Annotated in this window: 42 protein-coding genes and 1 CRISPR repeat array; of the genes, 21 read left to right on the top strand and 21 right to left on the bottom strand. The window is 42.8% G+C overall.

Annotated elements, in window-relative coordinates:
* Together V7K41_RS31565 and V7K41_RS31560 are read right to left on the bottom strand one after the other, a co-directional pair.
* The coding region (locus V7K41_RS31565) for a tetratricopeptide repeat protein (protein ID WP_334854443.1) at positions 1-705 on the bottom strand (705 nt) is incomplete at its 3' end.
* On the bottom strand, positions 696-1,007 hold the full coding sequence (locus tag V7K41_RS31560) for a hypothetical protein (RefSeq protein WP_334854442.1): 312 nt from the start codon (positions 1,005-1,007) through the stop codon (positions 696-698). The genes V7K41_RS31565 and V7K41_RS31560, both read right to left, overlap by 10 nt.
* A 162-nt stretch (positions 1,008-1,169) precedes the next feature.
* Between V7K41_RS31560 and V7K41_RS31555 the strand changes: the two genes are divergently transcribed.
* Positions 1,170-1,754 carry an Npun_F5749 family FMN-dependent PPOX-type flavoprotein gene (locus V7K41_RS31555; protein WP_334854441.1) on the top strand — a complete coding sequence of 195 codons (585 nt, stop codon included), beginning with the start codon at positions 1,170-1,172 and terminating at the stop codon, positions 1,752-1,754.
* 45 nt (positions 1,755-1,799) lie between these two features.
* On the opposite strand, the gene cysE is transcribed toward V7K41_RS31555, so the two are convergent.
* The 3 genes from cysE to V7K41_RS31540 all read right to left on the bottom strand — a co-directional run bounded on the left by cysE (position 1,800) and on the right by V7K41_RS31540 (position 5,204).
* Positions 1,800-2,564: a serine O-acetyltransferase gene (gene cysE, locus V7K41_RS31550; RefSeq protein ID WP_334854440.1), complete on the bottom strand. Its 765-nt coding sequence runs from the start codon at positions 2,562-2,564 to the stop codon at positions 1,800-1,802.
* A 143-nt stretch (positions 2,565-2,707) separates the two neighbouring features.
* A complete protein-coding gene (locus tag V7K41_RS31545; RefSeq protein WP_334854439.1) occupies positions 2,708-3,199 on the bottom strand; it encodes a hypothetical protein in 492 nt (163 codons plus the stop codon).
* A 343-nt stretch (positions 3,200-3,542) separates the two neighbouring features.
* Positions 3,543-5,204, bottom strand: a complete 1,662-nt coding sequence (locus tag V7K41_RS31540; protein ID WP_334854438.1) for a DUF3352 domain-containing protein — start codon at positions 5,202-5,204, stop codon at positions 3,543-3,545.
* A 159-nt stretch (positions 5,205-5,363) separates the two neighbouring features.
* Between V7K41_RS31540 and V7K41_RS31535 the strand changes: the two genes are divergently transcribed.
* From V7K41_RS31535 to V7K41_RS31510, 6 genes are all read left to right on the top strand, one after another.
* Positions 5,364-5,696, top strand: coding sequence for a rhodanese-like domain-containing protein (locus V7K41_RS31535; RefSeq protein WP_334854437.1), 333 nt, complete (start codon positions 5,364-5,366; stop codon positions 5,694-5,696).
* A 473-nt stretch (positions 5,697-6,169) separates the two neighbouring features.
* Positions 6,170-7,342 (top strand): HrcA family transcriptional regulator, encoded by a 1,173-nt coding sequence (locus V7K41_RS31530; RefSeq protein WP_334854436.1) that lies wholly within the window; start codon positions 6,170-6,172, stop codon positions 7,340-7,342.
* A 131-nt stretch (positions 7,343-7,473) separates the two neighbouring features.
* Positions 7,474-8,145 (top strand): DUF2834 domain-containing protein, encoded by a 672-nt coding sequence (locus tag V7K41_RS31525; RefSeq protein WP_334854435.1) that lies wholly within the window; start codon positions 7,474-7,476, stop codon positions 8,143-8,145.
* Positions 8,146-8,412: 267 nt separating this feature from the next.
* Complete coding sequence (psbA, locus tag V7K41_RS31520) at positions 8,413-9,495, top strand: photosystem II q(b) protein (RefSeq protein ID WP_334854434.1); 1,083 nt, start codon at positions 8,413-8,415, stop codon at positions 9,493-9,495.
* Positions 9,496-9,718: 223 nt separating this feature from the next.
* Complete coding sequence (locus V7K41_RS31515) at positions 9,719-10,228, top strand: hypothetical protein (protein ID WP_334854433.1); 510 nt, start codon at positions 9,719-9,721, stop codon at positions 10,226-10,228.
* 48 nt (positions 10,229-10,276) lie between these two features.
* Complete coding sequence (locus V7K41_RS31510; RefSeq protein WP_334854432.1) at positions 10,277-11,164, top strand: hypothetical protein; 888 nt, start codon at positions 10,277-10,279, stop codon at positions 11,162-11,164.
* Between the two features lie 45 nt (positions 11,165-11,209).
* On the opposite strand, the gene V7K41_RS31505 is transcribed toward V7K41_RS31510, so the two are convergent.
* The 6 genes from V7K41_RS31505 to V7K41_RS31480 form a co-directional block, all read right to left on the bottom strand.
* Positions 11,210-11,932 carry a hypothetical protein gene (locus tag V7K41_RS31505; RefSeq protein WP_334854431.1) on the bottom strand — a complete coding sequence of 241 codons (723 nt, stop codon included), beginning with the start codon at positions 11,930-11,932 and terminating at the stop codon, positions 11,210-11,212.
* A gap of 512 nt (positions 11,933-12,444) precedes the next feature.
* Positions 12,445-12,639 carry a 30S ribosomal protein S21 gene (rpsU, locus tag V7K41_RS31500; protein WP_069073011.1) on the bottom strand — a complete coding sequence of 65 codons (195 nt, stop codon included), beginning with the start codon at positions 12,637-12,639 and terminating at the stop codon, positions 12,445-12,447.
* Positions 12,640-12,762: 123 nt separating this feature from the next.
* A complete protein-coding gene (locus V7K41_RS31495) occupies positions 12,763-13,077 on the bottom strand; it encodes an RNA recognition motif domain-containing protein (RefSeq protein WP_292779617.1) in 315 nt (104 codons plus the stop codon).
* 411 nt (positions 13,078-13,488) lie between these two features.
* The gene (locus tag V7K41_RS31490) at positions 13,489-14,349 is read right to left on the bottom strand and encodes a 3'(2'),5'-bisphosphate nucleotidase CysQ family protein (protein WP_334854430.1); all 861 of its coding nucleotides are present in this window, start codon (positions 14,347-14,349) and stop codon (positions 13,489-13,491) included.
* A gap of 89 nt (positions 14,350-14,438) precedes the next feature.
* Positions 14,439-15,296, bottom strand: coding sequence for a sugar kinase (locus V7K41_RS31485; RefSeq protein WP_334854429.1), 858 nt, complete (start codon positions 15,294-15,296; stop codon positions 14,439-14,441).
* A gap of 12 nt (positions 15,297-15,308) precedes the next feature.
* Positions 15,309-15,908, bottom strand: coding sequence for a PadR family transcriptional regulator (locus tag V7K41_RS31480; protein ID WP_334854428.1), 600 nt, complete (start codon positions 15,906-15,908; stop codon positions 15,309-15,311).
* Between the two features lie 392 nt (positions 15,909-16,300).
* On the opposite strand from V7K41_RS31480, the gene V7K41_RS31475 reads away from it, so the two are divergent.
* The 3 genes from V7K41_RS31475 to V7K41_RS31465 all read left to right on the top strand — a co-directional run bounded on the left by V7K41_RS31475 (position 16,301) and on the right by V7K41_RS31465 (position 19,711).
* Positions 16,301-16,714, top strand: coding sequence for a hypothetical protein (locus V7K41_RS31475; protein ID WP_334854427.1), 414 nt, complete (start codon positions 16,301-16,303; stop codon positions 16,712-16,714).
* A 463-nt stretch (positions 16,715-17,177) separates the two neighbouring features.
* On the top strand, positions 17,178-18,152 hold the full coding sequence (locus tag V7K41_RS31470; protein WP_334854426.1) for a DNA polymerase III subunit delta': 975 nt from the start codon (positions 17,178-17,180) through the stop codon (positions 18,150-18,152).
* Positions 18,153-18,511: 359 nt separating this feature from the next.
* On the top strand, positions 18,512-19,711 hold the full coding sequence (locus tag V7K41_RS31465) for a Coenzyme F420 hydrogenase/dehydrogenase, beta subunit C-terminal domain (RefSeq protein ID WP_334854425.1): 1,200 nt from the start codon (positions 18,512-18,514) through the stop codon (positions 19,709-19,711).
* A gap of 130 nt (positions 19,712-19,841) precedes the next feature.
* On the opposite strand, the gene V7K41_RS31460 is transcribed toward V7K41_RS31465, so the two are convergent.
* The 3 genes from V7K41_RS31460 to V7K41_RS31450 form a co-directional block, all read right to left on the bottom strand.
* Complete coding sequence (locus V7K41_RS31460) at positions 19,842-20,201, bottom strand: VOC family protein (RefSeq protein ID WP_334854445.1); 360 nt, start codon at positions 20,199-20,201, stop codon at positions 19,842-19,844.
* Between the two features lie 125 nt (positions 20,202-20,326).
* Positions 20,327-21,952 (bottom strand): hybrid sensor histidine kinase/response regulator, encoded by a 1,626-nt coding sequence (locus tag V7K41_RS31455; RefSeq protein WP_334854424.1) that lies wholly within the window; start codon positions 21,950-21,952, stop codon positions 20,327-20,329.
* Positions 21,949-26,013 (bottom strand): PAS domain-containing protein, encoded by a 4,065-nt coding sequence (locus V7K41_RS31450; protein ID WP_334854423.1) that lies wholly within the window; start codon positions 26,011-26,013, stop codon positions 21,949-21,951. Before V7K41_RS31450 ends, V7K41_RS31455 begins: the two co-directional genes overlap by 4 nt.
* A gap of 220 nt (positions 26,014-26,233) precedes the next feature.
* Between V7K41_RS31450 and ldpA the strand changes: the two genes are divergently transcribed.
* The 4 genes from ldpA to V7K41_RS31430 all read left to right on the top strand — a co-directional run bounded on the left by ldpA (position 26,234) and on the right by V7K41_RS31430 (position 30,393).
* Positions 26,234-27,391, top strand: coding sequence for a circadian clock protein LdpA (gene ldpA / locus V7K41_RS31445; RefSeq protein ID WP_334854422.1), 1,158 nt, complete (start codon positions 26,234-26,236; stop codon positions 27,389-27,391).
* A gap of 74 nt (positions 27,392-27,465) precedes the next feature.
* On the top strand, positions 27,466-29,199 hold the full coding sequence (locus V7K41_RS31440; RefSeq protein ID WP_334854421.1) for a R3H domain-containing nucleic acid-binding protein: 1,734 nt from the start codon (positions 27,466-27,468) through the stop codon (positions 29,197-29,199).
* Between the two features lie 511 nt (positions 29,200-29,710).
* Positions 29,711-29,890, top strand: coding sequence for a high light inducible protein (locus V7K41_RS31435; protein WP_334854420.1), 180 nt, complete (start codon positions 29,711-29,713; stop codon positions 29,888-29,890).
* 179 nt (positions 29,891-30,069) lie between these two features.
* Positions 30,070-30,393, top strand: coding sequence for a hypothetical protein (locus V7K41_RS31430; protein WP_322729404.1), 324 nt, complete (start codon positions 30,070-30,072; stop codon positions 30,391-30,393).
* Positions 30,394-30,740: 347 nt separating this feature from the next.
* Positions 30,741-33,073: a CRISPR direct-repeat array (repeat unit 37 nt; unit sequence ATCGCAATCAACTAAAATCCCTATTAGGGATTGAAAC).
* A gap of 329 nt (positions 33,074-33,402) precedes the next feature.
* Here the strand turns inward: V7K41_RS31430 and V7K41_RS31425 are convergent.
* Positions 33,403-34,062: a hypothetical protein gene (locus V7K41_RS31425; RefSeq protein ID WP_334854419.1), complete on the bottom strand. Its 660-nt coding sequence runs from the start codon at positions 34,060-34,062 to the stop codon at positions 33,403-33,405.
* A 6-nt stretch (positions 34,063-34,068) separates the two neighbouring features.
* Here V7K41_RS31425 and V7K41_RS31420 point away from each other — a divergent pair, with 6 nt between their 5' ends.
* The 4 genes from V7K41_RS31420 to aroF all read left to right on the top strand — a co-directional run bounded on the left by V7K41_RS31420 (position 34,069) and on the right by aroF (position 36,659).
* On the top strand, positions 34,069-34,362 hold the full coding sequence (locus V7K41_RS31420) for a hypothetical protein (RefSeq protein WP_334854418.1): 294 nt from the start codon (positions 34,069-34,071) through the stop codon (positions 34,360-34,362).
* A gap of 149 nt (positions 34,363-34,511) precedes the next feature.
* Positions 34,512-34,781, top strand: coding sequence for a 30S ribosomal protein S15 (rpsO, locus tag V7K41_RS31415; protein ID WP_041565894.1), 270 nt, complete (start codon positions 34,512-34,514; stop codon positions 34,779-34,781).
* Positions 34,782-34,792: 11 nt separating this feature from the next.
* Positions 34,793-35,263, top strand: a complete 471-nt coding sequence (locus V7K41_RS31410) for a PAM68 family protein (protein ID WP_334854417.1) — start codon at positions 34,793-34,795, stop codon at positions 35,261-35,263.
* A gap of 337 nt (positions 35,264-35,600) precedes the next feature.
* The gene (gene aroF, locus V7K41_RS31405) at positions 35,601-36,659 is read left to right on the top strand and encodes a 3-deoxy-7-phosphoheptulonate synthase (RefSeq protein WP_104905993.1); all 1,059 of its coding nucleotides are present in this window, start codon (positions 35,601-35,603) and stop codon (positions 36,657-36,659) included.
* 215 nt (positions 36,660-36,874) lie between these two features.
* On the opposite strand, the gene V7K41_RS31400 is transcribed toward aroF, so the two are convergent.
* Both V7K41_RS31400 and V7K41_RS31395 read right to left on the bottom strand, forming a co-directional pair.
* Positions 36,875-37,522 carry a hypothetical protein gene (locus V7K41_RS31400; RefSeq protein ID WP_334854416.1) on the bottom strand — a complete coding sequence of 216 codons (648 nt, stop codon included), beginning with the start codon at positions 37,520-37,522 and terminating at the stop codon, positions 36,875-36,877.
* 384 nt (positions 37,523-37,906) lie between these two features.
* Positions 37,907-39,163, bottom strand: a complete 1,257-nt coding sequence (locus V7K41_RS31395; RefSeq protein WP_334854415.1) for an HhoA/HhoB/HtrA family serine endopeptidase — start codon at positions 39,161-39,163, stop codon at positions 37,907-37,909.
* A 178-nt stretch (positions 39,164-39,341) separates the two neighbouring features.
* On the opposite strand from V7K41_RS31395, the gene V7K41_RS31390 reads away from it, so the two are divergent.
* Positions 39,342-40,238, top strand: a complete 897-nt coding sequence (locus tag V7K41_RS31390; RefSeq protein WP_334854444.1) for an ATP adenylyltransferase family protein — start codon at positions 39,342-39,344, stop codon at positions 40,236-40,238.
* A gap of 216 nt (positions 40,239-40,454) precedes the next feature.
* Here V7K41_RS31390 and bioD read toward each other — a convergent pair whose 3' ends face one another.
* The 3 genes from bioD to V7K41_RS31375 form a co-directional block, all read right to left on the bottom strand.
* The gene (bioD, locus tag V7K41_RS31385) at positions 40,455-41,150 is read right to left on the bottom strand and encodes a dethiobiotin synthase (RefSeq protein WP_334854414.1); all 696 of its coding nucleotides are present in this window, start codon (positions 41,148-41,150) and stop codon (positions 40,455-40,457) included.
* Positions 41,150-42,898, bottom strand: coding sequence for a protein kinase domain-containing protein (locus V7K41_RS31380; protein WP_334854413.1), 1,749 nt, complete (start codon positions 42,896-42,898; stop codon positions 41,150-41,152). The genes bioD and V7K41_RS31380 overlap by 1 nt, the downstream gene beginning before the upstream one ends.
* 518 nt (positions 42,899-43,416) lie before the next feature.
* Positions 43,417-43,560, bottom strand: coding sequence for a hypothetical protein (locus V7K41_RS31375; protein WP_334854412.1), 144 nt, complete (start codon positions 43,558-43,560; stop codon positions 43,417-43,419).
* A gap of 883 nt (positions 43,561-44,443) precedes the next feature.
* On the opposite strand from V7K41_RS31375, the gene V7K41_RS31370 reads away from it, so the two are divergent.
* Positions 44,444-45,460, top strand: coding sequence for a ribose-phosphate pyrophosphokinase (locus tag V7K41_RS31370; RefSeq protein ID WP_334854411.1), 1,017 nt, complete (start codon positions 44,444-44,446; stop codon positions 45,458-45,460).
* 309 nt (positions 45,461-45,769) lie between these two features.
* On the top strand, positions 45,770-46,465 hold the full coding sequence (locus V7K41_RS31365) for a Uma2 family endonuclease (protein ID WP_334854410.1): 696 nt from the start codon (positions 45,770-45,772) through the stop codon (positions 46,463-46,465).
* Between the two features lie 600 nt (positions 46,466-47,065).
* Here the strand turns inward: V7K41_RS31365 and V7K41_RS31360 are convergent.
* Positions 47,066-50,689 (bottom strand): response regulator, encoded by a 3,624-nt coding sequence (locus V7K41_RS31360; RefSeq protein WP_334854409.1) that lies wholly within the window; start codon positions 50,687-50,689, stop codon positions 47,066-47,068.
* Positions 50,690-50,916 lie beyond the last annotated feature (227 nt).

The raw sequence follows: 50,916 nt of genomic DNA, 5'->3' as shown, positions 1-50,916 counted from the left end.
TGCGATCGCTTCATCCACATCCCCTTTGTCGGCGTAGATACCTGCCAATTGGTGCAACGTCGCCGCTTTCCCTTGGACATTACCAATGCGTTCTTCTATTTCCAAAGACTGATTGTAGAGTGCGATCGCTTCATCCACATCCCCTTTGTCGGCGTAGATACCTGCCAATTGGTGCAACGTCGCCGCTTTCCCTTGGACATTACCAATGCGTTCTTTTATTTCCAAAGACTGATTGTAGAGTGCGATCGCTTCATCTACATCCCCTTTGTCGGCGTAGATACCTGCCAGTTGATGCAACGTCGCCGCTTTGTCTTGGACATTACCAATGCGTTCATTTATTTCCAAAGACTGATTGTAGAGTGCGATCGCTTCATCTACATCCCCTTTGTCGGCGTAGATACCTGCCAGTTGATGCAACGTCGCCGCTTTGTCTTGGACATTACCAATGCGTTCATTTATTTCCAAAGACTGATTGTAGAGTGCGATCGCTTCATCCACTTCCCCTTTGTCGCCGTAGAGAATTCCCAGACAGTGCAACGTCGCCGCTTTGCCTTGGACATTACCAATGCGTTCTTTTATTTCCAAAGACTGATTGTAGAGTGCGATCGCTTCATCCACTTCCCCTTTGTCGGCGTAGAGAATTCCTAGACAGTGCAACGTCGCCGCTTTGCCTTGGACATTACCAATGCGTTCTTTTATTTCCAAAGACTGATTGTAGAGTGCGATCGCTTTGTCCCATTATATTGAGATTCCCATTCTTGCTGAATCTTCCTTAATTCTGTACTTTTACCGCATCCCCGATGTCCAGTAAATAAAAGGCTACAAAATTCGGCAGGTTCCAGAAAATCTAAGCGTTTTTTAATAGTATTAATTGCCTCTGTCTTGCGAACTTTTGATAAATTAACATAATAACGTTCAATATCTCTATTAGTCACTAAAGGAGCTACATCACAAACACGAAAAGCAGCTTTAAGAGTATTAGCACGATTAGCGGGTAAGGAACTCATTAGGTATTATTTATATTAATAATTTATATATATTACAGCAGCAAAATTTTAAAGCTTCTTGGCGTTAGAGAACTTTTAGGAATCACTGGCGCTCAACCAGGAGTGTTGAAGTGGTAGTATGTTCAGGAATACCTGGCGCTAGATTACCAACAGAATTGTATAATGTCTCTTGCTCCTTGGCGAAGTGCGATCGCTCATGCACTCCATCGCAACCGCAGCCTTGTTTATGCCCGTTACCTGCAACTAGCAACGCTACAGGCGAATGGTCGCCCCGCTAATCGTACCCTAGTCTTTCGCGGCTTTCTAGAAGATACAAACCAGCTAAAATTTATCACCGATAACCGTAGCGCCAAAGCCGACCAGATACAGCAACAACCTTGGGCAGAAATTTGCTGGTACTTCCCCAATACACGAGAACAATTCCGCGTCACTGGCTATTTAAGCCTAGTAAGCGGTGATGATTTTCACCAGAATTTACAGCCAGCCCGGATCGCAATGTGGCAAGAATTGAGTGATGCGGCGCGCTTACAGTTTGCTTGGCCGCATCCTGGTAAACCCAGAATCCAAGAAGCAGGAGCCTTTGAGCCACCAGCACCCGATCCTGTTGAGCCAGTGGCTAATTTTTGTCTACTGCTACTCGATCCAGTGCAAGTAGACCATTTAGAATTACGCGGCGAACCACAAAATCGATGGCTTTACTGCCGTAATGACCAGCAAGAATGGTCTAGCGAAGCGATTAATCCGTGATTTAGTCAAGAGTTAAAAGATTGACCCTTAACCCTTAAAGTGAAACTAAATGCCAGCACCATCTAGAAATTCCTGGATAGTCTTATCCTTGAGGTTGCACCAGCGAGTATCACGGGTTAGCTCATCCTCTTTCGCTGCTAAACAACCCACTAAAACAGGAGTTTTTTCTGAAGAATTGGTGCGCTGAAGAGTTTGTATTTGTTCTTCCAACGCCTCAATCCGGTCTACTAAAGCACGAATTACTTGAGCTTCTGAATCTGGTAAGTTATTGTGTTCAAGAGGTGAAACCCGAACTCCAGAACGATACATAATGCGCCCAGGCACACCTACCACAGTACAGTCTGAAGGCACATCTCTTAAAACAACAGAACCTGCACCAATGCGGACATTATTGCCAATTTGGATATTGCCCAGTACCTTCGCTCCAGCCCCAACTACGACATTTTCCCCCACAGTAGGATGGCGCTTGCCACATTCTTTACCAGTACCCCCAAGGGTGACACCTTGATAAATTAGGGTATAGTCTCCCACGATCGCAGTTTCACCAATTACTACACCCATCCCGTGGTCAATAAACACACTTTGCCCAATTGTTGCACCAGGGTGGATTTCAATTCCAGTCAAAAACCGAGCCAAGTGAGAAACCAGGCGGGGAATAAAGGGAAGACCAACACTATACAACCAGTGAGCCAGCCTATGGAATAACAGGGCTTGCAAACCAGGGTAACAAAATAAAACTTCCAACCAATTACGGGCAGCTGGGTCACGTTCAAATATGATACGAAAGTCAGCACGTAGTATAGATAGCACGAGATAGCACCCTCGGAAAGCACAACAAGCTACTCTCCCATATTATCCTTTTAGGTGTTACACGTAAAAATTGGGAATGGGGCATTGGGCATTGGGTATTGGTTAGTTCTTTTCCCCCTGCTCTCTACTCCCCACTCTCGACTTCACGGCTTCTCCACTGTCAAAGTATAATCACGCTTGACCCCAGGATTAAATGTACCCACCCAAATCCGATAAGTGCCACTTTTCCAGTTGCGATCGCTAACGCTAGCATCTTTACTTTTGCCAGTATCATCGCCGCAACGAATTGTTGTTTGATCTGGGCCTTGGATAAGTAAAGTAGTGTCGTTGTTGTTGCTATCGACTTGTATTGTTAGCTGGGAAAAGTCCTTTTCCAAAACCATAATGTGATCTGGAGTGGGATCGGCAAAGCCAATACAGGCTTTTTGCTCGCGATCGCGGTTACTTATGGCAGACAATGAGTAAGAACCACCTGTAAACCCCTGCACTGTTCCTTGTGCTGGATTAAAGTTTGTTGATAAATTGAAAGTGCCAAAATTGGCTGTCTGTGCTATTGCAGGGGTAGCTGTGATGGCGGTAAGTATAGCCAACAGCCAACCGCCACGAAACTGAAGTCGGGGGCGACAGTATTTCATAGTAGCCCTCCAACAGGCTTTTAAATTAGTAATGATATATACATATTTTAGTGAAAAAATTCCAGTGAAATTTCAGTTGGGTGTGCCACATTCAAATGTGCCACAGTTAATGTTTTGGAAAGTGGAAAGCTAATTGCTAGGGTATTGTGTAAATTCTTTTTGATGTATTTGATACTCACTGCCACATCGAACCTAAATTTCTAAACCAGCAGCCAGTACCTATCCAAAGATTACAAATACAAATAGCAAATGCTATAGAAAGTGTACGTAAATATCATGGGGCAAAAAAAGGCAGAAGGTTAAAAATTATTTTACCTTCTGCACTTGAGCTTTTGTGAAAATCTCAGGAATTATTGAGTTGGAAAAAAACACCACCTTTGAGCGATCGCGTGTCAGTTCCATAACTACTAACTGTGAGCGATCGCAAATTATCAAAAAACGGTTTCCCTAAGACTTCCACTAGTTTGAGAATCGGTACTTGACGCTCTAACAAATTCTGGCTCTTTGTCCAGTCAAGATATATATAGCCTTGGTTTGGTAGGGGAATTGCAGCGATACTATCTTTGAAATTGGGATTGTCAATTATGGAATTATCCTTAGTTGTGAGAATTTCATCCATCGTCTCCAAGTCAGAGGTGAAAATTTCGTAATTTCCTAAAGTTGTATGCAATCCCTGCACTTTTGTTTCAATGCTGAAGGATGCTCCTTCTTTAGCATCACTTTTTTTAGTAGCCGTGGTTAACTCTGTCCAAGCGGAGATTTTTTGCTTGTCTATAGTTAAGGGATTAATACTGAGTCCATTGGATGAGGCGATCGCATCTAAACGAGCTACACCTTGTTCTACATCCTCAGATTTTTCCACCACAAAAATCCAATGTGGGGTTGTTTCCTCTTTCTCTGGTAACAACGCTATGGCATATTCTCCTTGTACCCAGCTAAAAATATCCTTTGGTAAATTTATACCCCAGCGTTTTTGAACATCCACCAAAGGTTTTGCTAACCGAGAAACCACATCTTCTCCAGAACCATATATAGTTGCTGTTGCTTGTCTCCAGAGTTTGGCTAAATCGCTGTCACCCAAATTACTCAAATTCGAGCCGGAAATTGCTAAACCTGCGGATGCTGGAACATACTGTAATGCTCCCACAGGTTTAGATAGTGGTGTAGATGGAGGGACAATTTCCGATGAAGTCAAAAAGGTAGTTTCTGCCAGCAATCCTTTGGGATTCAACACTAAGGATATGATTTGACTGTTATAAAGTTGTTCTGGTAACTCTAACCCTTGCCATTTTGCCACGATGGGAAGATTCAAGAAAGCTACAGCTAAACCGCCTTTTAGCCGTTCTTTGGTAGCTTTTTGGTATTCGGGTGAGCTAACCAAATTCAGATCGGGCGCTTGGACATTATTGATCGCATCTCGTAGTACTTTCGGATCGTTGGCAAATAACACAAAGTCTTTACCGACAACAGCACCAGCAAGCAAGTCTTGTTCTGGTTGAGAATTGTCAGAAATCAGTTTTATACCTTTGTATTGTTCAACAGCTAAGTTTGCTCCGGCTAACGCTCTTTTAGAAAACAACAATTCGACAAACTCGCGGCTTTTCTGTGGTTGCTTGGTTGCTAATGCCAACAAATACCCTGGCTGTTGTCCATTTTCTGGATCGCGATCGATATCTAAGGTGGTGATAGCTAATGTAATTTCATTCCCTAACCAGGGTTGAATGTCTTGTTTGTAATCTATGCCACTCTTGGCAAATAAACTGGTTTTGAGTTTAGATAGTTCCTCTTCGCGCTCCAACGCCTGCAAACGGTCAGGATTGGTCAATAATGAAACCATTGCAGGGGAAAGTTTCGACACGAATATGGCTGCACCAGGCCCAGAGCTAGAAGCAATCAGGTTAGCCGGACTTTTAGCGAAAAACCAGTAAAAGCCTGCGATCGCAATTACTAGCAGGGCGATCGCCCCAGCGACGAAAAAACCGATAAATGAACGTTGCCTATTCACATTAAACCTATTAAAAAAGACGGTTTACAGCCATTTAAGCAGAAAGCCTAGCAGAATTAATCAACCCTCTTGAGAATGGATGCTGATGTCAAGGCAGAAATTTTCTGTCACCATAAATAGTATTAGGACTATTTACGAAAACCTCATGACAGGGAACTCATGAATCAAATTAGTGTAGAAGAACTGGCGCAACGTCTTTCTTCTAGTGATACAAGTATTCAGCTAGTAGATGTGCGTGAACCACAAGAATTGGCGATCGCTAGCATTGAGGGCTTTGTCAACCTACCTTTAAGTCAATTTGCCCAATGGGGAGATCGAGTACCTACCCTCTTCAATCCCGAAGCCGAAACCTTGGTGTTATGCCATCACGGCATCCGCTCCGCCCAAATGTGCCAGTGGTTAATTGCTCAAGGTTTTACAAATGTGCAAAATATTTCGGGTGGTATTGATGCCTATTCCCAACTAGTAGACCCTTCAATTCCTCAGTATTAGCTTTTGCTCGAATACATCATTCAGATGGAACTTACTCTTCCATCTGACTTTTGCTATGCTAAAGATAGAACTACATCAATGTTAGAGGCTTGCCAGAAAGTTTGGAATTTGGGCATCAAGTACATCTGCACAAAAATGTTGGATTGCTCTAAATTACAGTTTGGCAGTAGCCCCTGGAAACAAATACGTATCTAATAATACTGTTGTGGGCACAAATTTGTGCAAAAGTACGGTTAGAAAGAAGCATCGTAAGGGTACATTATAATCAGCAGCTTTTGCAAAAAAAAGTTGAACTATTATGCCAACCCTACTCTTAAAAATGCTGTATTATATATAAACTTTAAAAATATTTATCATAATAGAGTTATATAATTTGTTACCTTAATAAATTATTAATATTCTCTGTTTTCGATTAAATCCACAAATTTTTTTCAGAGTTTGATTAAAATTTGCCTTCAGCAAAACATACCATAATGGAAGTTCAGTTAACAAATCGACAACAGCATATACTTTGGGCAACGGTACGTCACTACATTGCTACGGCAGAGCCTGTTGGTTCAAAGGCTTTAGTCGAGGAGTACGACCTGGGTGTAAGCTCGGCGACAATTCGCAATGTTATGGGCGTTTTAGAAAAGTCTGGATTGCTCTATCAACCACACGCTTCTGCTGGACGTGTACCTTCAGATTCAGGCTATCGCATTTATGTTGACCAGCTAATTACACCTTCTCTGCGTTCGCGCAGCGTATCGCAGACAGACGCTACGCGGAGCTTGCTTCCACGTTCGCGTAGCGTCCCGCAGGGAAGTGGTACGGAAACTCTAGGTCGAGAAGTAGAGGTGGCACTGCAAAAGCAGCTACAGTGGCAAGATCGGAGTTTAGAAACCCTACTGCAAGGAGCCGCACAAATTTTAGCAACCTTGAGTGGTTGCATTAGCTTGATCACTATGCCGCAAACGACCACAGCGCTATTGCGACATCTGCAATTAGTGCAAATTGAAGCCGGACGAATCATGTTAATTGTCGTAACTGATGGTTACGAGACACATTCTAAATTGATGGATTTGTCACCAACACCAGAAGAAACACAACGAGATTCAGAGGTAATCGATCGCGAGTTGCAGATTGTTTCTAACTTTTTGAATAGTCACCTGCGGGGGCGAAGTCTGTTGGAATTAGCCTACCTCAACTGGAACGAACTAGATCAGGAGTTCCAACGCTACGGGGAATTTTTGAAAAACTCAGTTGCTGAATTGACTCGTCGCACTCTTGCACCAACTGCAACCCAAATTATGGTTCGGGGTGTGTCAGAAGTTTTGCGCCAGCCAGAATTTTCCCAGTTACAGCAAGTACAAACGATTATCCATCTGTTGGAAGAAGAACAAGACCAACTGTGGCGATTAATATTTGAGGAACCAGAACCAGAAGATGGTGGTAAACCAAAAGTAACGGTTCGCATTGGTGCAGAAAATCCATTAGAACCGATACGTACCTGCACCTTGATTTCTTCTAACTATCGCCGAGGTTCGGTACCCGTAGGAAGTGTGGGAGTTTTGGGACCAACGCGTCTAGATTATGAAAGTGCGATCGCAGTAGTAGCATCTGCTGCTGATTACCTCTCAGAAGCTTTCAATTATTTCAATCCTTAATAGGGATTAATCGTATCAGGTTATATTTAGAAACAAGCCACTACGCCTCTAGGTGAGTGAACAATACCATAGCAAGCAGATAGCCGGATTTGTAACGGCAAAATCAATAATTAATACTACTTAAATCTTTTATGCTTAGAAAAATTGCCTTTGGTTTACTGTGGCTGGGATTTGTTGTCTATGCTTTTTTCTTCGCGCCTCCCGATCAACCCGGTACATTCGAGTTAATTAAAAACCTTTCTATCGGCCAGTGGCAAGGTGTTAACCCGTTAGTCATAGCACTATTCAACCTTATGGGCATCTGGCCTCTTATTTACAGCGCAATAGTTTTTATTGATGGTAGAAGACAAAAAATACCTGCTTGGCTGTTTTCTACTGCTTCTTTCGCAGTTGGTGCTTTTGCCTTGTTGCCGTATTTAGCCCTCCGAGAACCAAATAATCAGTTTCTCGGTCAAAAGAATACCTTGCTCAAGCTACTAGATTCTCGTGTAACTGGTTTTGTGTTAACGGTAGCCACGGTTATTCTAGTTGCCTACGGTTTAAGAGCAGGAGATTGGGGCAGTTTTGTGCAAGAGTGGCAAACTAACCGTTTCATCAATGTGATGAGTTTAGATTTTTGTTTACTCTGCCTATTATTTCCCACATTGTTGGGGGATGATATGGCGCGTCGCGGTTGGAAAAATCCGCAGTTTTTCTGGTTAATAACCTTGATACCGCTATTTGGCCCATTGGTTTATTTATCTGTGCGTCCACCTTTGCCGGAAGTGGGTACATCCATATCCAAGCAGCCAGCAACGAATTGAAGAATAAAGTACATTTTTCACAATCCACAATCGTTCGACTGAGCGTAGCCGTTCGCGCAGCGTTCCGCAGGAAAGTCTAAAATCCCAAGTGGTATCACCTAAAGTCCCCCCTTTTTCAAAGGTTTGGGGATTTTCTGTGGGTACGTAAATCCCAAGAGAAAGTTTTTTTATGAAAGTACTTTACAAAACGCAATAAATTCTTTAAGATGTGTAACAGGTAGTCAAACCTACCTAAATTCATCTGAAAATAATCGCATTCATAAAACAATGACAACAGCCTTACAACGTCGCGAAAGCGCCAACGTATGGGATCGATTCTGCGAATGGATCACCAGCACCAATAACCGGATCTACATCGGTTGGTTCGGTGTAGTAATGATCCCCACCCTGCTAGCAGCTACCGCTTGCTTCGTAATCGCCTTCATCGCCGCACCTCCAGTAGACATCGATGGTATCCGCGAACCAGTAGCAGGTTCCTTGATTTACGGAAACAACATCATCTCTGGTGCAGTAGTACCTTCCTCCAACGCCATCGGTTTGCACTTCTACCCAATTTGGGAAGCAGCATCTCTTGATGAGTGGTTGTACAACGGCGGTCCTTACCAACTGGTAATCTTCCACTTCCTGATTGGCGTATTCTGCTACATGGGTCGTGAATGGGAACTATCCTACCGCTTAGGAATGCGCCCTTGGATTGCGATCGCATACTCAGCACCAGTAGCAGCAGCAAGTGCAGTATTCTTGGTATACCCCATCGGACAAGGTTCATTCTCTGATGGTATGCCTTTGGGAATAAGCGGAACATTCAACTTCATGATTGTGTTCCAAGCAGAACACAACATCTTGATGCACCCCTTCCACCAATTAGGTGTAGCAGGTGTATTTGGCGGAAGTTTGTTCAGTGCAATGCACGGATCACTAGTAACTTCTTCTTTGGTTCGTGAAACCACCGAAACCGAGTCCCTTAACTACGGTTACAAATTCGGTCAAGAAGAAGAAACCTACAACATCGTTGCAGCCCACGGCTACTTCGGTCGTCTAATCTTCCAATACGCTTCTTTCAACAACAGCCGTTCATTGCACTTCTTCTTAGCAGCATGGCCTGTAATCGGTATCTGGTTCACCGCCTTGGGTGTCAGCACAATGGCGTTCAACTTGAACGGTTTCAACTTCAACCAATCAATCATTGATTCTGAAGGTCGTGTGATTGCAACTTGGGCAGATGTAATCAACCGGGCTAACCTGGGTATGGAAGTAATGCACGAGCGCAACGCTCACAACTTCCCTCTAGATTTGGCGGCTGGTGATGTTGCTCCTGTAGCTCTAACTGCTCCTGCTATCAACGGTTAATCATAATCTGAGATACGCTCTTGACGCTTTTCTATAAACAGAAGACGCTTTCCCGAAAGGGGGGGCGTTTTTGCATTGGGTTAATTGCTACGTTAAGTAGTGCAAAAATGACCTTTATAGTTGAGAACTTAGGAAATAATTATCAAAAAGTAAATTTTACGGGTAATAATTGCTAGCAGCGCAGATAATTGCTTCAAAGCTCAAGTCTAAGGAGAAGCCAAGAATGATTATACACCGTGGGCGTAAGGTAGTAGCCGCTTTGTTGCTGTCAGTGGTCCTACTGACAACAGCCTGTAGCCCAAAAGCACCTGGACGTTTTGACCAGGTGCAAAAAGAAAGCACTCAACAAAAAAAGGGTCAATCAGTCGCTAAGACTGCAACTCAAGGTAGCGAATTTAATAAGCTTTTCCCTGATGCAGGTGATGGCTACCAGCGCGTCTATACCCAAGAGAAAAAAGGCTTTGCGGAAGCGAAGTTGAAAAAAGGCGGTAAAGATATAGCATTGCTGTCTATTTCTGATACTACTAGTACGCCTAGTGCAGCAGCAAAGTTCTCGAAAAGCACCAAAAAAATTGGCGGTTATCCCGCAATAGAACTTGGTAAGACGCAAACTGCAATTTTGGTAGGTAAGTACCAAGTAAAAGCACTTTCTCGCGATCCGTCATTTACAGCTAGCGATCGCGCAGATTGGTTAGAGAAGTTTAATCTTAATCGTCTAGCTAACCTGAAATGATTTGTACTACAAACATTTAGATAACAAAACCCAAATCAGGAGATTTTTGTGAGCAAATCAATTTTTGAGTTGGTCGATCAATTACCAACCGGCGGCTTGACTGTTTCTCTGTTAAAGTCCCTTGATTTTGTTGCTCCTGGAGAGTGGCAAAATACCGTCGGCTTTGTCAACACTATTAAGAAAGTCACTGGCGAAGACGACGAAGATTTAATTCAGCAAATTGGCGAAAGAGCGATTTATCTATTCAACGACAAATCCCAAGGATACCAAACAGCCTTATGGTTATATCAAACTGTTGATAGTACAGATAAAGCACTTGGTGCAGCAGCTTTAGCTAACAAAGTCGGTGAAAAAATTCCTTTATTGGGTTTTTTAAACTCTGTCACTCCCAAACCTGATAAAGCCCAAACTATCGATCTAACATTAAAATTAGTGGCTGAGTTGGTAGCCTTCTGTCAAATTAACGGCATTCCTGGAGACAGTATTGGGGATTTTGTCGCTTCTTTAGGTGAGTATAGTGGTGAGTCATTGATCCGGATGGTGGCGTTAGTTTGCGTTGATGGTTTGATACCTTTGGGCCCAGATTTTATCAGCAAAGCGATATCTGGTCTGAATCAAACAAATCCACAGGAGTTAGAACAAAACTCGACTTTCCAAAACATCAAAGATGTGATTCCAGGTAACAATTCTGCTGGAAAACTCAACTTTATCGGCGAAAGCTTTGACTCAGTTAAAGGTTGGATGAGTGGGTTAGTTAGCGCCAATAATTTAACGCCGCAAAAGGTTGTCCACAACTTGCAAAGTTTTACCGATATTGCTGATGACAAGTTGGACTACCTCGCAGCATTCCTGGATGTAGCAACAAATTATTATGAGCACACTGGCACACAAACTTTAGCACATCGCTTGATTGAACGAGCGGTGGCTGAGATTTAGGTTGATGGTAAGTGGGGACTGGGAAGATTTCCCAATCTCCAATTCCTATTGGGGTAAATGCAAATCTGCTGCGATCGCATATAAGTAAGGTTGAAAAATAGCCAAGTTTTCTAGTTTATCAAACTTCCCTGTTTGCGTACCTGTGTCAAATGCAGTAGTAATTACGTAAAGTTTACTGCCATCAAAGGCAACATGACCGATATGTTGCTCTTGTACTCCACCTTGTTGCTTAAGTCCGACGAACCCATAGCGGATTCCCTGAAGCTTACCAATGGGTACTGGTTGCAGTGGGTAGGCTGAGAAAATAATCTTTTTTCCATATTCACCCTGACGATCTTTGGCAAACGCAGCGTAGTGGTCTACAACCCAAGTCTTAAGTACTGGTAATAACTGGGTTTGGTACTTGGAACTTTGGTAGTCTATTAGAGAAGCAGTTGGAATACCAGCTGCTAAAAGTTTCTTTCGGAAATCTTCATTGTTTGCTAATGGGTAAATGTTAATCTCAACTGTACCCAAACGTTTTTCTTTGGAAGAGACACACAACAGGGGTGCATTTCCTTCACAGGGAGCAACTTGCCAGTTAGTTGGAGCAGCAGCATTTCCCAGAATTTTCTGCCAGATATTTCCCTGATTAGAGTTGGGAAATTTTGCAACGGTAGGAGTTTTTACTACTTTGGGTGGAGAAAATTGGGGTAGAACAAACTTGGCTCCCACCGGTATTGATACCAGTAAAATAGAGCCTAGTAATAAATGATAAAGTCGTAACATTTTTTTCAAAATCCAGAGCCAGGGATTGCAGACTAATGATATCTACAATACTTTAGGGATATGGAGGAAGAATACATTTATATTGCTGTGAATTCCGCAAATGGAATTCAACAAACTATAGCGCTTCTTTGTGGAATTAGATACAAGGTAGGGGCGCATAGCTAGCTGTCATTGGTGTCAACTTAACGTATAAGCTAGATTTGGCGAACTTTCCAGGTTTGACCCTCACCCCCAACCCCTCTCCCAAAATTGGGAGAGGGGAGCAAATTCTCTAGTTCCCCGAATCCCAAGTTGGGAGAAGGGTAGTCAATTTTAAAGTCCCTCTCCCAAGCTTGGGAGAGGGATTTAGGGTGAGGGTAGTTAGTAGCGCTGTATTGGCTTTTAGCGCGACTAAGAACAGTGTTGTTTATTGATTGATGTATGTCTAATGACTTGTGGCTTGCCGGAGGTATGGCAACAATGAAGAGATGCTGGCTGGATATTAAATCGAAGGGCAAATTTGCTTGGACTTTTTAATTGAAGCGAGAACGTTGTTGACGACGTTGCTTGTGCCTAGCAATTGCTTTACGCTTCTCTTTTTCTATGGGGGTTTCAAAGTGACGCTTTTTTCTCATATCTTGGAAAATTCCTGCTTTAGAAACTTCCCGTTTAAATCTTCTTAAGGCTGATTCAATACCTTCATTCTCCCCTAAAACTACTTGTGTCATTCTCATTCCTCCTTAATGTGGATGAATAGTTCAAGACTAGATACAAAATAAAATATTCCAGCAGAATGGAGCCTTTGGCTTTATCTGCTGGAGACTCTAAATGTGAAATTCTCAGGAATCGACTTAGTAGCGATTATTGTTGCGGCGGGCATTATTACCGCCACCCCAACTACCACGAGAGGAGTTACTTCTTTCCTCACGAGGTTTAGCTTTGTTCACTTTCAAATCACGTCCCATCCACTCAGCACCATCAAGTGCATCAATGGCAGCTTGTTCTTGCGTGTCTGATTCCATTTCCACAAAAGCAAACCCACGCGGCCGGCCTGTTTCCCGATCTGTGGGTAGTTGAACACGATTTACTGTTCCGTATTCTGCAAAAGCCTGCTTTAGGTCATCTTCTGTAACCTGATAGGACAGGTTTCCGACGTAAATTGACATAGAAATCTCCGAATTCAGGGAGTGTAGAGAGTTAAATTCGGAGAGACGGTTTTTAGAAATCAAAACGAGTTACTCGACCGAAAATAATCTTTATGTCCATGAGTGTAGCACAGCATTCAGCCTTTGAATATTGTCTGATAGTGAATTTTATTCACAAATCAAACCTTTAAGGAAGGTTTGCAGACTTTCTAAAGACTGGCTTTTGTTGCTTGTACTTGTACTATAAAAGTTACACTTTTAATCGGAGATCGTAATTAACTCGCGATCGCCCAAATATTTAGTGTTTTTAAAATTAAGCCGTGGACTTAAGGGGCAAAGATTATTATTGGTAACACGATTAATCATACCACGAGCGACTGTCTTAAAAGCAAATTAAAGCAAATTAAAAAATATTCATCTTCCAGTACCCCGTTAGCTATGGTCAAACTGCGCTAAGATACCTTCTGCTTTTTTACATAGTACTTCGTGATATTCCCCATTACTAGCTAGCAAACCTCCCCATTGATTGATATCACCAGTGTTATACTGCAACGGAGTGCCGTCGAAGTGGGTAAATTTACCACCAGCTTCTGTTAAAATCAATTCTGGAGCGGCTATATCCCAGTCTTTGGGCGCAGACTTGCCGGAAAGGGAAATGTAGATATCTGCCTGTTGCTCGACAATGGTGGCGATTTTGCAGCCTACACTACCCACAGATTTCTGGTTTTGACAGGGTAAATTGTGTAGTAAACGATCTAACCGTTGGTTGCGGTGAGAGCGACTAACGACTAAGGTTAAATCTTCAACTCGTTTGCCTGACGACACTTTTAAAGGAACAGATCCGTTACGGGTTTCTACAAATGTACCCCCGCCTTTGGTAGCATAATATAACTTTTGAGCCTCTGGTACTGCCACCACTGCCAACACTGGGCGTGTTTCCTTGACTAAAGCAATGTGAACTGCATAGTCGCCAGTTTTTTCGATAAAGTCTCGCGTACCATCCAAAGGGTCAATTATCCATATCCAAGGGACAAAAGGCTTTTTACTACTACTAGGCGATTGATAAGTTTCTTCGCTGATGTAAGCAAAATCTTCGTTACCTAAAGTTGCTTGTAGCCTCTGCAAAATGTATTGACTCACAGCTACATCGGCAACAGTGACAGGCTCATTCTGCTTATATTGGACTTCTAAGTTAGGGTTTTTTGCAGTGCCGTGGTAATACGATCGCAGTATATCTGCTGCGCCCCAACCTACCTCACGAGCGATCGCTAATATTTCTTGTAAATCTTTCATTAATTTGACCTGAATTAAAAATATGTATAACGTGATTCGGGAGGCACAGCGATACTTATTTTAACTAATTACGAATTACGAATTACGAATTATTTTAAATTCATCCAGCACCGAGTACCAAAAAATTTACAGGAATCAGCAGCAATATTAGCTGCCAGTGCCAGTGCATCAATAAAGCTTTGCCTTAAAATGTAATGACAGAAAGCACCGTGGAAAATATCTCCAGCCCCTAATGTATCAACTGCTTGAATCTGCGGCACATCTACGATACCAGTTTTAGTGCCACTCAAGTATTCAATTGGTTCTTGCCCGTGGGTAATGGCAATATGAGGAATGTCAAATCCACTGAGATAACTAAAAACGTCTTCTCCAGTCTGGCAGTTGGGGGGATAAAAATTAGCTGAACAGATGGCGTAATCCACAAATGACAGAATTTGCTCAAATCCAGGCTTCCAACTACCAGCATCGATCGCGACTGGGATATTATTGGCTTTAGCCATTTGAACTATGGAATCACTAACCGCCATCTGATGTCCATCAATCAGTACGATATCGACATTTTGCAAAATATCTGGCGGGATAGATGCGCTGCTAGCTTGAGTTTTGACAGCATTGATCGAAACCACAGCGCGTTCACCTGTGGCTTGAGTGACAACGATCGAAGATACAGGCGGTACTAAATCAGTGGTAGGCTCAAGGTCTGCGATCGCAACTTTGTAATTTGCCAAGTCACCTCGAATTAGCTGCGTAATTGGGTGAGAACCCACTACACCTAAGACTGTAGCCTGATTTCCTAAATAATTGAAAGTTACAGCCGCGTTTGTTGCTGGACCCCCTGCCGCTACAGTATAGTCAGTAGCGACAATCTTCTGATTATTCTTAGGGGCAGAGTCAGCAAGGTAAATCAAATCTAAAGTTATTAAACCTACAAATAATCCACGATTCATCTGCTCTTTCGTTCAAAATTCAATTCTGAATTCTGGCTCCTGACTCCTGAATTCTTTCTTAATAAATGGGTATGGCTCTTGGCGACTGATAACATCGATTGCTGTCTTCAACCAATCAATATAAGTCTCTTCTCTTCGGATTACCAACTCCAGCACCAGCCTTTGCATCACCTGCTTGCGGTTGGCAGATTCATCACCGACTGATGGCAAATCGATGGTTTCACATTCAGTCAGTTTTTTGCTTCGAGCCGCCAATTGTTGCTCCAGTAGGTGAATGATGGTTTCATTCGACAACTGATCTGCAAAATGCAACTGGACGAGTAAAGGTTCTCTTATAGTCGGTAAGGGCTGATGAATCCCTAGCCATCGGCTAAATTCGGCTTTCCCTAGCTCCGTCACACTGTAGACTTTGCGGTTGGGGCGATCGTGTTGAATCTCAATGTTACAGGTAATCCAGCCTTGCTCAACTAGCTTATCAAGAGTTCTGTAAATTTGTGCCTGATCTGCTGGCCATAAATGGGCAATGCATTGATCGAAGCAGCTCGTTTTCAGGTCGTAGCCCGTCATTTCTTGCTGCTGAAGAAGACCTAAAATTACATTTGCTAGCGACATGAAGATGGTTTTCCCATAATTGATATTTTCTCGCTCAGTTCTACACTATGTACTTCTCACTAATTTTATGCTAATATATGATTAATCAAATATAAGATATAACGGTTATAAAAAAATATGTTAATTATAATGCTTCTTAGCAAGGAAACCAAATACATAAAAAACTCCATTCACAAGGGCATGGGGAAGAGTTACCAACTCCCTTCAGGAGTGCTGTTAGCGGATAGCTAGGGTTGAGCTAGTGCTGAGTAGGGAAGAAGGGAATAGGTTACAGGGTACAAATTATTCCCTATCTCCTGTAACTTCTCGCCCAATGACGCCAGTGCCCAATTCTCAATGCTTAGAAATTATTTAAGCCATTGAAGACTATTGTAACGAGAGGATAAGTAACATTGACTTCTAACACACTTACACAAAGAATACGTCAGCATCAATATCTGCGTGATTTACGAAACAAATTACTCTACCTTCACAAGATGTTGCTGGAGACAGAACGCATTGCCTACGAACAGATTAGTGGACGAGTATCAAGTGCAGAACTTCTTCAGCTAGTCATCGCTCACGAACAATTTGCTTGGCTACATCGCATTTCTGAGATGGTTGTGCAAGTTGATGAAATGCTCCAAGCAGATGAACCGATATTGCTGGAGGATTTCCAAAAATTGATTGCTGATGTCCGTACACTCATTGTACCGTTAGAGACGGGCAATACCTTCGAGAGAAAGTATTACAACGCTCTCCAGCGCGAACCTGGTGCTGTGTTGGCACATGCAGAGATATCCAAATTTCTCACGTCTAAGGTTTAAAGGACTTGCAAAAAATCAATATCCCAAATTATTTGTAGTGGGGGCACGGTATGCCCATTGGTGTCAACTTAACGTATAAGCTAGATTTGGCGAACTATTCCAGGTTTGACCCTCACCCCCAGCCCCTCTCCCAAAATTGGGAGAGGGGAGCAAATTCTCTAGTTCCCCTTCTCCGAACTTGGGAGAAGGGGTTAGGGGATGAGGGCAAAACGTCCTCTCAAAGCAGATTTTTTCTTAAGTTGACACGTATGCGGTATGCCGTGCCCCTACGATGGGATGTTTTTTAACTGGAAGTCCCTAAAGGTAAGATTTTTATAAGCGATCGCTAATTTACCCAAAAAGTGCTGAGTAAAAAAGTAAGAATCGTACTCAGCACTCATCAATTAACTGCTACCAAAGGCTGAGGTCTTTCAGCTTTATGCCATACCGATTGACCTGTCAGCAGTTCTACAACATCTAATCAATGACTAATGACCCATTTGCACCAGTTATTGGACAACAGCAAGCTATAGAATTACTTACTCAGGCTGTCAGACAAAACCGGGTTCCTCCAGCCTACTTATTTGTGGGGCCAGATGGTGTAGGCAGGAGTTTAGCAGCCAGATGCTTTGTGGAATTGCTATTTTCTAGTGGGATGGGAGTTACTGCATCTTTACAAAATCGTTTGCGTCAAGGCAACCATCCAGCTTTATTGTGGGTGCAACCAACATACCAATACCAGGGACAACGATTAACAGCAACAGAAGCAGCCGAGAAAGGACTCAAGCGTAAAGCACCTCCGGTAATTCGACTAGAGCAAATTCGGGAAATTACCGAGTTTTTAGGTCGTCCGCCCTTGGAAGCGCCGAGAAATGTGGTAGTGCTGCAAGAAGCCCAAACAATGGCAGAAGCCGCAGCGAATGCTTTACTTAAAACCTTGGAAGAACCGGGACAGGCAACATTAATTTTAATTGCACCAACACCTGAATCTGTGTTGCCGACTTTGGTATCACGCTGTCAACGCATTCCTTTTTATCGCTTAGATGCACAGTCTTTGGCTGTTGTACTCACACAAACAGGTCATCAGGAAATTTTGCAAAATCAGGCAGTATTGAGCATAGCAGCTGGTAGTGCTGGAAGTGCGATCGCATCTTATGAGCAATTACAAGCTATTCCCCCTGAGTTACTTGAAGACTTGAAAAAAGCGCCTAAATCTTACCGTAACGCTTTAGAGTTAGCCAAAAAAATTGAAAAGGATTTAGATACAGAAGCACAACTATGGTTAGTTGATTATCTTCAGCAATTCTACTGGCAGCAGTGGCATCAATCTAGTATCATTAACCAGTTAGAAGAATCTCGAAAACACTTGCTTTCTTACGCTCAACCACGACTAGTTTGGGAATGTCTGCTTTTATCTGTGTATCAAAAATCAAATTCTATTTCTCCTACTCATCGCTGAGTGCGATTGCATTTCTATAGTTCCTCATCAAAGCCTCAGTACAATATTTAATTAATTCGTAGCAAAATAAATTAAGCAAAACTCTGCGTTACTTTGCGTCCCTCTGCGTTTAAAAACATTGGACTTCTTGCATGAATCAATGAGCTTTCACCCTAAATCCCTCTCCCAAGCTTGGGAGAGGGATTTAGGGTGAGGACTCCCCTTCTCCCAATATTGGGAGAAGGGGTTGGGGGATGAGGGCGAATTTTGCATTTGTGCAAGAGGTCTATTACAATTTCTTGTTCAATCTCTATCGTCAAGTTCATAGCCAGTGAAGGTATTGTAATAAAAGCGATTCCTGAATAAAACAAAAAATTTATATGACCTCAGTTGATTCTAGCAAGCACAAAAAAGCCAGAGCCTTAAAACCTACCAGTCGCCGCCCTGCCAAAGAACTCTGTAGCGAGTGCGGACTATGTGATACATACTATATTCACTATGTCAAGGAAGCCTGCGCTTTTATTAATCAGCAAATAGGCGAACTTGAAGAAGAAACGCACAGGCGATCGCGCCATCTCGAAAACCCCAATGAACTCTACTTTGGTGTTCATCAAGACATGATAGCGGCGAAGAAACAACAACCCATCGAAGGCGCACAATGGACGGGTATTGTTAGCAGCATTGCCATTGAAATGCTTAATCGCGGCTTAGTTGAAGGTGTAGTCTGCGTGCAAAACACCAAAGAAGACCGCTTTCAACCCATGCCCGTCATCGCCCGTACTCCAGAAGAAATACTAGCAGCACGAGTAAATAAACCAACGCTTTCTCCGAACCTTTCGGTATTAGAACAGGTGGAAAAATCGGGGATGAAGCGGCTGTTGGTAATTGGTGTTGGTTGCCAAATCCAGGCATTACGAGCCGTAGAAAAACAACTTGGTTTAGAAAAGCTGTATGTTTTGGGTACGCCCTGCGTAGATAACGTTAACCGCGCTGGATTGCAAAAATTCTTAGAAACCACCAGCCGTTCGCCTGATACAGTTGTGCATTACGAATTCATGCAAGACTTCCGGGTTCATTTCAAACATGAAGATGGCTCATCAGAAACAGTGCCTTTCTTTGGCTTGAAGACCAACAAACTCAAAGATGTCTTTGCCCCATCTTGTATGAGTTGCTTTGATTACGTCAACTCCCTAGCTGATTTAGTTGTTGGTTATATGGGCGCACCCTTCGGTTGGCAATGGATTGTAGTTAGAAATGACACTGGTAAGGAAATGCTGGATTTAGTGAAAGACCAGTTAGATACTCAAGCTGTGATGTCTAAAGGCAACCGCAAAGAAGCCGTACAGCAAAGTATTCCCGCTTACGATAAAGGCGTAACCCTACCGATGTGGGCAGCAAAACTGATGGGTGTGGTAATCGAAAAAATCGGCCCCAAGGGTCTAGAATATGCGCGATTTTCCATTGATTCTCACTTTACTCGCAATTATTTGTATGTGAAGCGGAATCATCCAGAGAAATTAGAAGCGCACGTTCCAGAGTTTGCCAAGCGCATTGTTGGGCAATATAAATTACCAGAATAGAAGAGGGACTGGGGCATTGGACATTGGGAAGAGACAGGGAAGACAAGGGAGAGGGGGAAGACAAGGAAAAAACTTGTTTAATAATTCTCCCTTGTCCCCTTTTCTCCCACCCCCCATTCCCCACTTCCCCTTACTGCTGACTCAACTCGATAATATTCCCATCTGGGTCTTGAGTGAACAGGGCAGCGCGACCGGAGGCGCTGGCTTGAATGGGATAATTATGATTGAGGAATTCCTGTTTGGCGGCGTCTAAGTCAGTTACTGTGAAGGCGACGTGAGGATTACGTCCCCATTTTTCGTTTGGGTTTTCCGTGGGAACAGTGGTTGCAACTATCAGGTGAATTTGATAGTCGCCAACTTGATACCATGCACCAGCATAGTTTAGGGAACGATCTATTTTAGATAATCCCAATACTTTCCCATAAAAATGTTCAGAGCGTTCTAAGTCAGTCACAAGAATCGCTGTATGGAGACTTTGGGTAATCTGCATTGTCGGTAAGATGCGATCGCGTTTATTTAGATTTTGGCGTAGTTTGAACTCTTTCGGGGAGCAGAGGAGAAATAACCATGTCCAATGACAAATGACAAAGGACAAATGACAAATGACAAATACCATCACAAACTCAAAGGCAGCTGAACTGTAAACGTTGTCCAGCCCTGAGAACTGGTAACTTCAATCGTGCCTTGGAGATATTCTACTAACTTCTTAACCAATGTTAAACCTAATCCTGTGCCGCTCTGTTGCCAGCGATCGCTTTCAGGAATCCGGTAAAACGGCTCAAAAATTCGAGATTGTTCTTTTTTCGGAATTATCACCCCAGAATTGCTAATTGTGATTTGAAAATAAGGAACTTGAAAATTATGTAATGCACCAAATTTAGCATCTTCATTTATCAGACTTTTTGTAATGTAAATTAGCTGAACATTCAACGCAATCTCTCCATCAGGCGGAGTGTATTTACAAGCATTGTTGAGTAACTCTGAGACTATTTCAGTCAGGCTAGCCAAGTCTGAAACTAAAGGTGGTAAATTTGGAGAAACACTAATTTGAAAAGACTGTTCTCTAGCTTGAGCGCGTTCCTGAAAATACTCGGCAACGTGAGGCAGCCAGTTTTGGAGTTGAATTGAAGTTAATTCTAACGGATATATATCTGCATCAATCATTCGTATATGCAGCAAATTGTCTATCAAATCTAGCTCTTGTTCGCACTGATCGCGCAAAATAGTTAAGTAACGAGCTACAGATTCAGATGGAGAAAGTGCTTTTAAATGTAAAACGCCCTGCCGATCGAGAATATTTTCTAGCACAGAGATTGCCATTTTGATGTTTGACAAGGGCGTTCGCATTTCATGAGAAGTGGTTGCCAGAAAATCTTCTTTTAACTGGTTCACGTGTTGAAGTTCTGCCACGCGAATTTCTAGTTGTTGGGCACGTTCAGCTGCGAGATTACGTTCTTCAGTTAACCGTCGTTGTGTGTCATCCCGGAAAACCAATACGGCTCCTGTAATTACACCGCTGTTATTTCTCAGAGGTGTAGCGCTATCGGCTATTGGTATAGTTGTGCCGTCTCTAGCAACTAGTAGGACGCCACTGCCTAGATATATAGTAGTTTCTTGTTTGAGGGCTGCGATAATTGGATTTTTTGCCGACAGCTGAGTTTTTTCATCAATGAGTTTAATAACTTCAGTTAACATCTTGTCTTTAGCTTCATTCCATCGCCACCCTGTCAGAGCTTCAGCTACCTGATTGATGTACTTAATATGCAACTCAGTATCTACTACAATTACCCCATCACCCATTCCTCGAAGCACAGAACTCAAAAATTGCTCGCGATTGTAGCGATTGAGAGCGGTTTTAATGGCAACATAAAGTTCTTGTTCCTTGATGGGTTTGAGAATATATCCAAAGGGGGATGTCAGCGTTGCCCGTTCAACACTACTTTTATCAGAGTGACCTGTGACGTAGATAATAGGAATTTGCAAATGATGCCAAATTCGCTCTGCTGCTTGAATGCCGTCCATTTCACCCCGTAATCTGATATCCATTAAAATCAAGTTTGGACGTAATTCGGTTGCTTTTGTAATTGCCCCTTCGGCAGAATCGGCAATATCTAAAACAACATATCCTAGAGACTCTAAAGTTTCTTGTAAATTGATAGCAAGAATATATTCATCTTCAACAACAAGGACTTCAACTATCTCCTTTCTCTGCGTGTTTGATGGTATGCCAATTATGTTCATGATCGGCTGTTTGTAAAAGTAATTTTGAACTCTGTTCCGTGTTGAGAGTCAATTTCAAGCTTTCCCCTTAACTGTTTGACTAAACCCTGGACAAGGGTTATGCCCAGCGTTTTAGTTTTTTTGCTATCAAAATTTTCAGGTAAGCCAATACCATTATCTCTAATAATGAGTGTCAAAGCAGATTCAAATTCTTGATAAAACTTAACCTCAATTTTGCCTCCACGATTACCAGCAAAGGCGTATTTTAAAGCATTAGAAACCAGTTCGTTGATAATCAAGCCACAAGGAATGGCAGTTTCAATGTCGAGGCTAGCATTCTCAACTTGAATATTTAGTTGAATTTGGCTGGAACTGACATTATAGGAATCAAATAAATGAGTTGTTAAATCTGGAATGTATTGAGCGAAATCAATATCAGCGAGGTTTTCAGAACAGTATAGTTTTTCATGAACTAGGGCAATGGAAGCAATGCGGTTTTGACTATCGCGCAAAATAGCTGTCACCACAGGATATTGTGTACGTCTGCATTGCATTTGCAGCAAACTGCTGACAATTCCTAAATTGTTCTTAACACGATGATGAATTTCTTTGAGTAATACTTCCTTTTCTTTTAGAGAGGCTTTGATTTTTTCTTCCGCTTGCTTTTGTTCGGTGATATCTTGTTGGATGGCGACAAGGACGTTTCCATACTCAGGATGTTCAAAAACGGAAGCGGTAGCGCTACACCAGAATGGAGTGCCATCTTTTTTAATATTATGCACTTCATAGGTTGCTTCACCGTGTTCCATAACAGCAGTGCAAATCACCTGATTAACATCTTCAGGTGTATTATGTTTATCACCGTAGTTGACGATCGACACATGCTGACCGATTAATTCACCAGGGTCATAGCCAAACATTTGCTCGAATTTAGGATTGGCGTAGACAAACACGCCATCTGTAGTACGAACTAGGCAAATTCCTTCTGCCATGTTGCGGGTGATGACTGCTTGCAACTCTAACATTTGTTCAGCGCGTTTGCGATCGCTGATTTCAACTACAACAACGCCTATGCTAATAGGTTCATCGGCTTCAGACTGAATTGGAAAGTAAGAAGCTAGCCAAGTCCTGATTACACCTGGAAATTTTGGGGTTTCTCCACTGATTTCCAAATCCAGAATCGGTTCACCCGTTGTTAAGATATGTCGAAAGACTTGCTCTTGTTTGGGTGCTATATCAGGGACAATCTCCGACGGTGTCTTGCCAAAATGCGCCGCTGCGGGAATGCCATTAATTTCTGCTAATGCTTCATTAATTAATGAATAACGTAGTTCCCAATCGAGAATAGTTATACCAACGGGTGCACTATTGATGAAGGTATCCAATAACTTTTGCTTGTGAGCTAGTTCTCGCTCTAGAATCTTGTGCTCATTTATATCAATAATTACCCCTAACATCCGTACAGGCTTGCCTGCTTCGTTGTAAACACCACGCCCTTTCCCTGTGAGCCAGTGAACCCTGCCATCGGAAAAAATCACTCGATATTCACCTTGAAAATTAATATGTTGTGTCAGTGCATTTGATACAGCCTGTTCAATTCGGTCAACATCCTCTGGATGCACGCGATCGCGCCATAGTTGATAGCTGGCTGCTGATATTTCTGGATCTAAACCTAACAAACGATAATGGTTGTCGTTCCAGATTACTTCGCCTGTTTGAACATTCCAATCCCAAAGACCGATGTGGTTAAATTCCAACGTTAGTCTCAGTTGTTCTTCACTTTTGGCTAAGGCTGCTTTAGTTTGTTTGCGTTCGCGTAGCGCGGCTTGTCGATCGCTGATATCCCGATGAGTACCAATCATTCGCAGAGGATTACCATCTGCATCTCGCATCACAACCTTACCGTAGTTGGCAATCCATTTGCATTCCCCCGACTTAGTTCGGAGTCGATAGTCAAATTTGTATGGTGTTGAACTATCCTTGAGGTGATCTGCCAAAATTTTCTCCACCCAAGGTAAATCGTCTGGATGAACTAATCGCTCCCAGGTACTAAAATCCTGTGGGAGTTCATCAAAGCGGTATCCAAGCATTTCTAAATAACGAGGGCTGTAATAAACCTGTCTAGTCAAAAGATTCCAGTCCCACAAAGCATCTCCAGAAGCCTCAAGGGCTAATTGTAGTCGTTCCTCACTTTCTCGCAGAGCGATTTCTGCTCGTTTACGATCTTCTTCACCATACTTCCGTGCAGTAATATCAGTGATTCGTATTAAATTCATCACATTGCCAGCGACTGTGATTTGTTTGACTGCTATGTTTCCCCAAAAGGATTTGCCCTGCTTGGTAAGATATTCAATTTCTCGACTCCAAAACCCTTGCTGGTTAATTTCTTCTCCAAAGGTGGCTATCTCATCAGAGGTGAACGGTTGTTTTTGCAGAGTGTTACCTTCAATATTAATCAGTTCAGCTTTACTAGAGGTTTGAAATAGTTCCACTGCTCGATCGTTACAGTCAGCGATCAGTAATGTTTCGACATCTACCAGAAAGAGTGCATCAGCGGATTCATTATAAACAGCTTCTAGCAGGTCACGACTACGAATGATTTCTAACTCGGTTTGTTTTCGTTCTGTAATATCTAGAACCGCTCCCAACAGCTTAACTGGCTGCGCTTGAGCGTCATAAGCTATCTCTGCTTTCGACTCAATGTAGCGCACCGAACCATCAGGTCGGATAATTCGATACTCAAGATTGAAAGGGGTTATTTGGGCAATCGCCTGTTCGAGTTGGGTCTTAATCAAGGCGTGATCGTCTGGGTGAATTATTTGGAAAAATTCTACTTGGTTAGGTTCGCCTTGAGTGGGATTTAGACCAAAGATACGAAAGGTTTCCATTGACCAGCAGCGCTTTTTCGTTTCTAAATTCAATTCCCAACTGCCTACATGGGCGATTTGTTGAGTTGTGGCTAGCAGTGCTTCACTTTGTCGGAGTTTTTCCTCAGCCTCTTTTTGTTCGCTAATGTCCCCAACTGAACCGACCAATCGTACTGGATTTCCTTGCTCATTCCAGATTGCTTTTACCCGCGATCGGAATCGGCGATCGCTTTGGTGCAATTTGGCAGTGCGTTCTTCTACTTTGGCTTCTAATTCCGTGTTGAGGGTTTGGAGGTTGTGGTATTGGGCTTGTTGGATAGCGATCGCTAGTTGCACTGTCAGTTGATTGAGCAACTCCACCTCAAATGTCTGCCATTGTCGGGGGGCAGAACATTGATGTACGATAAATAGCCCCCATTCAAGTGCTTGAGTCCCCTTATTTTCTAACAAAATGGGGACAACTAAATTCGCCTTCACCTGAAACTGTTCCAAAAGTTGAATATGGCTATCACTTAAACCCGCTTCGTAGATGTTCGTCGCCGCCCAGATTTTTCCTTGGCGGTATTCTTCCCCATGATTTTCCTGAAAACAGGTAGCTTCAATCTCCAGTCCGAAAATTGGTGTCCATTGGGGTAGTATCGACTCCGCCACAACACTACCATGTCTTTGATGGGTAAATTGATACACCAATACGCGATCGGACTTGAATAACTGGCAGACTTTTTTGACACTCGTAGCGAGGATATCTTGAAGCTTCAAGGATTGGCGAATATCAAGAGCGATCGCTCCAACTAGGCGTTGTTGTTCCTGCTGCTGTTCTAGCTGCTGCATCAACTGCTTATGCTTAATCGCCCCATGAATCGTGCGGCAGAAATTTTCACGAGTCAGTTTTCCCTTGACTAGATAATCATCCGCCCCACTTTTAAGTGCTTGGACTGCGATCGTTTCGTCTCCCTGTGTAGTCAGCATAATTACTGATACTTGGCTGTTGGAAGTTTGCCTCTGTAGCTGAGTGAGAAATTCCAGCCCGCCTAAATCTGGTAATTGAAAGTCCAACAAAATCACATCTGGTATTTTCTCTTGACAAGCTTGTAGCGCCTTATTTCCAGACTCAAATTCGTAAATATCATAAGTGTAGCGATCGTCCCGCTCTAAAAAGCGTCGATACAAAGCTCTATTTTCAGCAGAGTCTTCTACAAAAAATACAGTTGTCATGTTGTTGTCCTCCTAAGACAGCTGCGGGAGTCGGGAGCGGGGGAGCAGGGGAGAAAAGAAGTTGTAGTAAGTTTTATCCCCTCTGCCCCTGTGCACCTCTGCCTCTTGTGCCCCATACCCCATGCCCAATGCCCAATTCAATAAACCCTAAATCAGCAAATTCGGACTTTTTCTCGATCGCAGACTACTATTTTTAGTCGCATAAACGCATAATAGAATAGTGACTGATCTGTTCGTACCTTTACAATCTCTCAAACAAGGTGACTGGTTCAAGCTGATCTGCGGAGCCAGTTTCCAGCATTTGCCGGCAGTCAGAAGTTTAACGTTAGCCTATACTTTGGCGGGCGCTGACTGTATAGATGTTGCAGCTGATCCAGCAGTAATTGCAGCAGCGCAATCAGGGCTACAAGCAGCCAAATCTCTGGCTAGGGATGCCCAAAAGCGAGGCTTTGACTACAAAGGCAATTTACCCTTTTTGATGGTCAGCCTAAACGATGGAGAAGATCCCCATTTTCGCAAAGCAGAATTTAATCCTCATGAGTGTCCTACAGACTGTCCTAGACCCTGTGAAAGGATTTGTCCGGCACAAGCGATCATGTTTGACAGTATCAAAGAAGACTTTTCAGGAGTAGTATCCGAAAAGTGTTATGGCTGCGGTCGTTGCATACCAATTTGCCCTTATAGTATAATTTATACAGCTTCATACGTGACAACGCCGGGAGCGATCGCGTCATTGGTAATGTCAACGGGAGTAGATGCCGTAGAAATCCATACAAAAGTCGGGCGGTTGGCAGAATTTGAGCGATTATGGCAAGCAATTTCACCGTGGGTCGATCGACTAAAGTTACTAGCCATCAGCTGTCCTGATGGCGAAGGGATGATTGACTACTTGAGAGCGCTGTATGACCTGATTGCCCCAATCAAGGGTGCTTTAATTTGGCAAACCGACGGTCGTCCCATGAGTGGTGATATTGGCGATGGCACCACAATAGCCGCAGTGAAGTTAGGGCAAAAAGTTTTGGCAGCTAAGTTACCGGGATATGTGCAGTTATCAGGCGGCACAAATAGCTATACCGTTGCTAAGTTAAAGGCAATGGGACTACTTAAAGAGACAGAGGGGCAGAGGGCAGGGGGCAGAGGAGAAAATTCCCCCTTGCTCCCTGCTCCCTGCTCCCCTGCCTCCATCGCCGGGGTCGCATACGGTAGCTACGCCCGTGTACTGCTGTCACCAATTCTCGAACAGTTAGAGAATAAGGAGATAATTAACACCAATGTGAAGGCGACTGTTCGCCTAGAAGAAGATGACGTATTACTTTGGCAAGCTGTAGAACTTGCCCATTCTCTCGTTTCCCAGATCAAGTCACAGCAGGAGCGTTAATCGCTCAATACCCAGGGCGGGTTCTCCTGCATGCAAATGTCCTCGCTATCTCTAAAAACGTCACCATAGAAAGCATGACGATTACAGACGATCTCCAAAAATTATTAGACATTTTGCCCCAAGACCTGCAACAAGTACTAGAGAGTCATCCCAAACGAGATAGTTTAGTAGAAGTGGTTTTGGATTTGGGTCGTCGCCCAGAGGCTCGCTTTCCTAATCAAGCTGAGTATTTGAGCGAAGTACCCGTTACTCAAGAACAGATAGATGATTGCATTCAACGAGTCGGAATCTTTGGCGGAGATAATCGGGCAGGAATTGAGCAAACTTTGCATCGGATCAGCGCCATTCGCAACCGCACTGGTAAGATTATTGGCTTGACCTGTCGCGTTGGTCGAGCCGTATTCGGAACTATTGGCATGATCCGCGATTTGGTAGAAACTGGTAAATCGATTCTCATGCTGGGGCGTCCAGGCGTGGGTAAAACTACCGCCTTACGGGAAATAGCCCGTGTTTTAGCTGACGATTTGCATAAGCGGGTGGTGATTATTGACACCTCCAACGAAATCGCTGGGGATGGTGATGTTGCTCACCCCGCCATTGGTCGCGCCCGGCGGATGCAAGTGGCTCATCCAAATGAACAGCATCAGGTGATGATTGAGGCAGTGGAAAACCATATGCCAGAAGTCATTGTGATTGATGAAATTGGCACAGAACTGGAAGCTTTAGCGGCTCGTACCATTGCGGAACGGGGTGTACAGTTGGTAGGTACTGCCCACGGTAATCAGATCGAAAATCTGATTAAAAACCCCACCCTAGCTGATTTAGTTGGGGGTATCCAAGCTGTGACGCTGGGAGACGATGAAGCCAGACGGCGAGGCTCTCAAAAGACTGTTTTGGAGCGGAAAGCCCCACCTACCTTTGAAATTGCTGTGGAAATGTTGGAACGCCAACGCTGGACAGTACACGAAAGTGTTGCTGACACCGTAGATAATTTGCTGCGGGGGCGTCAGCCTACTCCACAAACGAGAACCGTTGATGACCACGGCAAAATTGCGGTTACACGTCAGTTAGCTGTTGTCAACGGTCGTGGTGGACAGCTAGGAACAGTGGAGGATTCTTTCCCACCGGCGCGACCGTCTAATGGCTGGCGTTCATCTGGACAAATGGTCGCACTGCCGCAATTGCCTGTAGAGCGGGTAACTGGGCGCAGTGAGTTTGACCGTTTGCTAGATGAATCCTTCAATTATTCTGAGAGCATTGATTTAGATGCTGTTACCAGACACCCAGGGCCCAATGGTGAAGATTTGCCATTGCACGTTTACCCTTATGGGGTTAGCCGCCACCAACTAGAACAGGTGATTAGCGTGCTAACTTTACCTGTGGTATTGACAAAAGATATAGATAGTGCTGATGCAATTTTAGCACTGCGATCGCACGTCAAAAACCACGCCAAATTACGCCAAATGGCCAAAGCCCGTCATGTACCCATCCACATGATTAAGTCCAGCACCATTCCCCAAATTACCCGTGGTTTGCGGCGGTTGCTGAATATCGACGACCCAGAAATGGCCGATGATAGAGAACTACAATTGTTTTTGCACAATGGTAGCGATGATGAAATGGATGCTCTTGAAGAAGCTAGACTTGCCGTTGAGCAAATTGTGATTCCTAAAGGACAGCCAGTCGAGTTATTGCCGCGTTCTCCCCAAGTTCGCAAGATGCAACATGAGTTGGTAGAACATTATCGCCTCAAGTCGCATAGTTTTGGCGAAGAACCAAATAGAAGATTACGGATTTATCCAGCGTAACTTTAAGAACCCTACTAAAGAGCCAAAGTGTAGCTTTGTCTTCCCTAAAACCTTACCTACGGTGTACACACAAGTCTTTGTCAAGGCAATTTACGGTTAGTCTCATAGCCCCTGAGATATCTCAAGAAAGGTTTTGCTATACAACAAAACCTGTCCCTCTCCTTACTAAAGAAAGGGATGTCCGATAGGACAGGGTGAGGTTTTGAAGGACTTTTGGGTAATCGGATAACTTATGTGTACACCGTAGCCTTTTAGGAGAAAAGTCTATGCATTGGAAAAGCGCTTTAACCATCAAAAATCGTCAAAATCATTATCTATACTCAAGCTAATAATTCAATCTTCTCGCAGCAATTCGCTGTCATCATCAGCATCGCGCAGCGTCTGATAGATAATAATTCGTAGAGAGTGCGTAAGTCCTAAACAACTCAATCTTGCATTTTTTTAAACATCTGTTACATTACTTTACAGACAGTTACAACTGCTACAAAACTTGAACTTTGGAGTTATGCTCATGTCAGATTTTAAGAATACTGCGCCTATTATTTCAGAAGATCCTAATGGTGTGCGTTTTGGCTTCACTCCTCAGAGTGAAAATTGGAACGGTCGTCTTGCAATGATTGGTTTTGTATCTGCAATTTTGATTGAAGCTTTTTCTGGTCAAGGGCTACTCCATTTCTGGAATATCCTCTAAATTGACAATCGTAGGGTAGTACAGCAGTTCTACCCTATAAAATTCTCTATATTCCACACCAGTCATTCGTTTCTAACCGATGGCGGCTGTTGCAATTGGTGCAAAATATTAGATTTTTCCGGTTGAGCCAAAATATAAGTGAATAATGACTTTACATTGAATATGTATAGCTAAAACTCATGGATATACCTCAACGCGTATTAGTCCGCTACAAAGACGCGTCATACAACACTAATGAAATCCGCTTAAGAACTTTTCGGCTTGGGTTGCAAATATGGGATGAACAAACCAAACCCAGAAAAACAGAGCTTTATCAGTTTATATCGTCTTGTTTGAAACAAGTTGACCGCCAAGATCGTTTTATGTTTTCTCTGTTGTTCATAGAATTAACAGACCTAATACGCAACTCTTCCCTAGAAAGAGGAACGAAAGAGGTTCTGATTAAAACAGCTTTTAGAGAATTTGCTTGTGCAATAACAGATTTTGAAGACGTTGCCAAATAAGGTTAGTCATGGGGATACTGGAATTGCGTAGGCATAGGCATCACTTTAAAGTTAGCTGACCTAATCGAGTAGGATATCTATAGTAAACAGCTTTCCAATCGGATTAGTTTTTTAGCTAAATGCGCGGATGGGTAGGTGTTGGGGAAGGGGGGAATACAAAAATAGCTGAATTGCCATATATGCAAGGATTTGAGGGCTGTAGCATCTTAAAACCATCCGCGCACCTTATGTAGACTGAGTTTCAGCTATTTACATTTAGCACAATTGCCACTCCTTATGTTATGATTTTTGCATTCGCGCTATTGAACCTTGAAAACTAAATAACACAAGTCTTTCAGACGCCTGCGATCGCAATCAACTAAAATCCCTATTAGGGATTGAAACGCCAAAACTAGAGATAAATGGTTGACTCGTGATTGCAATCGCAATCAACTAAAATCCCTATTAGGGATTGAAACTCACTCTTGTTTTATGCACGTCAAAAGACGCGATCGCAATCAACTAAAATCCCTATTAGGGATTGAAACCGGATTAAGCAGGGTGTAGCTACTGAGTTAGATCGCAATCAACTAAAATCCCTATTAGGGATTGAAACTGCGCCCTACTTCCAAAGTGCCAACAGATGCTGCATCGCAATCAACTAAAATCCCTATTAGGGATTGAAACACTAGAAAAAGCGCTCCACAATCCTCTAGCTGTAAATCGCAATCAACTAAAATCCCTATTAGGGATTGAAACGGACTGGGAGCCAAGACCAGGCAGAACTGCTATGATCGCAATCAACTAAAATCCCTATTAGGGATTGAAACGTCCTGTAGGCATAAGCACTATCTTTGGATAAATAATCGCAATCAACTAAAATCCCTATTAGGGATTGAAACGAGTTCGGCTAGAAGTTGGGTGCAGATTGGGTCATCGCAATCAACTAAAATCCCTATTAGGGATTGAAACATATTTTATTGCTAGTTGTGGTGGCGTAACTATCATCGCAATCAACTAAAATCCCTATTAGGGATTGAAACATCCAACACAAAAGGAAGCTGCGATCGCATTGGGATCGCAATCAACTAAAATCCCTATTAGGGATTGAAACAAAAGTTTTTTGAATGAAGCCCAATTAGAACTATCGCAATCAACTAAAATCCCTATTAGGGATTGAAACAAGTGGATCGGCCGGATCGACACCAGGCGGAGGAATCGCAATCAACTAAAATCCCTATTAGGGATTGAAACGTCCACTGTGGAAACGCACCTTACTAGGGCCTGTATCGCAATCAACTAAAATCCCTATTAGGGATTGAAACAACTGCTTTCAATCTTAGGGTAGTTGTAGTGTCTGCATCGCAATCAACTAAAATCCCTATTAGGGATTGAAACGCAGACGTAGAAAATATGAGAATGATTGGGGTTGATCGCAATCAACTAAAATCCCTATTAGGGATTGAAACAAAGAAATTTAAAATTAGCCCAACAAGTTTATCAGCATCGCAATCAACTAAAATCCCTATTAGGGATTGAAACTTAGCTTTAGTCTCGATTTTGGCTCTCAAGTCCCATCGCAATCAACTAAAATCCCTATTAGGGATTGAAACTGATTTTGATTCTATAGTCAAAATCAAGCTAGCATCATATCGCAATCAACTAAAATCCCTATTAGGGATTGAAACTGAAAAGAGGGAAGGAATCAAACCAGTGGATTGAGGATCGCAATCAACTAAAATCCCTATTAGGGATTGAAACGATATATCTGCAAGCAATTACTTAGGATCTACAATCGCAATCAACTAAAATCCCTATTAGGGATTGAAACAGACCAATTAATCGACTACATCCGCACTGTTGACCCAGATCGCAATCAACTAAAATCCCTATTAGGGATTGAAACAACAGATAACGACACTAGAATACTAGAGAATCTAATCGCAATCAACTAAAATCCCTATTAGGGATTGAAACCAGTGAAGGCGAAACTTACACTCGTCGCACCAAATCGCAATCAACTAAAATCCCTATTAGGGATTGAAACTGGACGGATTTCTTGAGCGATTAGCAATCTAAATCGCAATCAACTAAAATCCCTATTAGGGATTGAAACAGTTGAGGTTAAAGCTTTTCAGTGCGAGATTTTGCCATCGCAATCAACTAAAATCCCTATTAGGGATTGAAACAGTGCAGGATCGATTGCTTCAGACTCTGGATGAAAATCGCAATCAACTAAAATCCCTATTAGGGATTGAAACATTGGCGTTCCCGCGAGGAAATGCAATAAATTCATCAAATCGCAATCAACTAAAATCCCTATTAGGGATTGAAACGTGGGTGAGTGCGATCGCGGCGTGCAGGGGTGAAGGGGATCGCAATCAACTAAAATCCCTATTAGGGATTGAAACATCCACAAGACGTGGTGCTTCTGTGAAGTCGGCAGGATCGCAATCAACTAAAATCCCTATTAGGGATTGAAACAATACTCAAGCCTTGGCTCAAAGTGATTTACACAAATATCGCAATCAACTAAAATCCCTATTAGGGATTGAAACGAGCAATCCAACCTTGCTGTAATTGAGGTAATGCAATCGCAATCAACTAAAATCCCTATTAGGGATTGAAACGATTTACTCTTACGATTTCAAGAATATAAGCTGGATCGCAATCAACTAAAATCCCTATTAGGGATTGAAACACCAAAAATACTATTAGGGCGATCGCTCACTGTCCATAACAATCAACTAAAATACGTCTGTTTTCCCACCTCCTACTGAATCATGGACTGATATAGAATTGTTGCAAGCTTTATCTCATGGGTGTTTAGAACATCAATAGTTACTATGCATCTGACTTTTCACGGTATGTGAAAAATGTCATTTTGAGGGTTTCCCAAGTCCTGATTTTTTCCTCAGCTATTTTCATTAATTTAGGACTATTGAAAATTAGCCTGTGGAAAAAGCCATGCTTTTTCAAAGCTTGAGGACTTCCCGTGAAAAGTCAGACTATGCATAGGGGTAGCGATCGTCATATCTTCAAGAAGGCCGCAGCTACAATACTCATTCTTTTGTCTTCACTAGCTATAACTTCATGCAAAAGGGGTTCAACCTTCGCAAGAGCAGGAACTCCCCCAAAATACTCCTGAAACTGAAAACCTGTATAAATAAGTATTTCTCCAATATCAAGAGTTAATGGTTGAGGGTTAGCACTATTACTAGGTTGAATTCTTAACCCCGATGCAGGTCCAACAATAATTTGGAGAAAGCCTTTGTCCCGATGTATATTTAGCACTACCCGCTCTCGATAATATGTCGATCCAACCTGAAGAATCAGGGATGGCAGCAAGTTAGGTTGTAAATAGATAATTAAGTTTTCCAGAAGTGGTTTAAGGATATGGCTATCTATAAACCCAGCTATTTCATAGCCTTGTCCATGAGGCAATTCATCAACGCTATCTTTCCAGCTAGGCTCTAATCCATTTTCAGGAATCAAGAAGTTATCGTGTTCACTGGAAGAGAAATTTCGGGAGTGATAGTACTCAAGTGGAAAATTTTTGCCTTCATATTTATCCTGATATACGCTTTTAGGCCAATAGCCACAACGATACCCTGATACTCTTAAATCTTTAGGTTGATCGGATTTAAACAAAAGTCTTTCTTGGATTGGTTGCTCAAAAAACTTCCTCATTGCTTTATGGAAGAAGACTATATTTTGGTGAAACCTCTCCAGTTCAGTGGATTCCAAGGTTGTGTCAAGATAGTTTTGTCTCAGGATCAAGTAACCTTGTTTAGCAAATTGCTGGAAGTTCATGCTGCTCACACTCTATTACTTGCTCACACCATACTCAAAAATCAGTCATTATTTAAATTACTACAAAAGGGGTGTGAAGGGGCTGCCGTCGGCAGCTCCTTCACAACCTTCATTAAAATGATTATCATTATTTTAATGGCAGAATTTATTTTCTGGAAGTCCCCTATTAAAGATTAAAACTAATTATACTGAGAGTTAGCTTCTAACGGTTTAGTATCAAGAAATACAAATATTACTCCACGGGTCATTCCACATCCTAGCTTGAGGGCTGTGATATTATAGGAGACTGCTGCATACATTTAGAAAAACTAGAAACTGAATCGATCATGGCCCTCACGCAATTGCGGAAACAAGAAATAATTTCCAACTACCAAGTTCACGAAACTGACACTGGCTCGGCCGATGTCCAAGTTGCTATGCTAACTGAGCGCATTAACCGCCTCAGCGAACATCTCCAAGCAAATAAAAAAGACCATTCTTCCCGGCGGGGACTGTTGAAGCTAATCGGCCAGCGCAAGCGTCTTCTAGCTTATATATCGCAAGAAAGCCGGGAAAAATATCAAGCTTTGATTGCTCGTCTCGGTATTCGTGGATAGGACTACCGCTTATGTCTGCTGAAGAATCTGAACGCAGTCGTTTGCCCTTTGAACCGAACAAAAAGCGCCAAAAACCCGCAAAAACTCCAAGTAAACCAGCAGCACAGCCCCAAGAATCTGCCAAACAGGCTGATAAAAAAGTGGTTTACACCAAACAAGAGATGGCAATTCCCCAAGTAGTCAGCCAACGGATGATCCGACGGGTAGCTGGGTTCTCTGGTGTACCAACAGCTTTGGGCATTAGCGCTTTGGTTGTGAGCTATCTGCTTGCTATCTACTCCGACATCCGACTACCTCCCATCGCCGTGTTATTGGTGAACATGGGATTATTTGGTTTAGGGGTATTAGGGATAACTTATGGCGTTCTCTCTGCCTCTTGGGATGAAGAAAAAGTCGGAAGCTTGCTGGGTTTGGGTGAGTTCAACACCAATTGGGGACGAATGGTGGCAGCTTGGCGCGAAACTCGGCAAAAAAACTTATAATGAACGGCGCTCAGGTATTAAGTAACTGTGGTATTGGGTAAATCAAGAAGTGAGGCACTCCGTTGGGCGGGTTTCCCGACTTGAAGGAAGTGCCGAACCAGTGAATGTTGAAGTTGAAATTTTATAACTTCAACATTGCTAATTAAAATTTTATAATCTTTTTTATACCCCACATTTAGTTACTTAGTAGTAAAAATACTGACTGAGCGCTACATTTTGTCTATTTATTTTGTAAACAAATTTTATTTTTAACTATTTGTAATTAGGCCAATAGGCAACAATAAAGTTAGCCTATTTACAGAAAATTTTACTCAATTAATTAATCAGGAACTTTCAGATGATTATAGTAATGAAAAGTGGTTCTCCAGAGGCGGAAATAAACCGCATTGATGAGGAACTAACTAGCTGGGGGCTAACTCCAGAAAAAATTGTTGGTCAACACAAAGTAGTTATTGGTCTAGTAGGTGAAACCGCCAGCTTAGACCCACTACAAATTCAGGAACTTAGCCCCTGGATTGAGCAGGTGTTACGGGTAGAGCAGCCTTACAAACGAGCTAGCCGTCAGTACCGCCACGGCGAAGCTTCGGAAGTGGTGGTTAATACTCCTGATGGAGCAGTAGTATTTGGCGAACATCAGCCTTTGGTAGTCGTTGCTGGCCCCTGCTCCGTAGAAAATGAAGAAATGATTGTGGAAACGGCGCGGCGCGTCAAGGCAGCTGGAGCCACATTTTTGCGCGGAGGGGCATACAAACCCCGGACTTCACCTTATGCCTTCCAAGGACACGGCGAGAGTGCTTTGGATTTGTTGGCGAGAGCGCGGGAAGTTAGCGGACTAGGTATTATTACAGAAGTGATGGATGCCGTAGACCTGGATAAAATTGCCGAAGTTGCTGACGTGATTCAGGTGGGGGCAAGAAATATGCAAAATTTCTCTTTGCTCAAAAAAGTGGGAGCGCAGCCGAAACCAGTTCTGTTGAAGCGGGGAATGGCTGCTACTATTGAAGATTGGTTGATGGCAGCAGAGTATATTCTGGCATCTGGTAATCCCAATGTAATTTTGTGTGAAAGAGGAATACGCACCTTTGACCGTCAGTATACGCGAAATACACTGGATTTATCAGTAGTGCCCGTGTTGCGAAAGCTGACTCACCTGCCAATTATGATTGACCCCAGCCACGGCGTAGGTTGGTCTGAGTTTGTGCCTTCAATGGCAATGGCTGCGATCGCAGCTGGCACAGATTCCCTGATGATAGAGGTTCACCCTAATCCTGCTAAAGCTTTATCGGACGGACCCCAATCTCTGACACCAGACCGTTTTGATAACTTGATGCAAGAATTGGCAGTAATTGGTAAGGCGGTGGGACGCTGGCAGCAACCAGCAGTGGCTCTAGCTTAGAATTCAGTTGCAACTTATTGCTAGGCATAAATAAATTTAAGTTTGTAGTTAGGACTTACGCACGAGTTACGGAATAACGAACCGCAGAGGCGCAGAGGACACAGAGAAATCAGAGTTTGAGAGATATTTTGCGTAAGTCCTACTAATAAATCTGAAGAAGCGATAAATTGCTCATTACAAACTAAGATTTTATTGCGCGCGATCGCTTAGGTTTGTCAAACACGCCGATCGCGTTTTATGTCGCCAACAACTTTTTCCAAAATCCAGTTCTCTAATTTATCTGGATTTAATTGTTGCTGACGTGTAATCAACCGAGTGGCAATTTCTTCATTGCCACTGAGTAAACTAAGAAGTTCTTTGTACAGTGGATTATTTTTGGGCACTGCTTTTGGTTTACTAGGCTGCCTCTTCATTTTTTTCAGGTCTGGTAATGGCGTATCTAAGGGTGGAGACAGAGAAATTTCACTTTGCATTTGTGGTGTTTTTGAACATAATTTTTCCTGTGAATTTTTGAACTTAAAGTCACTAATAACCTGTTTCAAAACCCAGTTTTCAGATTTACCTGGGTACAATTGGCGCTGTTTTACTAGTAATTGATTCGCTGTATTTATGTTGTTGGTTAGAGCAATTAATTCACTGTGCAGATACTTGTTGTTAATGTCTATTTCTTCCTGAGTTACTTTGAATTGGGAAGGTGGTGGAGATATTGATTGCTGGGGAGCTTTAGCTTTTAGTTTTGATGTATCTATTCCATGTTCCTTAAGTAGGAATTCGTACTCATCTATAGCTTGTCTGAAAAGCTCTACAGATTTTTGGTATTGGTCTACGGACTGCTTAAACAGTTCTGTGGATTGTTGGTACACATACAAAGCTTTCCTCTGAAGCAAAATCTTGATGATGCATATAACCAGCAAGAGGAATACAACAAATAAAGCAATCTGTAGCTGAAGGATGAGCGTAAGCTGCATAATCAATTTTGAATTGGTAGTACAACTCTACAAATAGGGGAAATCTCTAGGTGAAGACATCAGAAGAATCCCCATATTTGTTTCACGCTCATTGATGATGCACGCAGACACCGTGATCGCCCGTCGTTGAATGTATACCGATAAATAAAGCCGTCCTACCAATGACAGGACGGCTTTATTGTCAGCTTTTTTGTTTTCTTGAATTTGGTCAAAAGCCGCAGATTTTTAAGACTACTCATTTACTACTCAAAAATCGCTCAAAACGGCTTACCATAGCGATTATTGCACTTGGGTGGGGAAAGCACCAGGTTGTACAGCTATGTTAATATTCTGCCCATTGCGACGTAATTCCATACGTAAATCGCTTCCGACTTGGCTGTTTTCTACTGCCTTTTGGACACTGCTGGCATCTGTGACTGCTTGACCACCAAGCGTTTGGATTACATCACCAGCACGTATCCCTGCTTTCGCAGCTGGTGAATTTGGTATAACTTTTATAACTAATACACCTTTATCTTCATTCACACTCAAACCGCTATTGGGATCTGAGTTGATATTTTGTTTTAGCTGAGGTGTTAACCCTACCATCTGAATTCCCAGGTAAGGATGTTCTACTTTACCTGTAGCTATTAGTTGACTGGAAACGTGTTGTGCTGTGTTGATAGGAATAGCAAAGCCTAATCCTTGTGCACCTTGAATAATGGCTGTATTCATGGCAATTACCTCGCCACGAGAATTTAGCAAAGGCCCGCCAGAGTTACCGGGATTAATTGCGGCGTCGGTTTGAATATACTCTACTCGTTTATCAGGAGCGCCGATTAGATTGCTACTGCGTCCAGTGGCACTGATGATTCCGGTAGTTACTGTATTATCTAATCCAAGGGGGTTGCCGATCGCGATCGCCCATTCTCCGGGTTGTAGTTGATCTGAGTTACCCAAGGCTACTAACGGGAGATTATCTGCCTGAATCTTGACAACAGCAACATCGGTCAACTCGTCTTTTCCTAACACTTTACCTTTAAAGCTACGCCCATCCTTGAGTGTTACTGTTACGGTATCAGCACCATCAACTACGTGGGCGTTGGTAAGAATACGACCATCAGCACTAATAATAAAACCTGAACCAGTACCACGTTCTACGCGATCCTGTTGTTCTGGCATTTGAGAGCCAAAAAATCGTTGGAAAAATGGATCGTTAAATTCATCTGGTATCTGGGTTTTTACGGTTCGGGAAGAGTCAATTCGCACCACAGCGGGTCCTACCTTTTGCACCACTCGGGTAACAAAGTTAGGATCTGTGGCTGCTGGTAATGGAGGAGCAGCATTTACTTGACTTATTGCCAAATTAGATGCATTTTTAGACACCTGCTGAGAGTGTCCAGCCATATAGCCGCCTGCCAATGTCATACCCGATCCCAGCAGCACCAGCGATAGAGAGGCGGCAGCCTTTCTCCAGGGTTTATGATATTTGGCATCAGCAGTGTTATGTGAAATGCTATTTGATGGGTGTTCTCTGTCGCGAGATTGGTTTTGCATTGCTGTCTGGAAGGATATTTAGATGTATTACTAATGTAGATATGATTTGTGACAGTTTTGTTGCGGAGGTATTGCATTGTTGTGAAAGCTTTGGTATTTTGTTGAACCGTATTGGAATATAGTCATTCGTAGAGACGTACATCACTGCGTACTCTTTACTATGCCTGAAGGAATAAAAATGGCACAGGGGAAAATCTTACTTAAACCTGGCACTTTATGGACAAGTGTTAAAGAACGGACTGAATATGCTTTGCAATGCGGGGCGCTACTCTCGATTCCGACAGAATTTGAATTTGTTGAACAGGATGGTGTGCGCTTTTTAGTGCGGATTTTGTCTAACCTGAATCGCAAAAAAGCAGCTAAGAAGAAACAGGAAAAACAATCTGCTACTTCTGGTGAAGAGTTTAATCCTTTTTTGCCCTACGAAGAGGATTTATTTGTGGCGGATATCTCCGATACCCATGTATGTATTTTAAATAAATTCAATGTTGTTGATTATCATCTGCTAATCATCACTCGTGGTTTCGAGGAACAAGAAAGCTTACTCACCCTAGAAGATTTTACGGCTATGTGGGCGTGTTTGGCTGATTTCGATGGTTTAGCATTTTACAACAGTAGCAAAACCGCAGGTGCAAGTCAGCGACACAAGCACTTACAATTAGTACCCCTACCACTTGCCCCTTCAGGGCTGCAAATACCGATTGAAGCTTTGCTAACATCAGCACAATTTCAGAACTCGAACGCAACTTTAGCAAAACTTCCTTTTGTACATGCTTTCGCATCACTAAATTCTAATTGGGTGCGATCGCCATTCGCAGGGGCCCAAGCAACACTGGAAATTTATCGCACTTTGCGTCACGCTGTAGGTTTAGATACAAAGCAATCTGGTGCTTACAATCTGCTAGCGACACGAGAATGGATGTTGATCGTACCGCGATCGCAGGGGCATTTCCAATCTATATCTGTAAATTCATTAGGATTCGCTGGTGCGCTGTTGGTGCGAAATGCAGCAGAAATGGAGATTCTTAAAACCCAAGGGCCGATGACTATCCTCAAAAATGTTGCTGTATCCTAATTGAGTTAGTGGGATATACAGCAGTTTTCAAGTAAATGAAGTACAAAGTGCAGAACTTAAAATCAGACATAAAAAGTTTTACTGCCTGCCCCCTGCCCCCTGCCCCCTGCCCCCTGCCCCCTGCCCCCTGCCCCCTGCCCCCTGCCCCCTGCCCCCTGCCCCCTGCCTCCTGCCCCCTGCCTCCTGCCCCCTGCCCCCTGCCTCCCTTCGGTAATGTCAATTTAAATCATTCTCAAGTGTTAGTGTTTCCCAATCTAAATCTGATGCTATTTGAGCAAGTTTATCTAAATCAGTCAAGTTATCTAGATAGGGTAAACAGCCTAAAACTGGCGTATTAGTGAGTGATTGAATCAATTGATATGGTGTCCAGTCGGCTATTTCTGCATCCGTTCGGGGTTGTACGCAGTTCAGAACAATACCTTTGAGATTGACGCGCGATTGTCTAGCTAATGCCACATTCGCTACTGCTTGAGCGATCGCACCCAATCTCACTGGTACTACCAATACTGTTGGTAAACGCCATTCCCCCGCTAAATCAGCTACCGTTAATTCCTCGGTTATTGGCGAACCTAACCCTCCCAAGGCTTCTATAAGCACAAAATCACGCTGCGATCGCAACTTAAACAAAGCTTGCCACACAAGTGCTAAATCTACTCGGCGATTTTCCCGTGCTGCTGCTATGGGAGGAGCAAGAGGTGCTTGAAAGTATAAAGGTGTAATTTCTTCAGCAGATTGTTCTAGCACAAATAGCTTTTGATACCACTCGCGATCGCCAGTCCCCGATTGAATCGGTTTCATGATTCCCCAGCGATGCTGCGGGTAATATTTTTGCCAATAAGCTGCTAACGCTGTTGTTAAAACAGTTTTACCAGCTTCCGTATCAGTTCCAGTAATCAGTAGTGTGTTTAACATTAATTTCTTTGGCCAGAAAATGGTTGTGTTCCATCAGTCGGCGGCAAAGTCGGCGCTTCAGTAATGGTCGGAATTGGCAAGGGTGTCTCTGTGGGAAATGGCAAAGGTGTCTCTGTGGGAATTGGCAAAGGTGTCTCTGTGGGAGTTGGCAAGGGTGCTTCTGTGGGAATTGGCAAAGGTGCTTCTGTCGGTGTTGGTTTGACTGGTTTTTCTAATGCAACATTGAGATTGTAATTGCTTTCGGCAACTCCTGAAAGCAGAGTTAACTCAATAGTATATCTACCAGTAACCAACAATGTGCCTTGATAAAATGTGACTTGTTGGGCAGTATTCTCAATTGCTTGTCCATTGGGACTTAAGACTGTTAGTAGAATGCTGCTTCCTGGGTCAATAAACGTGTTTAATTTAGCACCTTCTCGCCCAAAAAAGCTGTACTGGATGATTTGATTTGCTTTGAGAGTACCTTCAACCGTGGTTGGGTTAGATGCTGTAAGCTTGAAGCGCTTAGTAGATACAACAGGTCGATCGTTAGTAGGTGTGGGTGTTGGTGTTAGTGTCAGTGTTGGTGTGAGTGTGGGTATAGGTGTCGGTGTCAGTGTTGGTGTCGGTGTGAATGTAGTACCACTAGAAATTACTGGTGAAGGGAAATTTTGTGGAAGCGTCTCATCTGATGTTTTTGACTGACTGCGGATGGAACTGACTAGTGCCCAAGAACCAAATCCTGCTACGATCACTACAGTAATCGCAATTGCGGCGATCGCTAACGGATTATCCAAAACTGAGTTAGTGGGACTTAGTGGAATCACAGGATCGGGTTTTTTGGGCGAAGCTGCTGGTGCTACTAAGTCAGGACGGCGACTAACTGCCATTGTCTGCAAGTTAGACACATTTACATTAGGAAGACTGACTTCTGGTAAAGGTTGTAGTGCCTGAGAGACACTAGCAGCACTTTGATAGCGATCGCTCGGTATATGATTCAACATTCGATTCAAAACCTGGGCAAATCGTGGGTTCACTTTTACCCACCGTTGCCAATTCCAAGTTAGTTGGTTTTGATCGAATAGATCCTTTGGTTCTTTACCAGTCAGCAAAACAATCGCGCTTACTGCTAATGCATACAAATCACTACTAGGATAAGCTCCCCCTGTTTGCATTTGTTCGCTAGGAGAGTAGCCTAATTTTCCCACGGTGGTTTCCGGTAGCGGATTATCTGGCGATTGTAAACGTGTTGCCAGTTCCTTTACCACTCCAAAGTCAATTAATACAGGTTTAGCGTCACTATCTCGCAAAATAATATTTTCTGGCGAGATATCCCGGTGAATAATCCCTCGACTGTGAATATGCTCTAAAACAGGCAACAACATTTGTATCAGCTGCAATACTTCAGCCTCTGTGAAAGTTTTACCCACAGCTTGACGTTCAGCCAGCAGAGTTCGGTACGTCTGACCTGCAACGTAGTCCTCCACCAAAAATAAGCGTTGGTCTTGCTCAAATCTTTCCCGGAATTTCGGCACTTGTGGGTGTTCGATTTGATATAAAATGGCAGCTTCTCGATGAAAAAGCTCTTGTGCCCTCTCCCAATTTAAAGCCGACCTTGCTGTTGAATTCAATTCCTTGATCGCGCAAAGTTCGTTAAAGCGCCTCTGGTCTTCTGCCAGATAGGTTCTACCAAATCCTCCTTGTCCGAGAATTTGAATTATGCGGTAACGGTTTTGCAAGACAGTGCCAATTGTAATCGGTGGTTGCATGATCGATTGATTGAGTGTAGTAGCAACTGAGGAGGAAGTCACCCACAAAGATTAAGTCCAAGAGGCGACGGACAGTTACCTGCGGCAATATTCTACTATACTCAACAAGTACACCTCACCAGAGCAAGGTTGTTTCCTACTGCATAACTCCAAAGTCCCCAATCCTCAATTCAATTTCTCTTCCTGGGAAAATGATAGATTTTGAAATACGCAAAATTAACTTGAGAATCCAAGTTATACAAATAACTCATCTCTTTTTCAATCAATCCTGTGGAAAAATAAAAAATTGCAATCTGGCTAACTGTGCTTGTGTAAGCCAAGCTTCTGCACAATAAAATGGTTAGCGATCGTCTTTAGAAAAAATAGTGTTATCTAAATCAAGAATGATTCCTTTCGCATTACAAATCTTGATTTTGTCAATTTTCATTTGAGCTAGTGTATGGATACTTTGTGGAAGTCTATGGTGCTACTCTGTGATCTCTAATTTGGGTCACTTCATCAAAAAAATTTTACAATTTTCATCTGCAAAGTTCTAAAAATTCTGCCATTGGGCTATTTACCAAATTTATTTGATCGGCGATCGCCCCAAGATCCAAAATTCTCATCCGTTTGAGTCGCAGGACGGATGCAGTTATTGCTGCACCCAAGTAGAGCGATCGCAACCACCCAAGAATCAGAGCATACCCAACAGTATTAATTTTATCCCAGCAGCAATATGGGTACTAACTAATTCAGCGGTGATTGGTAGCTTACAGTTGACAGGATGTTCGCGGACAGATTCAACATCTAGGATATTTATTGATATTGAACAATTTTTCTATATTTAACCAAAAACTTTTAAGTAAAAATATTTACAATAAATTGTTTAAGTATAATTACTTTTGTTAAGTAATGTTTTAGGATAAAAAAAATCTCTTTATTTAATCTTTATTTAATCTTTATTCAAACTTTATCTAAAAACTTGCTAGTGCGTGGATAAATTTTGTCCATAGTTAGCGTTTTCTAGGCTCTATAATTGTCGTTTTTGTCAATGCGTAGACTTTAGAGTAATAAGCTACCATCAACTTACTTAGAAAGAGGTGCTATACTGTGTGAGGACAAACTCTTTAATATCACTAAAGTTGTCAATGCTTTACTATCAGCTATCAATGAGGTAATTAGAAGAACCCACCACAGCAATAATGTTTAAGCAATTAGGGTTATTTACCTCAACCAAAAAATTGAACTACAGACCTAAATAAGTGGGCAGAATAAAACCGAGCTGTCTGAAGAAAAGTAAATAAGGCACCCTTTTTCCCCCTGCTCCCTGCCCCCTGCCCCCTGCCTTATCTTAACGATAATTATTTACGCCCACCTACTTAGTGGATGGACTTGATGTCAGTTAAGCTATCAATAGCTTGTTTGCCAAGAAGACTAGATAATTAGCGAATAATAAATTTATGCAAAAATGTTTAAATTTTGTATGGAAGCTTCAACAAAGCTTACAGATGTTTTTTTAGGCTATTTCTTGGTTAAATCTATTAAATCTCTAATGATAATATTGCTATGAATGCACATAGAGGATCTGCTGTGCTCAGTTCTGCAACTTTCAAAGTGCAACCATCTGCAACAGGACTGAACGATAATCATCGCCTGCGGCTGTTTTCTGGCTCTGCCAATTTACAACTGTCTCAAGAAGTCGCTCGTTACCTGGGCATGGACTTGGGGCCAATGATTCGCAAAAGATTTGCGGATGGAGAACTTTACGTTCAAATCCAAGAATCGATTCGGGGTTGTGATGTCTATTTAATCCAGCCATGTTGTCAACCCGTAAACGATCATTTGATGGAATTATTAATTATGGTTGACGCCTGTCGTCGAGCTTCTGCACGACAGGTAACGGCAGTAATTCCCTACTATGGCTATGCTCGTGCCGATCGCAAAACAGCGGGACGAGAGTCAATAACCGCCAAGCTGGTTGCTAACTTGATCGTCGAAGCCGGTGCCAACCGCGTTCTCGCAATGGATTTACACTCGGCTCAGATTCAAGGCTATTTCGATATACCCTTTGACCATGTTTATGGTTCACCAGTATTACTGGATTATCTAGCCAGCAAACAGCTGCCAGACTTGGTAGTTGTTTCTCCCGATGTTGGTGGTGTAGCACGAGCTAGAGCATTTGCAAAAAAATTGGGTGATGCTCCATTGGCGATTATTGACAAGCGTCGTCAGGCACATAATGTTGCAGAAGTGTTAAATGTCATTGGCGATGTCAAAGGCAAAACGGCAGTGTTGGTGGACGACATGATCGACACTGGGGGAACGATCGCAGAAGGAGCGCGATTACTGCGTGAAGAAGGAGCGCGTCAGGTATATGCCTGTGCAACTCATGCGGTATTCTCTCCACCAGCGATGGAGCGGTTGTCCAGTGGCTTGTTTGAAGAAGTCATTGTCACCAATACCATTCCGATACCAGAAAACAATCGTTTTCCACAACTAGTGGTGCTTTCAGTAGCTAATCTGTTGGGAGAAACTATCTGGCGAATTCATGAAGATACTTCAGTTAGTAGTATGTTCCGCTAACTACATTCCCGTTACAGGGATAAATTACCCACATTGACCCCTTGATCGGGTGCAGTGTGGGCTTTTGCTTTTAGTTATAGCCCTAGTCACACAGGTTAGGACATTTTGAAAGCATGAAAGCTAGGAATAGTAATACTTTTACCTCCTGCCTCCTGCTATATTACGCCAACACTAACATTCCTTGTGGGCGAAAGCACCCCTAATCGCTGCACAAGAGCTTTTTCATGTGCGGTAGTAAAATGGATGCAGCACTGCCAAATTAGAATACTTTGATTCAGTTTGGACAATTTGGGTAAAGAGGACAAAAGGATGGTTGCAACTCCTAAAAAAGTGATTTCAGTTTTACCTTTGGAAAATGGCGATCGCTTATCTCGCTGCGAATTTGAGCGGCGCTATCAAGCAATGCCGCATTTAAGAAAAGCTGAACTGGTTGAGGGAGTTGTGTATATCATGGCATCGCCACTGAGAATTAAAAGTCATGGAGAACCACATGGCGACTTAATCGGGTGGTTGTGGAACTATAAAACTGCCACCCCTGGCGTTGTTCTGGGAATTGAACCCACAGTGCGTTTAGATCCGGATAATGAACCGCAGCCTGACGCGGTACTATTCATTCCAGGCAGACAGGCATTGATTAGTGAAGATGATTATATCCAAGGCGCACCCGAACTGGTAATAGAAGTGGCAGCAAGCAGTGCAGCCATCGATTTACATGATAAAAAACGCACATATCGGCGGAATGGAGTACAGGAGTATATTGTCTGGCGAACATTAGATAATCAGTTAGATTGGTTTAGGCTGCAAGCAGACGAGTATGTTTCGCTACCAACCGATGAGCAGGGAATTATTCGGAGTCAGACGTTTCCGGGGTTGTGGTTAGCGGTACCTGCCTTACTGTCAGGAGAAATGGCAACAGTGTTATCTGTATTACAAGTAGGTTTAGCTGCCATTGAACATCAAGAATTTATGCAAAAGTTGAATGAGAATATGGGAAATAGGCAATAGATATGTACTGAGTTTTTTCAAAAATCAAATAGGAGTCCTATATGTTCCTGAAAAAGTTATAGAAAAGCTTTGTTGCACGAATCAGGAAAATGATGAAGTAAGGTACACCCGTAGGGGCACGGCACTGCCCATTGGTGTCAACTTAACGCTAAACCCGCTTGGTGAAGCATTTTGCCCTCACCCCCAGCCCCTCTCCCAAGAGAGAGGGGAACCCTCATCCCCTAACCCCTTCTCCCTTGGGAGAAGGGGTTAGGGGATGAGGGCGTGAGGGATTTACAAAACGCCTGTCTGATATAGTAGTTTTCGGCTTAAGTTGACACGTATGGGCACTGCCGTCCCCCTACACTCGTGATCTAATGTTGTACTGCATCTGAATGGGAACCGCTATATATTTGGGGTACACCAAAATTAAACATTGGGATAATATATTATTTATCGTATGACAATAAAATTGTTACATTTTTAGTTGAAGACGATCAACTTAATGGAATATACATAAGGTATCTTGAAAAAATGGGAGTTCCTGTTTTTGAGGATTCTTTAGAATGTAATGAGTATGGAAAAGCCCTCTTGGAAAAGGCTAATAAAAAAGATGACTTCTTACCGATACAGCCAAACCCGGAGTAGTGAAAGCAGTTGCTCAGTATCTACAGGTTTGGTGATGTAGTCAGAAGCCCCAGCTTCAATGCACTTTTCTTTGTCACCTGGCATGGCTTTGGCAGTTAAAGCAATGATTGGTAGTGAGCGAAACTGTTGTAGCTGGCGGATGGCGCGGGTGGTTTCGTAACCATCCATTTCCGGCATCATGATATCCATCAATACTATATTAATCTCAGGATTAGCTTGCAGTCTCTCTATGCCATCTCTGCCATTTTCCGCAAACAGCACTTGCATTTGATAGCTTTCTAAAAAGCTGGTCAGGGCAAAAATATTTCGGAGGTCATCATCTACAATCAAAATTTTCCGATTAGTCAGCACCGGATCAGTTTGATGTAGTTGCTCTAGCATTTGCCGCTTTGGTGTGGGCAAATTTGCTTGCACCCGATGCAAAAATAGGGCGGTTTCGTCTAACAACCGCTCTGGCGATCGCACATTTTTAATAATAATTGTCTCTGCAAGTCCCCGCAGCTGGGTTTCTTGCTGTCGGCTGAGTTCTTTACCGGTGTAAACAATTATCGGCAGTTTCAAAAGCTTAGGTTCAAGTTTTATCTGCTCAATTAGGGCAAACCCGCTCATATCGGGCAGACCGAGATCCAGTACCATACAATCAAAGTGATGCGATCGCAAAATCGAGAGGGCTTCTGCCCCCGTACCTACTGCTGTACTCTGGACATCGCCGTTACCAATCAGTTCGATAATGCTTTGGGCTTGTACGGGGTCATCTTCTACAATTAGGAGATTTTTTACTTGACGCTCAATAAAGCCTTTAATCTCAGTCAATACCTGAGTTAGCGCTTCTGGAGACACGGGTTTTTGTAAATAGGTAATCGCTCCTAGCTGTAATCCCCGTTGTTGTCTTTCATCAACAGAAAGTATGTGTACTGGTATATGTCTGGTATCTGGTTTATGCTTCAGACGATCCAGCACCGTCCAACCATCCATCTCTGGCATGTGGATATCTAGCATAATCGCATTGGGCTTAAACTGTTCTGCTAATGCTAGACCTTGTTTGCTCTGTAAAGCAACAATAGTTTTAAAGCCTTGCTGACGTGCCATATCTAGTAAGATGCGGGCGAACTTATCGTCATCTTCGATAATTAGCAGAATGCGATCGCCCGGTTGAATTATTTCCCGATCGTCTGGAATATCGTTGGGTAAGCTGGGAAGCACTTTCACGGATGGAGAGATATCCACAGTTGTGGGTCTGTTTTCCACTATTGGCACTTCTTTTATGGTCGATGCTGTGCGGATAGAGGTGGTTGGCTCAAGGGGTGGTGTAGTGATATTTTGACCATTCGTTTCCTGTCGCCTGGTTAAGTAAAGGGTGAAGGTGCTTCCCTGTCCTGGCTGGCTGAGTAGTTCAATTCTTCCTCCCAACAGTTGAGCTAATTCACGGCTGATAGACAAGCCCAAGCCAGTTCCGCCGTACTTACGGCTAGTAGTGCCATCTGCCTGCTGAAATGCCTCGAAAATAATCTTCTGCTTTTCGAGTGGAATGCCTATGCCAGTGTCGCTGACGGCAAAAGCGATCGTGGAATTATCAACTTGGAATATTTGTAACTTCACGCCTCCTTGTTCTGTAAATTTAAAGGCGTTAGCTAGGAGATTTTTCAGCACTTGTTGCAGGCGTTTGGAGTCATTATAAATTGTCGGTGGTAACTTTTCATCCAGCTCAATAGTAAAACTGAGTCCTTTATTGTGGGCAACTTGCCGGAAAGTCTGCTCTAGAGATGTCTCCAAATCTGCAAGAGCAATTTGCTCAATATCAAGCGACATAGTACCCGACTCAATTTTTGCCAAATCTAGAATATCATTGATCAATTCCAGCAAATCAGTCCCTGCCGAGTAAATAGTCCGGCTGTACTCTACCTGCTTGTCGGTCAAGTTGTTAAGAGAGTTATCTGCCAGTAGCCTTGCTAAAATTAATAGGCTATTTAACGGTGTCCGCAGCTCGTGGGACATATTTGCAAGAAATTCTGACTTATATTTGGAAGACAACGCCAATTGTTCAGCTTTTTCTTCAAAAGACTGCCTCGCCCGCTCAACTTCTTGGTTCTTGCGGGCAACTTCCTGATTTTGAACTTCTAACAATTTTGCCTTTTCTTCTAGCTCCTCATTTAATTGTTGTAATTCTTCGTTAGATTGCTTGACAAGAAATTGTGATTCCTCTAACTCCTGCGCCTGTTCTTCTAAACGTTGATTGCTTTGCTGTAGTTCTTCTTGCTGGGTTTGCAATTCTTCTGTTAAAGCAACAGACTCTTCAAGTAGTTGCTGGGTTTGCAATTGTGAGGCGATGTTATTTAAAAATACACCCAGATTTTCACTCAATTGCTCTAAAAATGTCAGGTGTAACTCACTAAAAGCCCCAAAAGAGGCAAGTTCAATTACAGCATTTACCTGCACTTCAAATAGTATGGGCAAGACAATAATATTTAGCGGTGGTGCTTCTCCCAAACCAGAACTGATACGGATATAGTCACTGGGAACTTCTGTGAGGAGGATTCTTTGTTTTTCTAGGGCGCATTGTCCCACCAATCCTTCGCCCAAACGAAACTGGTTTGCCAGATTTTTACGTTCTTTATAAGCATAACTACTCAATAACTTCAGTATCGACTGGTCGTCTATTGAGTCCATAAAATAAAAAACGCCGTGGGATGCTCCAATCAGTGGTGCTAAATTCGACAAGATCAGGCGAGATACACTTTCCAGATTTCGTTGCCCTTGGAGCATCTGGGTAAATTCAGCTAAGTTAGATTTTAGCCAGTTTTGCTCCTCATTTTTTTGAGTTGTGTTTCGCAGATTAACGATCATCTGGTTGAAGGTGCGTGTCAACACACCAATTTCATCTTGGCGATCGCTATCTGGTAAACTTACCGATAAATCCCCATCCGCCAGCTTTTGAGCCAAATCAGAAACTCGCTTCAGCGGTACTGAGATATGTCTAGTCAGAGCGAATCCGATCAAAGCTAAGAGCAAAGAAAAGAAGGGAATACTATAGACAATACTGGCGAGCGTTTGCCGAGCAGCTGCTTGTGCCTTTTCAGAGCGCTGTTTCAGCAGTGTATTCTCCTCATGTTCCATCGTCTGGATAACTTTGCGGATTTCACTCATTAGCTGCTTTCCCCGGTCTGTCAGAACGACCTTCTGAGAAGCTTCAAAACCTTGGTTCTGGCGCAAATAGATAGTTTCTTGAAGTTCGTCCAACTTCTGAGTAATTAATGGCTGCAAAACATCCAGCTGTTGTTGTTGCTTGGGATTATCTGCTGTTAACTTCTGAAGTTCCCTAACTTTTTGATTCAGTACTTGAATGGCAGCGTTGTAAGGTTCTAAATAGCGCTGTTCTCCAGTAATAACGTAACCACGTTGCCCTGTTTCAGCATTTGTCATTTGCAAATTGAGTTCTTCAAGCTGACTTAACACCCGGTAAGTATGGCTTTCTTGGCGCGAAGTTTCAATTAGCTGATTGGTGCTTTGGTAGGAGATTAGACCAATGGTAGCCAGAGTTGCCAAACTCAAGGCAAAACTTGCTCCAATCTTGGTTCCAATCTTCAAATGGTTCAACATTATTCCAAACAGGTATTCAACTTATTTCTGTTTTTAAGACTATTTTGATTATGTTTTGGCTATCCAAAATAAATGGGGCATATCATATAGCGGTTCTCGGTTGAGTGAGGTACACCCGTAGGGGCACAGCATTGCTCATTGGTGTCAACTTCAGCCGAAAACTATATCAGACAGGCGTTTTGTAAATCCCTCACGCCCTCATCCCCTAACCCCTTCTCCCAAAGGAG

The sequence above is a fragment of the Nostoc sp. genome, assembly GCF_036917415.1.
In the GTDB taxonomy this organism is placed as follows: domain Bacteria; phylum Cyanobacteriota; class Cyanobacteriia; order Cyanobacteriales; family Nostocaceae; genus Nostoc.
The sequence above is the reverse complement of the archived record's forward strand: the minus strand, read 5'-3'. Positions and strand labels throughout refer to the sequence as shown.

What these genes read in the sequence shown, in the direction of transcription:
- V7K41_RS31495 (WP_292779617.1), bottom strand. Translation starts at nt 13,077, where the DNA reads ATGTCAATTTACGTCGGAAACCTGTCCTATCAGGTTACAGAAGATGAC.
- psbA (WP_334854434.1), top strand. Translation starts at nt 8,413, where the DNA reads ATGACAACAGCCTTACAACGTCGCGAAAGCGCCAACGTATGGGATCGA.
- V7K41_RS31560 (WP_334854442.1), bottom strand. Translation starts at nt 1,007, where the DNA reads ATGAGTTCCTTACCCGCTAATCGTGCTAATACTCTTAAAGCTGCTTTT.
- V7K41_RS31555 (WP_334854441.1), top strand. Translation starts at nt 1,170, where the DNA reads ATGTCTCTTGCTCCTTGGCGAAGTGCGATCGCTCATGCACTCCATCGC.
- V7K41_RS31470 (WP_334854426.1), top strand. Translation starts at nt 17,178, where the DNA reads ATGACTAATGACCCATTTGCACCAGTTATTGGACAACAGCAAGCTATA.
- V7K41_RS31505 (WP_334854431.1), bottom strand. Translation starts at nt 11,932, where the DNA reads ATGTTACGACTTTATCATTTATTACTAGGCTCTATTTTACTGGTATCA.
- rpsO (WP_041565894.1), top strand. Translation starts at nt 34,512, where the DNA reads ATGGCCCTCACGCAATTGCGGAAACAAGAAATAATTTCCAACTACCAA.
- V7K41_RS31450 (WP_334854423.1), bottom strand. Translation starts at nt 26,013, where the DNA reads ATGACAACTGTATTTTTTGTAGAAGACTCTGCTGAAAATAGAGCTTTG.
- V7K41_RS31395 (WP_334854415.1), bottom strand. Translation starts at nt 39,163, where the DNA reads ATGCAAAACCAATCTCGCGACAGAGAACACCCATCAAATAGCATTTCA.
- V7K41_RS31460 (WP_334854445.1), bottom strand. Translation starts at nt 20,201, where the DNA reads ATGCAGATTACCCAAAGTCTCCATACAGCGATTCTTGTGACTGACTTA.
- V7K41_RS31410 (WP_334854417.1), top strand. Translation starts at nt 34,793, where the DNA reads ATGTCTGCTGAAGAATCTGAACGCAGTCGTTTGCCCTTTGAACCGAAC.
- V7K41_RS31530 (WP_334854436.1), top strand. Translation starts at nt 6,170, where the DNA reads ATGGAAGTTCAGTTAACAAATCGACAACAGCATATACTTTGGGCAACG.
- V7K41_RS31365 (WP_334854410.1), top strand. Translation starts at nt 45,770, where the DNA reads ATGGTTGCAACTCCTAAAAAAGTGATTTCAGTTTTACCTTTGGAAAAT.
- V7K41_RS31370 (WP_334854411.1), top strand. Translation starts at nt 44,444, where the DNA reads ATGAATGCACATAGAGGATCTGCTGTGCTCAGTTCTGCAACTTTCAAA.
- V7K41_RS31490 (WP_334854430.1), bottom strand. Translation starts at nt 14,349, where the DNA reads ATGAAAGATTTACAAGAAATATTAGCGATCGCTCGTGAGGTAGGTTGG.
- V7K41_RS31420 (WP_334854418.1), top strand. Translation starts at nt 34,069, where the DNA reads ATGGAAGAAGACTATATTTTGGTGAAACCTCTCCAGTTCAGTGGATTC.
- V7K41_RS31535 (WP_334854437.1), top strand. Translation starts at nt 5,364, where the DNA reads ATGAATCAAATTAGTGTAGAAGAACTGGCGCAACGTCTTTCTTCTAGT.
- V7K41_RS31465 (WP_334854425.1), top strand. Translation starts at nt 18,512, where the DNA reads ATGACCTCAGTTGATTCTAGCAAGCACAAAAAAGCCAGAGCCTTAAAA.
- V7K41_RS31485 (WP_334854429.1), bottom strand. Translation starts at nt 15,296, where the DNA reads ATGAATCGTGGATTATTTGTAGGTTTAATAACTTTAGATTTGATTTAC.
- bioD (WP_334854414.1), bottom strand. Translation starts at nt 41,150, where the DNA reads ATGTTAAACACACTACTGATTACTGGAACTGATACGGAAGCTGGTAAA.
- V7K41_RS31515 (WP_334854433.1), top strand. Translation starts at nt 9,719, where the DNA reads ATGATTATACACCGTGGGCGTAAGGTAGTAGCCGCTTTGTTGCTGTCA.
- V7K41_RS31430 (WP_322729404.1), top strand. Translation starts at nt 30,070, where the DNA reads ATGGATATACCTCAACGCGTATTAGTCCGCTACAAAGACGCGTCATAC.
- V7K41_RS31435 (WP_334854420.1), top strand. Translation starts at nt 29,711, where the DNA reads ATGTCAGATTTTAAGAATACTGCGCCTATTATTTCAGAAGATCCTAAT.
- V7K41_RS31480 (WP_334854428.1), bottom strand. Translation starts at nt 15,908, where the DNA reads ATGTCGCTAGCAAATGTAATTTTAGGTCTTCTTCAGCAGCAAGAAATG.
- V7K41_RS31525 (WP_334854435.1), top strand. Translation starts at nt 7,474, where the DNA reads ATGCTTAGAAAAATTGCCTTTGGTTTACTGTGGCTGGGATTTGTTGTC.
- V7K41_RS31545 (WP_334854439.1), bottom strand. Translation starts at nt 3,199, where the DNA reads ATGAAATACTGTCGCCCCCGACTTCAGTTTCGTGGCGGTTGGCTGTTG.
- V7K41_RS31425 (WP_334854419.1), bottom strand. Translation starts at nt 34,062, where the DNA reads ATGAGGAAGTTTTTTGAGCAACCAATCCAAGAAAGACTTTTGTTTAAA.
- V7K41_RS31455 (WP_334854424.1), bottom strand. Translation starts at nt 21,952, where the DNA reads ATGAACATAATTGGCATACCATCAAACACGCAGAGAAAGGAGATAGTT.
- V7K41_RS31440 (WP_334854421.1), top strand. Translation starts at nt 27,466, where the DNA reads ATGACGATTACAGACGATCTCCAAAAATTATTAGACATTTTGCCCCAA.
- aroF (WP_104905993.1), top strand. Translation starts at nt 35,601, where the DNA reads ATGATTATAGTAATGAAAAGTGGTTCTCCAGAGGCGGAAATAAACCGC.
- V7K41_RS31360 (WP_334854409.1), bottom strand. Translation starts at nt 50,689, where the DNA reads ATGTTGAACCATTTGAAGATTGGAACCAAGATTGGAGCAAGTTTTGCC.
- rpsU (WP_069073011.1), bottom strand. Translation starts at nt 12,639, where the DNA reads ATGACACAAGTAGTTTTAGGGGAGAATGAAGGTATTGAATCAGCCTTA.
- V7K41_RS31380 (WP_334854413.1), bottom strand. Translation starts at nt 42,898, where the DNA reads ATGCAACCACCGATTACAATTGGCACTGTCTTGCAAAACCGTTACCGC.
- V7K41_RS31390 (WP_334854444.1), top strand. Translation starts at nt 39,342, where the DNA reads ATGGCACAGGGGAAAATCTTACTTAAACCTGGCACTTTATGGACAAGT.